Annotated in this window: 77 protein-coding genes, 2 tRNA genes and 3 pseudogenes (1 of these 82 only partly in view); 33 read left to right on the forward strand and 49 right to left on the reverse strand. The window is 61.1% G+C overall.

The features are described 5' to 3' along the window. The 6 genes and pseudogenes from D7S86_RS08025 to D7S86_RS29020 form a co-directional block, all read left to right on the forward strand. A pseudogene (locus D7S86_RS08025) lies at positions 1–439 on the forward strand (hypothetical protein); the annotation flags it as partial. 134 nt (positions 440–573) lie between these two features. After that, the gene (locus D7S86_RS30625) at positions 574–1,173 is read left to right on the forward strand and encodes a hypothetical protein (protein ID WP_240648050.1); all 600 of its coding nucleotides are present in this window, start codon (positions 574–576) and stop codon (positions 1,171–1,173) included. Then, entirely contained in the window at positions 1,154–1,888 is a 735-nt protein-coding gene (locus D7S86_RS08035) for a C39 family peptidase (RefSeq protein WP_121085288.1), read from the forward strand. The genes D7S86_RS30625 and D7S86_RS08035 overlap by 20 nt, the downstream gene beginning before the upstream one ends. A 7-nt stretch (positions 1,889–1,895) precedes the next feature. Further along, on the forward strand, positions 1,896–3,110 hold the full coding sequence (locus tag D7S86_RS08040; protein WP_147432258.1) for a hypothetical protein: 1,215 nt from the start codon (positions 1,896–1,898) through the stop codon (positions 3,108–3,110). A gap of 101 nt (positions 3,111–3,211) precedes the next feature. Continuing rightward, entirely contained in the window at positions 3,212–4,765 is a 1,554-nt protein-coding gene (locus D7S86_RS08045) for a coiled-coil domain-containing protein (RefSeq protein ID WP_121085290.1), read from the forward strand. Between the two features lie 375 nt (positions 4,766–5,140). Further along, complete coding sequence (locus D7S86_RS29020) at positions 5,141–5,584, forward strand: hypothetical protein (protein WP_147432259.1); 444 nt, start codon at positions 5,141–5,143, stop codon at positions 5,582–5,584. 80 nt (positions 5,585–5,664) lie between these two features. On the opposite strand, the pseudogene D7S86_RS08050 reads toward D7S86_RS29020, so the two are convergent. Then, a pseudogene (locus tag D7S86_RS08050) lies at positions 5,665–5,894 on the reverse strand (integrase core domain-containing protein); the annotation flags it as partial. A gap of 503 nt (positions 5,895–6,397) precedes the next feature. Further along, the gene (locus D7S86_RS08055) at positions 6,398–6,934 is read right to left on the reverse strand and encodes a DUF1566 domain-containing protein (protein WP_147432260.1); all 537 of its coding nucleotides are present in this window, start codon (positions 6,932–6,934) and stop codon (positions 6,398–6,400) included. Here D7S86_RS08055 and D7S86_RS08060 point away from each other — a divergent pair. After that, a complete protein-coding gene (locus D7S86_RS08060; RefSeq protein WP_121085292.1) occupies positions 6,915–7,205 on the forward strand; it encodes a hypothetical protein in 291 nt (96 codons plus the stop codon). The two genes, D7S86_RS08055 and D7S86_RS08060, sit on opposite strands and share 20 nt — an antisense overlap. A gap of 39 nt (positions 7,206–7,244) precedes the next feature. Further along, on the forward strand, positions 7,245–7,655 hold the full coding sequence (locus D7S86_RS29025; RefSeq protein ID WP_147432261.1) for a hypothetical protein: 411 nt from the start codon (positions 7,245–7,247) through the stop codon (positions 7,653–7,655). Here D7S86_RS29025 and D7S86_RS30490 read toward each other — a convergent pair. Next, complete coding sequence (locus D7S86_RS30490; RefSeq protein WP_338069176.1) at positions 7,585–7,818, reverse strand: recombinase-like helix-turn-helix domain-containing protein; 234 nt, start codon at positions 7,816–7,818, stop codon at positions 7,585–7,587. The genes D7S86_RS29025 and D7S86_RS30490 overlap by 71 nt on opposite strands. Positions 7,819–7,881: 63 nt before the next feature. Between D7S86_RS30490 and D7S86_RS08065 the strand changes: the two are divergent. Beyond that, a pseudogene (locus tag D7S86_RS08065) lies at positions 7,882–8,259 on the forward strand (DUF4145 domain-containing protein); the annotation flags it as partial. A 3-nt stretch (positions 8,260–8,262) separates the two neighbouring features. Here the strand turns inward: D7S86_RS08065 and D7S86_RS30130 are convergent. Together D7S86_RS30130 and D7S86_RS08075 are read right to left on the reverse strand one after the other, a co-directional pair. After that, positions 8,263–8,985 (reverse strand): hypothetical protein, encoded by a 723-nt coding sequence (locus D7S86_RS30130; protein WP_240648051.1) that lies wholly within the window; start codon positions 8,983–8,985, stop codon positions 8,263–8,265. Further along, positions 8,982–9,542, reverse strand: a complete 561-nt coding sequence (locus tag D7S86_RS08075; RefSeq protein ID WP_121085294.1) for a hypothetical protein — start codon at positions 9,540–9,542, stop codon at positions 8,982–8,984. The genes D7S86_RS30130 and D7S86_RS08075 overlap by 4 nt, the downstream gene beginning before the upstream one ends. A 611-nt stretch (positions 9,543–10,153) precedes the next feature. Here D7S86_RS08075 and D7S86_RS08080 point away from each other — a divergent pair. Continuing rightward, on the forward strand, positions 10,154–10,492 hold the full coding sequence (locus D7S86_RS08080; protein ID WP_147432262.1) for a hypothetical protein: 339 nt from the start codon (positions 10,154–10,156) through the stop codon (positions 10,490–10,492). Here D7S86_RS08080 and D7S86_RS08085 read toward each other — a convergent pair. The 41 genes from D7S86_RS08085 to D7S86_RS08275 form a co-directional block, all read right to left on the reverse strand. Next, positions 10,476–11,207, reverse strand: coding sequence for a hypothetical protein (locus D7S86_RS08085; protein ID WP_121085296.1), 732 nt, complete (start codon positions 11,205–11,207; stop codon positions 10,476–10,478). The genes D7S86_RS08080 and D7S86_RS08085 overlap by 17 nt on opposite strands. Then, positions 11,204–11,776, reverse strand: a complete 573-nt coding sequence (locus tag D7S86_RS08090) for a hypothetical protein (protein ID WP_240648052.1) — start codon at positions 11,774–11,776, stop codon at positions 11,204–11,206. The genes D7S86_RS08085 and D7S86_RS08090 overlap by 4 nt, the downstream gene beginning before the upstream one ends. Further along, positions 11,724–11,930 (reverse strand): hypothetical protein, encoded by a 207-nt coding sequence (locus D7S86_RS29455; RefSeq protein WP_158601899.1) that lies wholly within the window; start codon positions 11,928–11,930, stop codon positions 11,724–11,726. Before D7S86_RS29455 ends, D7S86_RS08090 begins: the two co-directional genes overlap by 53 nt. Next, complete coding sequence (locus D7S86_RS08095) at positions 11,927–12,412, reverse strand: lysozyme (RefSeq protein WP_121085298.1); 486 nt, start codon at positions 12,410–12,412, stop codon at positions 11,927–11,929. The genes D7S86_RS29455 and D7S86_RS08095 overlap by 4 nt, the downstream gene beginning before the upstream one ends. Beyond that, on the reverse strand, positions 12,409–12,768 hold the full coding sequence (locus D7S86_RS08100) for a hypothetical protein (protein ID WP_121085299.1): 360 nt from the start codon (positions 12,766–12,768) through the stop codon (positions 12,409–12,411). The genes D7S86_RS08095 and D7S86_RS08100 overlap by 4 nt, the downstream gene beginning before the upstream one ends. A gap of 1 nt (position 12,769) precedes the next feature. Beyond that, the gene (locus D7S86_RS08105) at positions 12,770–12,961 is read right to left on the reverse strand and encodes an RMD1 family protein (RefSeq protein ID WP_121085300.1); all 192 of its coding nucleotides are present in this window, start codon (positions 12,959–12,961) and stop codon (positions 12,770–12,772) included. Continuing rightward, positions 12,954–13,286 (reverse strand): hypothetical protein, encoded by a 333-nt coding sequence (locus D7S86_RS08110; RefSeq protein WP_121085301.1) that lies wholly within the window; start codon positions 13,284–13,286, stop codon positions 12,954–12,956. Before D7S86_RS08110 ends, D7S86_RS08105 begins: the two co-directional genes overlap by 8 nt. A gap of 79 nt (positions 13,287–13,365) precedes the next feature. Continuing rightward, a complete protein-coding gene (locus D7S86_RS29030; RefSeq protein WP_147432263.1) occupies positions 13,366–13,839 on the reverse strand; it encodes a hypothetical protein in 474 nt (157 codons plus the stop codon). Then, positions 13,836–14,756 (reverse strand): tail fiber domain-containing protein, encoded by a 921-nt coding sequence (locus D7S86_RS08115; protein WP_121085302.1) that lies wholly within the window; start codon positions 14,754–14,756, stop codon positions 13,836–13,838. Before D7S86_RS08115 ends, D7S86_RS29030 begins: the two co-directional genes overlap by 4 nt. A 121-nt stretch (positions 14,757–14,877) precedes the next feature. After that, on the reverse strand, positions 14,878–16,905 hold the full coding sequence (locus D7S86_RS08120; protein WP_147432264.1) for a hypothetical protein: 2,028 nt from the start codon (positions 16,903–16,905) through the stop codon (positions 14,878–14,880). Beyond that, a complete protein-coding gene (locus tag D7S86_RS08125) occupies positions 16,902–18,914 on the reverse strand; it encodes a hypothetical protein (protein ID WP_121085304.1) in 2,013 nt (670 codons plus the stop codon). Before D7S86_RS08125 ends, D7S86_RS08120 begins: the two co-directional genes overlap by 4 nt. A gap of 15 nt (positions 18,915–18,929) precedes the next feature. Next, positions 18,930–19,310, reverse strand: a complete 381-nt coding sequence (locus D7S86_RS08130) for a hypothetical protein (RefSeq protein WP_121085305.1) — start codon at positions 19,308–19,310, stop codon at positions 18,930–18,932. Positions 19,311–19,318: 8 nt separating this feature from the next. After that, positions 19,319–20,197, reverse strand: a complete 879-nt coding sequence (locus D7S86_RS08135; protein WP_147432265.1) for a hypothetical protein — start codon at positions 20,195–20,197, stop codon at positions 19,319–19,321. A 24-nt stretch (positions 20,198–20,221) separates the two neighbouring features. Further along, the gene (locus tag D7S86_RS08140) at positions 20,222–20,626 is read right to left on the reverse strand and encodes a hypothetical protein (RefSeq protein ID WP_121085307.1); all 405 of its coding nucleotides are present in this window, start codon (positions 20,624–20,626) and stop codon (positions 20,222–20,224) included. Positions 20,627–20,631: 5 nt separating this feature from the next. Further along, complete coding sequence (locus tag D7S86_RS08145; RefSeq protein ID WP_121085308.1) at positions 20,632–20,961, reverse strand: hypothetical protein; 330 nt, start codon at positions 20,959–20,961, stop codon at positions 20,632–20,634. Beyond that, complete coding sequence (locus D7S86_RS08150; protein WP_121085309.1) at positions 20,958–22,466, reverse strand: hypothetical protein; 1,509 nt, start codon at positions 22,464–22,466, stop codon at positions 20,958–20,960. The genes D7S86_RS08145 and D7S86_RS08150 overlap by 4 nt, the downstream gene beginning before the upstream one ends. Further along, positions 22,463–23,521, reverse strand: coding sequence for a phage adaptor protein (locus D7S86_RS29035; protein WP_147432266.1), 1,059 nt, complete (start codon positions 23,519–23,521; stop codon positions 22,463–22,465). Before D7S86_RS29035 ends, D7S86_RS08150 begins: the two co-directional genes overlap by 4 nt. 756 nt (positions 23,522–24,277) lie before the next feature. Continuing rightward, on the reverse strand, positions 24,278–24,616 hold the full coding sequence (locus D7S86_RS08165; protein ID WP_121085312.1) for a carboxypeptidase-like regulatory domain-containing protein: 339 nt from the start codon (positions 24,614–24,616) through the stop codon (positions 24,278–24,280). A 2-nt stretch (positions 24,617–24,618) separates the two neighbouring features. Next, positions 24,619–24,924 carry a hypothetical protein gene (locus D7S86_RS08170; RefSeq protein ID WP_121085313.1) on the reverse strand — a complete coding sequence of 102 codons (306 nt, stop codon included), beginning with the start codon at positions 24,922–24,924 and terminating at the stop codon, positions 24,619–24,621. Positions 24,925–24,936: 12 nt separating this feature from the next. Further along, the gene (locus tag D7S86_RS08175; protein ID WP_121085314.1) at positions 24,937–25,236 is read right to left on the reverse strand and encodes a hypothetical protein; all 300 of its coding nucleotides are present in this window, start codon (positions 25,234–25,236) and stop codon (positions 24,937–24,939) included. Positions 25,237–25,301: 65 nt separating this feature from the next. Next, positions 25,302–26,282 carry an SU10 major capsid protein gene (locus tag D7S86_RS08180; RefSeq protein ID WP_121085315.1) on the reverse strand — a complete coding sequence of 327 codons (981 nt, stop codon included), beginning with the start codon at positions 26,280–26,282 and terminating at the stop codon, positions 25,302–25,304. Positions 26,283–26,297: 15 nt separating this feature from the next. After that, positions 26,298–27,377: a hypothetical protein gene (locus D7S86_RS08185; RefSeq protein ID WP_121085316.1), complete on the reverse strand. Its 1,080-nt coding sequence runs from the start codon at positions 27,375–27,377 to the stop codon at positions 26,298–26,300. A gap of 306 nt (positions 27,378–27,683) precedes the next feature. After that, positions 27,684–27,965, reverse strand: a complete 282-nt coding sequence (locus D7S86_RS08190; protein ID WP_121085317.1) for a hypothetical protein — start codon at positions 27,963–27,965, stop codon at positions 27,684–27,686. After that, positions 27,955–30,174: a portal protein gene (locus D7S86_RS08195; RefSeq protein ID WP_147432267.1), complete on the reverse strand. Its 2,220-nt coding sequence runs from the start codon at positions 30,172–30,174 to the stop codon at positions 27,955–27,957. Before D7S86_RS08195 ends, D7S86_RS08190 begins: the two co-directional genes overlap by 11 nt. Then, positions 30,167–30,352 carry a hypothetical protein gene (locus D7S86_RS08200; RefSeq protein WP_121085319.1) on the reverse strand — a complete coding sequence of 62 codons (186 nt, stop codon included), beginning with the start codon at positions 30,350–30,352 and terminating at the stop codon, positions 30,167–30,169. The genes D7S86_RS08195 and D7S86_RS08200 overlap by 8 nt, the downstream gene beginning before the upstream one ends. After that, positions 30,349–31,842, reverse strand: a complete 1,494-nt coding sequence (locus D7S86_RS08205; RefSeq protein WP_147432268.1) for a terminase large subunit — start codon at positions 31,840–31,842, stop codon at positions 30,349–30,351. Before D7S86_RS08205 ends, D7S86_RS08200 begins: the two co-directional genes overlap by 4 nt. Continuing rightward, entirely contained in the window at positions 31,843–32,220 is a 378-nt protein-coding gene (locus tag D7S86_RS08210) for a hypothetical protein (RefSeq protein ID WP_121085321.1), read from the reverse strand. A gap of 127 nt (positions 32,221–32,347) precedes the next feature. After that, positions 32,348–32,614 carry a hypothetical protein gene (locus D7S86_RS08215; RefSeq protein WP_121085322.1) on the reverse strand — a complete coding sequence of 89 codons (267 nt, stop codon included), beginning with the start codon at positions 32,612–32,614 and terminating at the stop codon, positions 32,348–32,350. Between the two features lie 83 nt (positions 32,615–32,697). Continuing rightward, positions 32,698–32,773, reverse strand: a tRNA-Met gene (locus D7S86_RS08220). 80 nt (positions 32,774–32,853) lie between these two features. Beyond that, complete coding sequence (locus D7S86_RS08225; protein WP_147432269.1) at positions 32,854–33,345, reverse strand: hypothetical protein; 492 nt, start codon at positions 33,343–33,345, stop codon at positions 32,854–32,856. Next, a complete protein-coding gene (locus D7S86_RS29460) occupies positions 33,342–33,515 on the reverse strand; it encodes a hypothetical protein (protein ID WP_158601900.1) in 174 nt (57 codons plus the stop codon). The genes D7S86_RS08225 and D7S86_RS29460 overlap by 4 nt, the downstream gene beginning before the upstream one ends. Then, positions 33,512–33,700 (reverse strand): hypothetical protein, encoded by a 189-nt coding sequence (locus tag D7S86_RS08230; protein ID WP_121085324.1) that lies wholly within the window; start codon positions 33,698–33,700, stop codon positions 33,512–33,514. Before D7S86_RS08230 ends, D7S86_RS29460 begins: the two co-directional genes overlap by 4 nt. A gap of 106 nt (positions 33,701–33,806) precedes the next feature. Beyond that, positions 33,807–34,118 carry a hypothetical protein gene (locus D7S86_RS08235; RefSeq protein ID WP_147432270.1) on the reverse strand — a complete coding sequence of 104 codons (312 nt, stop codon included), beginning with the start codon at positions 34,116–34,118 and terminating at the stop codon, positions 33,807–33,809. 12 nt (positions 34,119–34,130) lie between these two features. Beyond that, the gene (locus tag D7S86_RS29040; RefSeq protein WP_147432271.1) at positions 34,131–34,814 is read right to left on the reverse strand and encodes a RuvC family protein; all 684 of its coding nucleotides are present in this window, start codon (positions 34,812–34,814) and stop codon (positions 34,131–34,133) included. A 16-nt stretch (positions 34,815–34,830) separates the two neighbouring features. Then, positions 34,831–35,112, reverse strand: a complete 282-nt coding sequence (locus tag D7S86_RS29045; RefSeq protein ID WP_147432272.1) for a hypothetical protein — start codon at positions 35,110–35,112, stop codon at positions 34,831–34,833. Continuing rightward, the gene (locus D7S86_RS08245) at positions 35,109–35,429 is read right to left on the reverse strand and encodes a hypothetical protein (RefSeq protein ID WP_121085327.1); all 321 of its coding nucleotides are present in this window, start codon (positions 35,427–35,429) and stop codon (positions 35,109–35,111) included. Before D7S86_RS08245 ends, D7S86_RS29045 begins: the two co-directional genes overlap by 4 nt. A gap of 9 nt (positions 35,430–35,438) precedes the next feature. Then, positions 35,439–36,398, reverse strand: a complete 960-nt coding sequence (locus tag D7S86_RS08250; protein ID WP_121085328.1) for a P-loop NTPase family protein — start codon at positions 36,396–36,398, stop codon at positions 35,439–35,441. Next, positions 36,389–36,877: a histidine ammonia-lyase gene (locus D7S86_RS08255; RefSeq protein ID WP_121085329.1), complete on the reverse strand. Its 489-nt coding sequence runs from the start codon at positions 36,875–36,877 to the stop codon at positions 36,389–36,391. The genes D7S86_RS08250 and D7S86_RS08255 overlap by 10 nt, the downstream gene beginning before the upstream one ends. Beyond that, complete coding sequence (locus tag D7S86_RS29920) at positions 36,874–37,671, reverse strand: conserved phage C-terminal domain-containing protein (protein WP_205962775.1); 798 nt, start codon at positions 37,669–37,671, stop codon at positions 36,874–36,876. The genes D7S86_RS08255 and D7S86_RS29920 overlap by 4 nt, the downstream gene beginning before the upstream one ends. A 6-nt stretch (positions 37,672–37,677) precedes the next feature. Further along, entirely contained in the window at positions 37,678–37,863 is a 186-nt protein-coding gene (locus D7S86_RS08270; protein WP_121085330.1) for a hypothetical protein, read from the reverse strand. 84 nt (positions 37,864–37,947) lie between these two features. Next, entirely contained in the window at positions 37,948–38,325 is a 378-nt protein-coding gene (locus D7S86_RS08275; RefSeq protein WP_158601901.1) for a hypothetical protein, read from the reverse strand. Positions 38,326–38,470: 145 nt separating this feature from the next. Between D7S86_RS08275 and D7S86_RS08280 the strand changes: the two genes are divergently transcribed. Beyond that, positions 38,471–38,734, forward strand: coding sequence for a hypothetical protein (locus D7S86_RS08280; RefSeq protein WP_121085332.1), 264 nt, complete (start codon positions 38,471–38,473; stop codon positions 38,732–38,734). Positions 38,735–38,827: 93 nt separating this feature from the next. Here the strand turns inward: D7S86_RS08280 and D7S86_RS29760 are convergent, their stop codons facing one another. Together D7S86_RS29760 and D7S86_RS08285 are read right to left on the reverse strand one after the other, a co-directional pair. Continuing rightward, complete coding sequence (locus tag D7S86_RS29760; RefSeq protein WP_166444108.1) at positions 38,828–39,085, reverse strand: hypothetical protein; 258 nt, start codon at positions 39,083–39,085, stop codon at positions 38,828–38,830. Beyond that, positions 39,019–39,408 carry a transcriptional regulator gene (locus D7S86_RS08285; protein ID WP_338069169.1) on the reverse strand — a complete coding sequence of 130 codons (390 nt, stop codon included), beginning with the start codon at positions 39,406–39,408 and terminating at the stop codon, positions 39,019–39,021. The genes D7S86_RS29760 and D7S86_RS08285 overlap by 67 nt, the downstream gene beginning before the upstream one ends. Here D7S86_RS08285 and D7S86_RS08290 point away from each other — a divergent pair. The 20 genes from D7S86_RS08290 (at position 39,350) to D7S86_RS08380 (ending at position 50,094) form a co-directional block, all read left to right on the forward strand. Then, positions 39,350–39,886, forward strand: coding sequence for a helix-turn-helix domain-containing protein (locus D7S86_RS08290; RefSeq protein ID WP_147432274.1), 537 nt, complete (start codon positions 39,350–39,352; stop codon positions 39,884–39,886). The two genes, D7S86_RS08285 and D7S86_RS08290, sit on opposite strands and share 59 nt — an antisense overlap. A gap of 731 nt (positions 39,887–40,617) precedes the next feature. Further along, entirely contained in the window at positions 40,618–40,788 is a 171-nt protein-coding gene (locus D7S86_RS29465) for a hypothetical protein (RefSeq protein WP_158601902.1), read from the forward strand. A 19-nt stretch (positions 40,789–40,807) separates the two neighbouring features. Next, a complete protein-coding gene (locus D7S86_RS08295; RefSeq protein ID WP_121086052.1) occupies positions 40,808–41,587 on the forward strand; it encodes a hypothetical protein in 780 nt (259 codons plus the stop codon). 144 nt (positions 41,588–41,731) lie between these two features. Next, positions 41,732–41,911 (forward strand): hypothetical protein, encoded by a 180-nt coding sequence (locus D7S86_RS08300; protein ID WP_121085335.1) that lies wholly within the window; start codon positions 41,732–41,734, stop codon positions 41,909–41,911. Then, positions 41,908–42,219, forward strand: a complete 312-nt coding sequence (locus D7S86_RS08305) for a hypothetical protein (protein ID WP_121085336.1) — start codon at positions 41,908–41,910, stop codon at positions 42,217–42,219. The genes D7S86_RS08300 and D7S86_RS08305 overlap by 4 nt, the downstream gene beginning before the upstream one ends. Before the next feature lie 6 nt (positions 42,220–42,225). Beyond that, on the forward strand, positions 42,226–42,468 hold the full coding sequence (locus tag D7S86_RS08310) for a hypothetical protein (protein WP_121085337.1): 243 nt from the start codon (positions 42,226–42,228) through the stop codon (positions 42,466–42,468). 2 nt (positions 42,469–42,470) lie between these two features. Further along, complete coding sequence (locus tag D7S86_RS08315) at positions 42,471–42,695, forward strand: hypothetical protein (RefSeq protein ID WP_121085338.1); 225 nt, start codon at positions 42,471–42,473, stop codon at positions 42,693–42,695. Positions 42,696–42,697: 2 nt separating this feature from the next. Next, positions 42,698–43,720: a recombinase RecT gene (locus tag D7S86_RS08320; RefSeq protein WP_121085339.1), complete on the forward strand. Its 1,023-nt coding sequence runs from the start codon at positions 42,698–42,700 to the stop codon at positions 43,718–43,720. Then, positions 43,717–44,370: a lambda exonuclease family protein gene (locus D7S86_RS08325; RefSeq protein ID WP_121085340.1), complete on the forward strand. Its 654-nt coding sequence runs from the start codon at positions 43,717–43,719 to the stop codon at positions 44,368–44,370. The genes D7S86_RS08320 and D7S86_RS08325 overlap by 4 nt, the downstream gene beginning before the upstream one ends. Then, positions 44,367–44,786 (forward strand): hypothetical protein, encoded by a 420-nt coding sequence (locus tag D7S86_RS08330; protein WP_121085341.1) that lies wholly within the window; start codon positions 44,367–44,369, stop codon positions 44,784–44,786. Before D7S86_RS08325 ends, D7S86_RS08330 begins: the two co-directional genes overlap by 4 nt. Before the next feature lie 10 nt (positions 44,787–44,796). Then, positions 44,797–45,375, forward strand: a complete 579-nt coding sequence (locus D7S86_RS08335) for a hypothetical protein (protein WP_121085342.1) — start codon at positions 44,797–44,799, stop codon at positions 45,373–45,375. Positions 45,376–45,399: 24 nt separating this feature from the next. After that, positions 45,400–46,260: a prohibitin family protein gene (locus tag D7S86_RS08340; protein WP_121085343.1), complete on the forward strand. Its 861-nt coding sequence runs from the start codon at positions 45,400–45,402 to the stop codon at positions 46,258–46,260. A 16-nt stretch (positions 46,261–46,276) separates the two neighbouring features. Continuing rightward, positions 46,277–46,459, forward strand: coding sequence for a hypothetical protein (locus D7S86_RS08345; RefSeq protein WP_121085344.1), 183 nt, complete (start codon positions 46,277–46,279; stop codon positions 46,457–46,459). Further along, the gene (locus D7S86_RS08350; RefSeq protein ID WP_147432275.1) at positions 46,456–46,965 is read left to right on the forward strand and encodes a hypothetical protein; all 510 of its coding nucleotides are present in this window, start codon (positions 46,456–46,458) and stop codon (positions 46,963–46,965) included. The genes D7S86_RS08345 and D7S86_RS08350 overlap by 4 nt, the downstream gene beginning before the upstream one ends. A gap of 2 nt (positions 46,966–46,967) precedes the next feature. After that, positions 46,968–47,282, forward strand: a complete 315-nt coding sequence (locus tag D7S86_RS08355; protein WP_121085346.1) for a hypothetical protein — start codon at positions 46,968–46,970, stop codon at positions 47,280–47,282. Next, the gene (locus tag D7S86_RS08360) at positions 47,279–48,343 is read left to right on the forward strand and encodes a hypothetical protein (protein WP_121085347.1); all 1,065 of its coding nucleotides are present in this window, start codon (positions 47,279–47,281) and stop codon (positions 48,341–48,343) included. Before D7S86_RS08355 ends, D7S86_RS08360 begins: the two co-directional genes overlap by 4 nt. After that, positions 48,343–48,534, forward strand: coding sequence for a hypothetical protein (locus D7S86_RS08365; RefSeq protein WP_158601903.1), 192 nt, complete (start codon positions 48,343–48,345; stop codon positions 48,532–48,534). The genes D7S86_RS08360 and D7S86_RS08365 overlap by 1 nt, the downstream gene beginning before the upstream one ends. Continuing rightward, positions 48,531–48,749, forward strand: coding sequence for a hypothetical protein (locus D7S86_RS08370; protein ID WP_121085349.1), 219 nt, complete (start codon positions 48,531–48,533; stop codon positions 48,747–48,749). The genes D7S86_RS08365 and D7S86_RS08370 overlap by 4 nt, the downstream gene beginning before the upstream one ends. Beyond that, positions 48,749–48,985 carry a DUF4224 domain-containing protein gene (locus D7S86_RS08375; protein ID WP_121085350.1) on the forward strand — a complete coding sequence of 79 codons (237 nt, stop codon included), beginning with the start codon at positions 48,749–48,751 and terminating at the stop codon, positions 48,983–48,985. The genes D7S86_RS08370 and D7S86_RS08375 overlap by 1 nt, the downstream gene beginning before the upstream one ends. A 2-nt stretch (positions 48,986–48,987) precedes the next feature. Further along, positions 48,988–50,094, forward strand: coding sequence for a site-specific integrase (locus tag D7S86_RS08380; protein WP_121085351.1), 1,107 nt, complete (start codon positions 48,988–48,990; stop codon positions 50,092–50,094). 83 nt (positions 50,095–50,177) lie between these two features. On the opposite strand, the gene D7S86_RS08385 is transcribed toward D7S86_RS08380, so the two are convergent. Further along, a tRNA-Pro gene (locus tag D7S86_RS08385) sits at positions 50,178–50,254 on the reverse strand. A 212-nt stretch (positions 50,255–50,466) separates the two neighbouring features. Between D7S86_RS08385 and D7S86_RS08390 the strand changes: the two genes are divergently transcribed. Then, complete coding sequence (locus D7S86_RS08390; RefSeq protein WP_158601904.1) at positions 50,467–50,946, forward strand: SixA phosphatase family protein; 480 nt, start codon at positions 50,467–50,469, stop codon at positions 50,944–50,946. 259 nt (positions 50,947–51,205) lie between these two features. Further along, positions 51,206–51,255, forward strand: partial view of a GNAT family N-acetyltransferase gene (locus D7S86_RS08395; RefSeq protein ID WP_121085353.1) — the start only. Its footprint extends 766 nt past the window's final position; only the first 50 of its 816 coding nucleotides appear in the window; its start codon is at positions 51,206–51,208; the stop codon falls past the right edge of the window.

The following is a 51,255-nucleotide window of genomic DNA, read 5'->3' on the forward strand; positions in this document are numbered from 1 at the left end:
TGCGGGCGGCGCAGGCGGTGCGGGCGGCACCGGCGGCATGGGCGGCGCGGGCGCGGCAGGCGGCACCTCGACGGCGACAGCCGGCGCAGGCGGCGCGGGCGGCTCGGCCACCAACGGCAGCGCCACGAACGCAGGCACGACGAGTCTCGCGTCGAACGGCAGCGCGACCGCGGGTAACGGCGCAACGGGTGCGGTCGGCGCGGCCGGCGGCACGGGCGGCGACGGGACCGGCGGCGTCGGCAACGGCGCGACGGGTGGCGCGGGCGGCGGCGGCGGTGCGCAATCCGTCGATGCCGGCACGTTCAATATGTCGAACATGATGTCGAGCGTCGGTCAGTCGGCGGCCGGCATCATGATCGCCAATCAGAACAGCGGCATCGGTGCGCTCGTGCAGCAAAGCGTCAACGTTCAGGCCAACCTCTCTGTCGGCGGGCACTAGCAGAGAACGGAGGGTTTGACGCCTGAAACGCGTCCCGCGGGCGGGTGTCCCGCGGGGCTTTGCTCGATGGTCTGCCCGGCTCGCGACACGCTCCACGCGCGTCGCCGTGCGAGCCGGGCTGAGGAGACAGGACCATGCGTTCGGTCAAATGGATACTCGCGACGGGCACGTCGCTGATCGTCTGGCTGCCCGGCCAGACGGCATTCGCTCAACACGCCCCCGATGCCGACGCGACGCAAGCGCTCGCACCGGTCGTGCATGCGGCGACCGAGTCGGCAAGCCGGCTCGCCGCGCTTGCCTCGGGCGACTCGCCTCCCGATACCGCGGCGGCATCGCCCGCGATATCGGCACGTTCGACGGACGCGACGAACGCGACGGCTTCAACGAATTCAACGGCTTCGACAAATTCGACAACCTCGACGGCATCGGCACAGACCGAGCCGTCCACAGCCACCCCGCCGCCGACGCAAACGGCGGACGCATCGACCCCGATGGGCACGGCCGTGAGCCCCGATGCGCTCGACACCTATCGCGGCGGCAGCCAGACCTATAACGACATGCAGGTCAACGGCACGCTGTCCGACACCCGGGCGCTCGGCGTCCAGACAGGCAGCAACACGATCGCCGACGGCTCGTTCGCGAATTCGAGCGGCTTGCCGACGGTCATTCAAAACACGGGCGCCAACGTGCTGATTCAGAACGCGACGATCGTCAATGTTCAATTCAAGCAATAGCCCCGGCCGTCACGGTGCCGCATGCGCGTGCGTCGCGCGGCGGCTGTGCCTCGTCGTCGCCGCGTTCGCCGCGGCGACGACCGCGCATGCCGATTCGATCGATATCCAGAATCCGGACGGCGGCGACATCCACATGCGCATCACGAGCCTCAAGGAAGCGCGCTTCAAGGGCACGGTGCGCCAGCAGTACGACTTCAGTTGCGGGTCGGCCGCGGTTGCGACGCTGTTGACCTACCAATACGGCTATCCGACGACCGAAGCGGTCGCGTTCCAGCAGATGTTCGCGACCGGCAATCAGCAAAAGATCCGGCGCGAGGGGTTCTCGCTGCTCGACATGAAGCGTTTTCTCGAAGCGCACGGTTTCGACGCCGATGGATTCGAGGCCCCGCTCGACAAGCTCGAAGCCTCGCATTTGCCCGCGATCGTGCTGATCACCGAGAACGGGTATCACCATTTCGTCGTGATCAAAGGCATCCACGACGGACGCCTGCTGATCGGCGACCCCGCGCTCGGCACACGTTCGATGCCGCGTGCCAGTTTTGAAGCACGTTGGGACAACAACGTGCTGTTCGTGATCCACAACCATCGCGAACTCGCGGTCTTCAACAATCCGGACGACTGGCACTACGCGCCGCTCGGTCCGAACTGGATGGCGATCAATCGCGACGGTCTGGAGAACATCACGGTACCGAAATTCGGCCCGAACGATTTTTGAGGTCGACATGAACAGGCTCCCTATCCAACTCGCCTGCCTGAGCCTGATGTTCGGTTCAGGCGCCGCGTGGTCCGGGGTGCAGGCCGGCGACGGCGCGGCGCGGCCCGAGCACGACATGCTCGCGGACCTCGCGCGCGATCCCGCGGTCGCTGCACCCATCGCGGCGGCAGGTGCATCCGAGGACGGTGTCGCGGCGGCAACCGATGCGGTTGTGTCGGTGCCCGAGCGCGCCGACACCGACACCGACGCGCCACCGCGCGCGCAGGTCATACGCGAACCCGTCGCGCACGCGAAATCGGTCCGCCTTGCGCAGGCGACCTCGCCCGCGACGCCGTACGCAACGGCAAACACGACGACATGCGCGACGGCATGCGCGGCAACAAGTCCGGCGACAAGTTCGGCGACAAGTTCGGCGACAAGCGTACCTGTGACGAATACATATATCGGCACAGACCCAGCCGGCACGGCTTCGTCGTCCGCACCGACCGTCGAGACGCTCGCGTATGTGACCGAGCCCGAAGACCTTGCGGACTCGGCCTCGCGCGATGACGCCCAGCCGATCGCGATCGAGCACGCGAACGAGCACGCGAACGACACTCGCGCGGCGACGCGCATCGCGACGACATCGACGGTCACGACAAACGCGACGAGCGCAACGAACGCGACAAACGCGACGAACGCCACGACTTGGACACTCGCGACCCCTGCCCCGCTTGCGACGCCCACGCCCGAACGCAAGAACGACGACCGTCCGCCGATCGAAATCGTGAGTGCCGCGCCGGGACCGCGCGACGCATCGGGTGAATGGACCGAGGCACGCGTCAGCGATGCGAATCTCGACACCATGCGCGGCGGCTTCGACATCGGCGACGGGCTGCAGGTCGCGTTCGGCATCGAACGCGCCGTCTTCGTCAACGGACAACTGGTCACCACGACGAGCTTCAACATTCCGAACATCGCCCAGATGACCGTCCCGCAAGCGCAGATGCTCGCGCAAGCGCTCGGCACGACGACCGTCGTGCAGAACGGGGCAGGCAACGTCGCGCCGAACGTCATCACGGGCGGCGCCGCCGCGACGATCGTGCAGAACACGCTGAACAATCAAACGATCAAGGCGCTCACGACGATCAATGCCGCCGTCAACACCCTTGCGCAATTCAAGGCCTCCAACCTGCAGTCGACGATCAATTCAGCGCTTGCGACTGCCGCGATCCCGAGATGAGGTGACACCCCGCTATTCAGCACGGCCACCGACAGTCCGCCTCGCGACGGCGAGCGGCACCGACAAACAAGAAGAGCGCATCGACGTAGGGGAGACTCGCGATGAAAGACGGCCAATGGCGACGCATCGGAGCAGCGGGAAGCTCATGTCTGCTGTTCATGAGTTCGATCGCCCAAGCGCAATCGCTCGACAATCAGGACCCCGCGCAAGTCATGCAGGAGTTGCGCGACGAGATCGATCAACGCATCAAGGAACTCGATAATCTCAAGCACCAGCTCGACGCCCAGGAAGCGCGCGTTCAAGCGTTGACGAAAACGCTCGATGAAAAAGCGCTCGAACAGCAGCGTGGCGGGAGCGCGCAAGGCATCGATCCGAACGCGCCCGCCCCGGCGGCCGACAGCGGATCGGGCAGCGGAAGCGGGAACGGCGCGACGTCCAATACATCCGATGCGTTGGGCGGAAACGGAAGTTCAAGCGGCAACGGAAACGGCAACGCCGCGAACGCGTCCGGGACGGCCAATGCGCCGACGGCGAGCGGCAGCGACCAATCGTCGGGCGGTGCGATCACGCCCGCGCCGCAACAGGCGCAACAGGCCCAGTCTGGCCAGTCGGCTCAACAATCCGGCGCCGCGCAGGGTCAAGCGCCATCCACGGCGCAAGCTCAGCAGCCCGTCGGTCAGGCGCCGGTACGCGATACGCGTCCGCCGCAGGTTGCGCCTTTGTTCGAGCAGCCGGGCGTGCTCACGCCGAAGGGCAAGCTCGTGGTCGAGCCATCGGTTCAGTACGGCTATTCGTCGAGCGACCGTGTCTCGCTCGTCGGCTACACGATCATCCCCGCGTTGCTCATCGGCCTGATCAACATTCAGGAAGAGCGCACGACGACGATCACGAACACGGTCGCGTTCCGTTACGGCGTGACGAACCGATTCGAGCTCGAAGTTCGCGTGCCGTACGCGTGGAGTTCGACGAGCACGATCGAACGCCAGATCTTCCAGGGCACCGCGCAGGACAGCGTGTTCAGCACCGACGGCCACGGCCTCGGCGATGTCGAAATGACGGCGCGTTATCAGTTCAACGACGGCGGCGCCGACCGCCTCTATTACGTCGGATGGCTGCGCTTCAAGAGCCGCACGGGCAGCGACCCGTTCTCGGTGACCACCGATTGCCTCAATGTCTGCGAAGCCAATACGACGGGCACGGGCCTGCCCTTGCAGAACCCGACGGGGTCGGGGTTCTATTCGTTGCAGCCCGGTATCACGTGGTTGTTGCCGACCGATCCGGCCGTCTTCTTCGGCAACTTCAGTTACCTGCACAACTTCACGCGCAACGACGTGAGCCTCACGTTGCTCAACGGCATCAAGCAGCCGATCGGGTCGATTCACGCGGGCGACATCTTCGGACTCAACTTCGGCATGGGCATGGCGCTCAACGAAAAAGCCTCGTGGAGCATCGGCTATGACCAGAGCATCATTTTCCCGACGTCGGAGAACGGACAAACGGAAGTCGGCTCGGTCCGCACGACCTTGGGCACCCTGCTCGTCGGCTACTCGTATGCGCTGACCAAACGCATGACGCTCAACGTCTCGGTCGGCGCGGGACTCACGCGCGATACGCCGGATCTGACCGTGACGTTCCGGCTGCCGATCACGTTCTGAGCGACGACGCGCGCCACGCCTCGTCCGCGATCACGCGTCGCGCGGCTATGCGCTGCGCGACGTAGCGATGAAACGGCTGTGCCGCCATCGGATCATCGTGCGCGAGCTCGGCGATCTCGTCGCATCGAACACGACGCGTACGTTCCCCCGTCAAGTAGACAGCGGTCAACAGGCGTTCGAGGCACGGGTTATCCGAGGCATGTACTGCGTCGGCGGGAGGTCACCGAAGACTGTCTAGCTGAAAAGTCAGGTTTCGCGGGACGCCAACGCTGAACGAAAAGCGCAATAGGTCGATCCTCGCGGTCGCCCCGAAAATAGCCTATAACCAAATCGTTTCGCCTCGCGGAGGCGTCTATTGACACGGCCGCCGTGGCGATGAAGCAACTACTTATTTTCCTCAGTCATCCGGCATGGCAAGGAATTGGCGCGGTGGTGGCGTTCGCCGGCCTGATCCTAGCCGTAGTTCCGTTGCTCCATTCCGCTGCGCCCGACGCCGTCGTCCGCGCTCAAGAGACGCCCGCCGCCAGTGCGCCGTTCGTACCTCAGATCAGCATTCCCAAAGAACCTCACACCGCGCCCATGCCCGAACCTGTTCAGCCGTCGTTGACGAGTATTGCGGACGCATCTGCATCCTCTCCCGACTGGATTGATAGGTTCTTAGCAACACCTTTGCCTACGTCCGAAGAACTGAGTGCCGCTGGGTTTAGACTCGAAAAGCAATGGCGGCCTTGGTGGACATGGGCCGCCATCGGTGCGGGCGCGGTGCTTTGCGCCCTTGGTGAAGCTGCGCGAAAGCTCTTGCGCTATCTAACCCAATGAGAACCGCATGGGCTGCTGCCGATTTCGTTGACACCATCCTGGGCTAATAACCTTGCCCGTTCGAACTCGATCGGGCTGACTCATCCCAAAGTCGAATGCCTTCAAGTCGAATTGTAGAAGCGTTCGATATAGTCGAACACGTCAGCTCTCGCGTCGTCTCGTGTGCGATACACCTTGCGTGCAGCGCGCTCGGTTTCAACGATGAGAAGAAGCTTCCCATTGCCGAGTTATCCCAGACGTTGCCGGCCCGGCTCATACTGCATGTGACGCCAAGTTCGAGCAACGAGCGCTGAAACCGGTCGCTCGTATACGCCACACTGCCCATCCAAACCATCAGCCCGACGCTCGCCGCTATCTTCTTCTGGACTCAAGGAACAGCTTCAGTGCTTCAACTCTTCATCCTAGGGATGAAGAGAGTTGAATCCGCCAATATTAAAAATGCTTCAAACGGTTTGAAGCATCTACCCCGCCCTAAAACCCTTACTGGACAAGGCTTCCCCGGACCAAGTACTGGGGCTGCTTCAAAATGCTTCAACCTCCTTGAAGCACTCGATGCTTCATCCAACTTGAAGCAATTGTCAAACATTTGGTGACTTATGGATTTGCTACTCACCTTGGTACTTAGTCCACTGATATACGCGGTCTTGATGCTCGCTGGCCGTGTTAAGCCCAAGCATCGGCGTTCGTCAAAGGGTTACTGACGTAGTTGCAATTGATTGCATTCGCGAGACGAGGACATCAGGCGACCTGGGCTCGACGCGGACAACACATCGGTAAGGCCGCCCGCGCATTTCGAGCGTGTGTTGTCTGGGGTCAAGGCGTTGTTATTGCACGAGCGCAGCGGACGGTGAGTGAGTCACTTTTTGAAAGCGCACCGGACAGCACGTTAGCGGTAGAAATATCCGTAACTAAAACCGCGTCGGCCATTATAGTAGGATCGGCTGAGTATTCAGTCGATGACCAGTAGTAAGCGCCGTCCGTAGCCGCAGGAATACCAAGTGGTCCGAGTATCGTAAATGCGGATTGAGTCCCGCCGTCCAATTCGTCGATGGCTGGCAGGTACCAATCCGAATAGCCGCCGTCCCCGACCTGAGAGCAGACCGGCGCAGCATAGCCTGATAGCGTCCCTAGCGCATTGACGATGGTCGATGTGTTGCCTGCCCCGTCCGTCAAGCTCAATACATCGAGCTCCGTGGCCGTGTTCGACCATTCGGTGGATGACGGAGTGTCCGATTCCTGAAGAACCGTGCCCCCGACGCTTCCCGTCGTTGCCGTCGTGTCATCGATCGCAAACACATAGCCGCTCTGATACACGCTGCCGTAACCCAAGATGCTGACCGCCACGTTCACGGCAGTTGCGTTCGATCCGGATGCCGACAATACGAGCGGTGTGGCGCTTAGGTCGCCAACCGCCGCGCTTGGCGTATTCCCCGGCGCGATGGTCACGGTACAGCTCGATGCGACGGCGAGCGTCGAGCCGCATGTTGTCGATGTCGATGCGCCCGTAGGCAGCGCGGGCGATATTGAAAATGCCAAATCGACAACCGCTGCACTTCCTGTGTTTGTAAACGTGATGGTCCGGGGATTGCCGGTCAGCGCAGTATTCGTGACCGGAGCGTAGACCGCAAGGGCAAGCGATGAAACGCTGGCGGAAAGCGTGGTGGGTGACGCTGAAGGCGTTGTGCCGCCCGTTGGCGTCGTGATCGCCGTCGTGCTCGGCGAGTCCGGCGAGTTCGACCCGCCACATGCGGTCAATGCAGCACAGACGACGATCGCAGCGCCACGCGCCACATATTTCCCCAACCGATTCATGACTCGCCCCTTTGGTCTGCGCGCCCTCAAAGAGTCAGCGCGTGATTTTTGGGCAAAATTATCGGTTAATTGGCGACTGATGGGTATATTGCAAACCGAGTATTATTTGCCAAAATCCCGAAGATTGGGCATCGGATACGGAATTGCACGGGCACGTCACGAAGCTGACTGCACTGGCGGAATCTTGGCTACGCCGCCAGTCGTGACAGGATTCGTTGAAGTGACGTTAGATGCCATTGCCGTCCCGTGCTCGTCCTGACGCCCAATCGGTTTAATTCCGCGACCATATCGCGTTGTGTTAGCCCTGATGCACGGAAGCCATCCAGCACGTTACGAAGGCCCTCTGCAAACGCATTTGCAGCCTGCTGACGGGCTTCTATGTTCGGACGGAGGTTAGCCGGTCCGGCAGCACCTAGAACCACGCCACGAGCCTTTGCCGCCCGCAATGCGTCCTTCGTTCGCTTGCTGATTTCGAAGAAGCGCGGCAAGTCTCAACTATCTCGCCGCGTGCTGCGTGCGCACTCCTTCGCGTAAGCATCGAAAAATTGTGCAACGTCCTCAAGGCGGAAGGACACTCGCTGAACGACAAGATTGGCGACTTGGTACGCCGGGGTCTTCCGGAACAGACTAAACAATCACTCGATGCAGTCCGCGTGATTGGAAACAACGCCGTACATCCAGGGGTCATGTCGAACGATGACGTTGCCGAGGTATCGACGATCCTATTTGCGCTGGTCAACTACATCGTTGATGATCGAATCACGCGGCCGAAAATGGCGGCGCAAGTGTTCGCATCTTTGCCGCCGGGTGCCTTAAAAGCTATCGAAAAGCGCGACAATGGAAAGGCAGAAGGATCGAAGTAACGACTAGCCGAACCGAGGCACTTCGACCACTTGCCCATACGCTGGTTTATAGATCAGGATACGTTCGAAGGGGCCGAAATCGATACGCTCGTCCTGCGGCCACTCGATTTCTTGGTCCTGTGCGGGGTTCCAGAAGTCCACGGTAATCAGAAGCCAAAGAGCATCACATTTCTGATATTTCGCCGCCTTCGCGACCTTGGTCGCCACGACTTCCGCTACGCGTTTCACCGCAAGCATGGGCACCATGTAGCCCTGTTGAACTCGCCACTTTGCGTCTACCCTTTCCCCCGTCGAATACAGAGAAACAATGTAGGGTAGGTGTAGGTAGGCATGCCGCACCACCTGCCCTGGCCGGTCAGACTGCACTTGTGCGGCCACTGCCGCAATCTCTCTGGCTTTAGCCTCGATATTGACGATCGGGCATTCAACCTTGAAGCCGATCACTAGTTCGATAGGCCGCCCGCCCGACTCGGTATGAAGCTCTTGAGCACGGGCAACGACACGTTCGCGCGGCTTCACTTGCTGCTGTTCGCTGCATGCGTCCTCGCCGTCTTTGATATGCAGTTCAGTCAACTCGATGCCGATTTTTCGTTCGCCATGAATTAGGACATCCGGCCTATCCGAACGCTCGATGATTCCGGGCGGCAACACGAAGTCTTGCTGGAACGACTGGAACACGTGCCATTCGTCTTCTTGCTGCTTCGTCCATTTCCGATCGGCGTTCATCTTTCGATTTTCGGGTCGAGAGGTTTGGTCGCCTGAGTGGCGAGAAACGCGGCTTCCTTAAGCTCGGCCTGATAGCGATCGGCGTAAGCACTCAAATCATCGGGATAGTCCGCGCCACCGACCTTCTTCCATTCGGGATACAGGTAGCGCTCGTAGTAGTAGTACGCAGCTTGGAGCGCGGCATCAAGCTCGGGATACATGTTGACGGTCGGGTCTAGATCGCGGTGCCCCGCATGCTCGTCTCGGTAGCCCTTCATGTGCTCGTGATACTCGGTCCATTGCTGTTCGGACATGTGTACAGCCTGGAACAATCCTTCGCGGAATGCCGCGTGATCCGACTCGGGCACCAACTTCGTCCAGTGCGTATCGTCGTTGCGGCTACCGAGCACCTTGCACCAATCGATAACGGCGAGGTCCATCGCCCCGCTCATCATCACCCGCCAGAGGTCGATCTTGGTATCGGGCACAAGATCATGCAAAACCTGCTTCAGTAGAAGCACACGGACGAAGGCCCAGACGATCTGGATATGCGTCTTTACTGCCTCTTCGTATGCCATCGCGCTTCCCCTCGTTTAATCGCAGTAAGCGTAGCGACAGGGAACAAGAACACGCCGAAGTAGATCGGGGTCGTTACCCGGATGATCTTATACAGACGAGGACGACACAGATAACGGGATCAACACTGAGGGGCACCGGCCCCGCTGCAATCGGATGCCGGATACGGATGGACTGTTCTGGATGCGTCTACCACGAACGGGCGGGACGGGTTCGCCGATCTGGTAGCTATCTGGTAGCGGTGGCGCAGAAAAGACAAAGGGTTAGCAAGTGCAAACCTGCTAACCCTTATCCATACTGGTCGGAGCGATAGGATTCGAACCTACGACCCTCTGATCCCAAATGAGAATGGCTTTATCAGCCAAACGGTTGATACACCTGGTTTAGCGGTGGTTGATGTCTAAGACGCTGCACATAAAAACGGCACGGAACGATAAGGGTTTCGGGCCGCGTGCAACGCAGTTATTAGACAGAAACCACCATGAAAAATACGAGAGGAAAGCGGGTTGCCCAAGCCCTGATTTGCCTGGCATTCGCGATTTCTGGCGCCGCGCGCGCGGGCGACTTCGATGTCGTCGTGCCGATTCGGTCGTGGCACTTCGATGGCTCGGAGATGGCACCCCAACACTGGAACGAATTCAATCCTGGACTCGGCGTCGAGTATCGTGCCGATGGATGGCTCGTTGGGGGGGTGGCGTATCGGGACTCGTATTACAAGGTCGCGAAAGCGGCGTACGTCGGATACTCATACGCCCTTCCGGTGGTCGGGGAGTTTTCGATCGAGGGGACGATCCGAGCTGGCTACATTCGGGGATCTGGGTTTTCGAACTGGGGCGCGCTCCCCAGCATCGGCGTCAGCTACGGAAAGACGGCGGTCGAACTCGAATTCCTGCCCGCGATCAAGAAGACGCAGGCAAGCGTTCTCGCGCTGATGGTCAGGCGGTCGTTTTAGCTTCCTGCGCCGCGGCGATCACTTCGACCCGATGCTGCACTGTCGAGATGTCGTGATCGCCCCCATTCGCGCCGCCCGGCCATTCCGCACCCGGGACAATATCGAAGCTCCCCGCATCGTCACGCAGCCATACGTGGTCCAGCAGCGGACGCGATTGCCAGCGGCTGTCACGCCACGGCCACGCCGCCCACAGATCCGCGCCGTTCAGCACGCAGACCATGCCAGCCAGTGCAGCAGCGTGCGCCGCATAGTAGCCAGCATCAGCAAACTTCGGTGCCTCGAAGCTGTGAAGCTGGCCGATCTGCTTTGCGGGCAGAAACAGCGGCGTCAGGTGCGTACGCGACGCGCCTAACGAATGACCGGCGACATTCACGACGTCATCCTGCGGAACGGTGTCGAGCACCCATTCCCACAGGTCACGCATGCCCTCGACCGCTCCCTGCGTGACATTGCCCCCTTCGACCGCGACGGGCTCAAGGGAGACGTCGCAAAACACGTCCATGAGCTTCAATGCGCTCGCGCGCGTGCCGCTGATGCTCAGGAATGTGTTGCCGTCGCTGTCGGCCGACAACACGGCCTGGTGCGAGGCGTTCGCATAGTTCCCGACCCATATTTCGCCGAGCGCGGTGAACGCCGAGCGCGCGGCGTTCTCGTCGATCAGGTAGGCAGCATTGGCCCGAGCTGCGGCCAACGCTGCTGCGCGCCAGTCGATCATTGCGCCGCGCTCGCCGCCGCAGGTGCCGATGCGGCCGACGCTGCACTCGGCGCGGAAGCGGTCGAAGCACTGGAGGCCGGGGCGGCGGCGGTTGCGTTCGTGTAGACCGTCAGCGCGTTCTGCACGGTCAGCTGGAACACACCCAACGCCGCAATCACGACCGGCTTCTGCGCTGCCGGGATGTACGTCGAGGCCGTCACTGCGGCTTCGATCGCCGGGATGCCCGTCGTGATCAGCGATTGCGCGGACGTGACCGAGATCGCCGAAGCGGTCGTGCACACGACGCCGTTGATGGTCGACGCAGCGGCGACAGCGGGATCGATCACGGCGACCGCCTGCAACGTCGGTTGGACGATCGCGCAACCGTCGGAGATGGCCGTCTGGAGCTTGGCGAGGTCGGCGGTGGCGGTGGCTTGCTGCGTGGACGAGCACGCGGCGAGGAACATGGACGCGGCAAGGCCTGCCGCAAGCAGCATACGTTTGAACATGGTGAGTACCTTCAGGGAAGTTGGAGGGTTACTGCTTTGGAACGTCGGTGGGCTTGCTGAAGAAGCGAACAGCGACTGCATGGCCGGCCGCGAGCAGGATTGCTCCCATCGTGCCAGCGACTTCTGCGGGGGGAATAGGAAGCTTCAGGGCTTGGCAACCCCATGTGATGCAGCCGCCGAGCATGGCGCCGGTGATCGCCGCGGCGCCGGTTGAAACCGGAGAGGTCTGGTTCACGATTGCGCCTCCGGTTCCGGCGCATGCTCCCCCGCCGGGGCAGCACCTTGGGCGAACAGCGCGCGCTCGGCTTCGCGACGACGCAAGAGGCCTGCGACAACGTGGCCGGCCGACTTGTCCCATTTGTCGAATTCGTCGATCGCGCCATCGATGTCGTTCTCGTTCAGAAGGCGCAGCATCGTAGAGTGGTAGAACGCCGTCGGCCCCACGTTGAGCACGAAATCGACAAGCGCATCGAATTCGTCCTGCGAGATACCGATCTTCACGAACAGGTTGACGTAGTTCTGCGCGTCGGCCAGATCTTCTTCGAGAAATTCGATGGCCTGCTCAGGAGTGCACGTCATGTGCTCGTGAACGGCTTTCGTGTGGCCCCATCCGATCGTCCACGGGTCCGTGGGAAACGGCTTGTAGGCGGTAAGGACGGGCGCGCTCGCGGCTTCAAACTCCTTTGCGAGGTCAAGCGCCTGCTTCGAATACTTCATGAGGTTTCTCCTTCAATGAGAGCCTTCAAGACGCGTTCATTGCTATCGCGCAGCGCCCGAAGAACTTCGGCGTTGTCCGCCAATATCTCGCGCTGGGCTTCCGCGATAGCGAGAACCCCGGCGAGCATCTTTGCCTGTTCGATGCTGTTTTGCCGCTGCATTTCGGCCGATTCCTCGGCCTTCATCATCAGGACGGCCCCCGCGATCGTTGCTTCGATCGACAGCATGAGATTCGTCGCGCCCCAATCGCTGTCATATCCGTGCATGAAATGCAGCGCGAGCGATGTCGAGATGAAGAGGCACAGCAGAACGAGGAAATTGCGAGGCTTGCGAATGACTAGGTACAGCTGAAGCACGCTAGGCATGAGGATGGAAATACGTGAAGACTTCGACGACCGCCTCGATGGCGACGAGCACGATCACAATCCACTCAAGACGTCGACCGTGTTTCACTTCGCGCGTGTCTTCGAGTGCTTCAAGACGCTCGCTGTAGTGGTCGAGCCGTTCCTCGTGGAACTCGAAACGCTGCTCGATCAGATCGTCATCCATGAACGCGCAGGAACAGTTCGATGACGGCGATCACGACCGCACCACCCGTGAAGATCGCGGCGTATTTGCCGGGCACTGCGTTTTGCGCATCCGTGAGTTGCTTGTCGAACTTCTCTCCGATGTGCGTGCGCAATTCGAGAATGTCGTCCTTCGTCGCCACTCGGCCGTAAGCCTCGCGCAGCGTAGCTACGGTCTCGTCGAGTTTCGCGATGTGTTGATCGTGTCGCTCGATCGATTCGTCGTGGGCTCGAATAGCGGCTTTGATCTCCGCAATTGCAAGAGCGTGTACTTGGTCGGCGGCGTGGAGCTCGTCTGTCGTCGGCATGATTTCCCCGGTAGGAATCGAGTTAGGTGGTGGCGTTGTGATGGAAGGCGGTGACTAAACGGACGCACGGCGAAATGGCCTAAGGCACATACATTTCGATCGTGAAATTGTCGTTATTGCCGGGAGTAATCCACGCTCCGGATCCTGTTTGCGATACACCCAACCATTCCGTTGGGGATTCCTGCGTGAGAATCACGTACGAACCCGAAGTGTTGTTTGTGATTTTTATTTGTCCGCTCCAATTTGGAGCGGTCGTGAAAATCAGCGTGTAAGAGTTAATGCTCGGTTTTGACGTAATGCCTGACGTTTGTCCGCTGACGAATGGCAACGAAAAATTTACGAAGGACACGCCGCTTGGCATTTGCTCTCCGGCAACGCCTAAGTTCCCCGTAATGCTCCCGGTCTTACCGACTAATTCGCTGTAGCTGACAGGCAAAGCCGATTGGCCCGCTAGTGCGATAACCCGCGAGTCGCCCAAATGAAGTTGCAGTGAAGTGCCGATCTCGGTTGCGATTTCCGACATCGCAATTGGAAGCGCTGCGGGCAGTGTCATTTGACGGGTTCCACCAAAGCGCGAAGGCGAATGACTTCTTTCGCGAGTTCGACACATGCCGCGAGTGCAGCCTGCCCATACGCGACGCTCAGCCTTTCGTCGTCGTCCGCATGAATGGCCTCTTGCAGCACAGGAAGTAGCGATTGCGCACTCACGCCCACCTGTCGGATGCCTGTATCGATCCGTGTGTATGTGCCGCTTTTGACGTTCGCCAAGCGCTGAACGAAATCAGGAGGCAAGCTTTCCCAATCCTTCTTCAGGCGTTCATCCGAGAGTGCGGTGATATCGCCGATCGCGATGAAATTCCCGGTCTCGTCAATACTGCACAGCGCCGTGGTGTTGGTGCTGTTCCAGATGTAGAACTTCCCGTTCCATACCCGCAGGTATTTGTTCGGCGTCGTCGTGCCGTTCCCGATCATCTCGATACCGGCGCCGTTCGTGCTGTTGGGCGCATTCACCGTGAGCGTGCTGTTGCCGTTTGCGGGTTCGTTCAGCGTGAGACCCGGCAGCGAACTCAGCGACGCATACGCGGGATTGAGCATCCCCACGTCGACCTCAGACAGGCCGCTGTCAAGCGACCCGCTGTTATCAGGCACGATCGTGACCGTCGTCACGGACGTGAACACGGATGCGCTGATCGTGCCGTAGACGGTGCCACCCGAGTTGAACGTCCGCACGCGGCGCCCAACGGTATAAAGCGCCGTTTGATTCCCGGCGACCGAGAATTGCGTTGTGCTGATGTACGTGGGCGTGAGGCCATAATTCAGCCACTCCGGTCCCGCGTACCAGGCGGCGACGTCGGCCATCATCTGGCGCGCCGAGTCGTTCACCGTGCTCGGGGGCTGACCTTCCGCCCAATCGATCGCGCCCGCGGTAGCGTTATCCGCCGGGGTCGTGGACCACTGCCAAAGGGCCATTTCGGTTCACCTATAATCGTAAAAAACCCCGCACTCGGCGGGGTTCGGAGACAGCATGCTTTTCGAACTGATTAAGCAGCACTGGGTGGTCTTCCTGCTCATCATCTTCTTCGTGAACGTCCTAATTGGAATTCATGAGGCCGCCACGCGTAATCCCGCCGATAGCGGCTGGGAGGACCTGCCGCTGCAAGAGCCCGGGGAGCGCCTGTTGCGCAGCGTTGACGGTCGGGGCCGCACGAGCGTCCAAATACGGAAGCAGAGCGTTCGGGTTGAGAAGAAGATTCGATAGCTGAGCGTTCAGGCGGTTGCCGACCGCTTGCCCCACCTTGCCAATGCCACCCGCAGCGGCCAACCCTGCCCATGGATGACCTGCCGCGGCGGTCCCGACTCCAGCGATCGTGCGACCTAGCCCCGTAGATCCGCCGAACGCCGGCCCGTACAGATTGCGCGCGAGCCAGCCATTTGCCGCGAGGTTGTATGCCGTGTCGCTGCCCGGCGACTTGAGCGAGTTCGAGACGGTCGAGCGCTGCAAGTCCTGGCCGATCCCCTGCAGCGTATTCAAGGCGTTCGCGTCGATTCCATAGGGCGCGCCGCGCATGGCCTGCGTGAGTCCGCTGCGGAACGGCATCATCTGGATCTCGGGCGCGCCGCCGGCATTCATCGAGCGCGTGCCCAATCCGTTCGCGATCTGCTGTCCGACCTCCATCGTGTTGATCGGCACGCTGCCTGCCGCATAGGCGTCCTTCGCTGCCTGCACGCCGGGAATGTATCGCTGGGTCCAGCCGTCAACACTGCTCTTGAGCGCGGTAAGCGACGCCGCGCGCGAGTTCGCACCCTGGCGCTGCGCATCGTTGATCATGTCGCCGAGCGCGCGCGACGTATAATCGAGCGCCGAGCCGTTGATCGTGTTGCTGGTGGGCGTCGGCCACACGGGAGGCACGCCGCGCCCGACTGCAGCGTCGAGGGCCGCGGCACTGTGAGCGGCTTGCATTGCCTGCTGCATCTCAGGGATCTGTGCGTAGCGCATGAACGCGGGTCCGACATTGGCCGTCGCCGCGTGCGCTTGCTGGTACAGCGGGCTCGCAGCAGCGTCGCGCGCGGCTTGCGCGGCTTGCAGATCGGCCGGCGTGCCCGCGACGCCCATGAGCGCGCCCCACCGCGCATCGTTGTTGTCGATCCCGCGTTGCGCCAGCGCCATCTTGAAATCCGGGTTCGCGTTAGCCGCGGCCTTTTCTGTCGCGACGAGCGTCGGATTTGCGCCGGCCTGCGCGGTCGTCGGCTGTGAGCCGGGCACGAACTGCGGCGCCGAGCGGATATTCGCCGCAACGTCGCCAGCCTGATCGCCGAGTGCATTTGCGATTCCCTGGCCGACGTAGCGTCCCGGGTTCAAAACGGGGCTCAGAAGGCCCGTAACGCCACTCCCTACCGCTCGCCCTGCCGAGGCGACCGCAGGCGCAGCAGCGCCAAGCAAACCGCCCAGCGCGGCATTTCCGCCAACCTGCGACCAGTAATCCGGGCCGTTCGGGTTGATCGGCGATCCGGCCGACGCCAGCGCACCTGTGGCCGCGTTACCAAGGCCCGCGCCGATCAAGCGCCCAGCCGTGCCCCCCATACCGGGAATCGCGCGCACCGCATTGCCAACGGCTGACCCGGCATCCGCGACGCTGCCCATCGGCAGAAAGAACGGCGTGACGATCGAGGCGGCTTGCGCGCCCGGCGACGCGTTCTTGCTGAAATCCTGATCGGTCTTCGCTTGCGAGCTCGTGTCCGCGTTGGCTGTCGAGCGTACCGCGCGCGCGAGCGCCGTGTCGCGAATTCCAGGAATGGCGTTCAGGCCGCTCGATACGCCCTGCTCGACGAGGTTCGCCGCGTTGTTGACCAGACTGCCGATGCCGTGCGCAGCGCCGCCCGCGATCTGGCCGACCTGTCCTGACGTGAAGGCAGGCATCCCACCGGCCGAAAGGTCGCCGTATTGCGGGTCGCTCGCTGCCTGCGATGCAAGCATGGGGGGCTGCGAAGCTTGTGGCGCGGGCGATTGCGCGGGGGGCGGGCCGGACGTCGACGCATCCCGAGCGATCACACTGGCAATGCCTGGGGGTTGCTCCGCAGCGGCACGATCGCGGGCAATAACATCGCTGATGCTACTCATTTGAATTGCCCCGAGACAATATCAAGCGCTGCTTTCAACTGCGGATTCTGCGCTGCCGCTTGAAGCGCCTGTCCGCGCGCTGGTCCAGGCGGCATATTAAGAAGGCTCATGATTTGCGGCATCATCGCCGGGGAAATCGCGTTATCAAACGAAGCCGACTGCGCGGTATACGTCTTTTGATCCCCTTGCTGAAACACGGGATTGAGCGTCTGGCGCTTCAGGTGATTCCAATCGAGCTGATTGAGCTGATCATTCAGGCCCGACAATCGAGCATCAGCCGGGATATCAAAGGTCGGCACCGAATTATCGAGTGTGTCCCGCGACGCATCTGTTCCCCCGTTACCGAGTGCCTTGCCCTGCAAACTCACAAAGTTGGAGTGCGCCTTCAGATATTCAGCCGCATCCCCATTGACTCGCTTAGCCACATCTTGCGGAAGGAAGCGTGTAGCCCAGTCACCGACGCCTCCGTTTTGCGTAATGGCGATCATCTTTTGCAGAGCTTGCCGCGACGCTTGGTAGCTATTGTCCGAATCAGCGAGGTGACTCTGCGCTTCAGCCATTTGCGCGCTAGGCGCCGTTTGCGCTGCGTTAGCTGCATTCGTCGCGCCGAGTGGTGGCGCGGAAGCCATGGGGCCTTTCGCGGGCGCGCCGGCAACCGGGCTTGGTGCAGATTGACCCGATGCGCCACCTCCGATTGCATTGCGCCATCCGGGCGTTTCGGTATCGAACAGTGCGGGAAGGATTCGAGCGCGTACAGCTGGATCGCCCAGATTGATTGGATCGTTGACACCGATACCACTGGCCGCTGACATCGCTGCCGCCTTCGCGGCGGGGTCGTTGTTCCCGTCCCCCTTCGGTGCCCACCGGTTTGCGATGCCAGTTAGCGTGTTGATGCCGTACTTATTGCCGTACGTCGACAGAATTTGATCGGCCGCATTGATGCCGTCCTGCGGCGTCGAGAACGTCGAAAATTGGCCGTTCGCCCCTTTGATATTGCCGAAGTTGTTATTTCGAATGCCGACGGGCACCGCAGGGGCTGCTCCGTTTCCGTTCGCTGCGTCGGCGACGTTTGCCACGGTTTGCTGAACAAAGCCGCCGGCACCGTTGTTGGCGTTTTGATCCCACACCTGTTGAAGTTTGTATTGAGCGTTGCCGCCGGCGCTTGCCGCAGACGATGAGCGAACAGCATCTGTGCCGCCCGCCACAGGCACGACCGACCATTGCCCCGTGTCGTTATTGAAATTGTTCATATAGCCGGCTGGTGCTGCGCCCGGCGTACTGAATATCTTCCCATTCATGAGGAACGGAGAGCCGGGGCGCAGCGCGGTCGTAGCGTCCTTTTGGACGATGCCCGAGAGCGCGCTTTGGGCTTGTGGAGTGCCCTGGCCGTACGCAGCTGCGACATTCTTCATTGCGTCCGTGGGAAGCGCGTATGCGAGCGTCGGATCGTACTTCAGAGCCTCGCTCATCAGTTCCGAGCCGCCCTGGAACCCGCTCATGTTCATCAGCATGCCCTGGTTCCAGAGCTGCTGCGGCGTGCGGCCCATGATGAGCGGCGTCGCGCTCTGCGGCTGCGCTTGAGGCTGCGCGGGCGGCGCGCTCGATGCATTGGGAGACCCAGGCATCCCCATACCGGCGGACGCTCCGAATAGCCCCCCGCTGCCGTCACCCGTCGGCTGTTGCTGCGCGCTCTGTTGCGGTTGCTGTGCACCGCCGCCCATGAGGCCTTGCATCGCTCGCATCTGCATCGCTTGGCGCTGCATCTGCATGGCGTTCCCGAGACCTTGCGTAGCGCCCTGCATCCCGCCATTGAACGCTTGCCCGAGGTTGACGGGGATACGCGACGGTCCCGAAGCCTGCATGAGACCCTGAAAGAAGCCCATGAGCGCGGCTTTGTTCGGGTCGGTATAAAGGCCCATCAGACCGCCCGAACCGCCGCCAGACTGCGACGGGTCGGCGCTCGACGAGGAATCCCCCCCGCCGCTCAAAAGATCCATCAGACCTGCCATGTTCGCCCCCGATCCTTAGCTGCCACCGAGCAGACCGCCAAGGCTCGTGCCGAGGCTCGATAGACCTTGTTGCATCTGCGGATTGGAGCCCATCAGAGCCATCATCGGCATGACGGAACTGAGTTGCGATGCCGTGGACTGAGGCGTGCTCGTCCGTTGGCCGGCATTTCCCATCTGGCGCATCGCGAGCATCGCCAGAGGAAGCGAATTGCTGTTCGAGGATTGCGCGCTCGGCGACATGAACTGGCTTCCGTACGTCAGGCCAGATCCCGAGTTACCGAGTTGTTGCGTCATGGGGTTGAGCAACGCGCTCATATCGCTCGCGCTAGGCGTGCCACCAGACGATTGCAGCCCTGCGGGCGCCGTGAATCCGAAATAGGGATAGCTGCTCGACATAGATCACCTCACATGAGCAATGCGGCAAGCATCGCAGCGCTGCCCAAGCCGCTGATCGCCTCACCCGTTGTGTTTGAGTAATACGGCTGCGTCGTCGACGTCGAGCTTCCATAGTTGCCGCCAACGAGGCTCGCGTAATTGCTCAGCAACGACCACGGCGAACTGAGGTCGGCTTGATTCAGCGCCTGTTGCTCGCCGCCGGAGTTATACAGATTCGAGATCGCGCTGTTGATGGAGCTCGTCACGCTCGGGGCGTTCATTGACCCCGTAAGTTGCTGCTGCGCCGCGGTGTTGTAGTTCGACGAGAGTCCTTCAGCGCCGGTCAACTGGTTCTGTTGGTTCGTCTGATACATGCTGTTCGCCAGCGTCGCGTCGGTGTTGCCGAGCTGCGTGGCGAGGTTCTGCTGGTTCTGGCTGACCGCATCCTGATATGCGCCAGATCCGTACCGGCCAGCGGCTTCCATCGCACTCGATGTCTGCGGCGCGGTCGCGGTCTGGTATGCGCGCGTGATGGCGCTGTTTGCGGCGTCCATCGCGCTCGACTCATACGGGTCCGTCGCCATCGAGCCATTGGCATACGCGCTCAAGGTCGAGTTGCCCGGGTTCGAATTCAGATAGTCGCCGTTGAGCAGGTTCGTCGTGTACGAGCCGGCTGCGTTGTTCACGCTCGAAGCGAGTCCGGTATTCGTCGAATTTGCCTCGCTTTGCGTAAGGCCCATCGCTTGCAACTGTGCGGGCGTGAACTGTGCAACGGTCGACGACGGGTTTGAGGCCTCAGTGTTATAGAGGCCGCTCGCATCGCCAAAGATGCTCGACAGATACGGTTCCTGTCCGCTCCACGGCTGCGTGACTGAATTTGACGTGGTGGTGCCACCTCCGCTACTCATGGCGACCTCCCTCAAACGGATTGTTCATAGCTTTTTCTCGATGTAGACGTGTGTCATGTCGAACCCATGGCTGCGCATGCGTCTCGCCCAGCCGGGGCGCGCACAAAGCTCCATCGCGTGACATCCGTTTTCCTTCGCCCAGCGCTCAATAGTCGCCATCGCTTCGTCCTGCCACTCGGCCGCGTTGAGGCCGGTGACGATGCGAATCGTGCAAACGCGCTGTTTCGGGTAGTTCGCGAGACGGGTGATACCGACAGCGAATGCCGTCGGAGACTTCCAGATCCAAAGCTGGTCCTCACCCGTCAGGAGGCCAGCCAAAATGTCATCAGCGTCGTACTTGCCGCGATTACGCGCACACGCCTGCTCGATCCACGGACGCACCTCGGGCCAGACCGCATCGATTTCAGCGATCTGGATGCCGTAGAGCATGGGTGTCAGCCGATGAAAGTGACTGCGAACGTGCGATCGGTAGAAGCCGTATTCGCGTGCGTCAAGGTCATCTGACCTTTGACCTGCGCCGACACGTACAGGCCCGAGAGCGCCGCCGCCGCGTCAGCAGTCAGCGGGCAGAACGAGATCACGGTCGTCGCGCCGATGCGAGAATCCTTCACCGTCGTCGTCGTGGCACCGGCCGCAAGCGTGACTTGCGACGACACGTTGATCTTTCCCTGCGCTGCGTTGTTCGTCGTCAGAGCGAGTGCCTGCCGATGCTGCGCCTCGTTCTTCATGCTCAAGGGCACGAGCGGATAGCCTTGCGTGCTCATCGCGACCCCGTAGGTGACACGGCGCTGTCCGGAATCTCGATGCCCTGAAGATTCGTGAAGACGCCCGAGAGGCTGATGCGCGCGCGCAGATATCGCCCATCGACGCGCACCGGGCATTCACCGTTGTCGTTGATCGCGCTCGCGGCGCTGTACGTCGGCGTGTCGATCAGCCGGTTACGCGCGCCGATCTGGATCGTCGGCGATGCGCCGTCCACAAGCGGCCGAGTCGTCGTGACCAGCGCGCGCTTGCCCGTCTTCGAGAATGGCTCCATTTCGACCGTATCGGCGCTTGCAGCGCCCGGCGCGCCCGTGAAGTAGGCAAGCTTGTGCTGGGGCGTGAAAGCCGCCATAAGCACCTGTCCGCCCGTCCAGACGCGCGAATCAAGCGAGAACGGCAGCGTGTCGAGGTTGTAGCCGGTGCTGTCCAGCGATTCGAGCGAATAGCCCTGCGTGATCGCGCGGAAAATGTATTCGGCGTTGACCTGCGCAAAGCCCCACTTGTCGAGCGACCAGTTATAGACCAGCAGCGAATCAGGAATACCGCCAGGCGCTGAATTCGACGGATAGAGCCACATGACAAGACGATTCAGCGGATCGACCGACCCGATGACGTTCTGCAAGTAGCTCTGGTTCACAGTGGCCCAGAACGTCTTGTCAACGCGGTCAACACCAATCGGAATCGAATTCGTGCCGTCGAACGCGTAGAAGCCGTCTTCGCCCAGGTAATAGACGAGCGCGCCGAGTTGCGCGAGGCTCTTGGGAGCCGGCGTCCCGCGCACGCCTTCCGCCGGATAGAAGCCGAACACGGTCGGCGTGCCCTGAAACAAGACGCGCCAGATACCGCGCTCGAAGAAGATCGCCCCGTCGGCAGTCCCGAGGTTGCCGACCATCCCCATGATCCAGCCCTGATCGCCAGGGATGATCTGCGAGCCCGCCAGCAGTTCGGTTTCGATGTCGCTGCCCTCAACCGGCCACGTCGTCGGGTCGTCGATCGCGCACCACTGCACACGCTGCGGCTGAACGCCGTTCGTCGAGTCATACGTGTTGCCGACCATGACGAAATCGCGAATCGTCATGATGTAACGACCCTGCGGCGCCTCGGCTGACAGATCGGCAAATGCCGAGCTCGAATCGAGCACGTACGATTGCAGGTTCTGGCCGTACGAAGCCGCGATGATGTTCGCGCCGTACTGCGTGAAATACCAGCGCTCGCCGGCGGCCACGTTGTAATTCGTGTTGAGTGCGGAAAATCCCGTGTTGCCCGGTGCCTGCAGATAGAGGCTCGTCGCGTCGCCTGCGAACAGGTAGTTGTTGGCGCCTGTGTCGATCGCCGTGAGTGCGCCGAGGCATTGCCCAACGAGCCCCGTTCCGCCGAGGCCGACGAGCGTGCCCACCGGACCCCACGACTCTTTCGTGCGCGGGAACAGATTCACCACGCGCGCGGACGCGCTCGAAGCGTTGTTCGGCGGCAGATCGGGCGCGTAATCCGCGATCGGAATAATCATCCCGCCACCATCGCGAATGCCGAGCCGGACTGTTCTTCAGCCCGATCGGTATCGAGGAAGTCCTGCATCTCAGACAGATACTCCGCATCCCATACCTGACGGCGCTCGTCATCGCTCAGAAAGCGCGCCACAGCCGCATTGCACGCCGCGAGTAGGATCGTCGGAATATAGGCCGTCATCCAGTTGACGTTGTTCGTCTGCGTGAGTTGCGGGAAGCGACGCCAGTAGATGCCGCTGATCGAGTACTGCGCGTCCGGGAATGGCCCGAACGTGAAGGCCGCGCCATCGCGAGCGATGTACGCCGGCACGCTATCGGCGCTGCGCGTCGGGTATTGCGTATAGATGAACTCTGCGTTGCGCCGTTGAAGCTCGAACATCTGACCGCTCGCACTGCACAGGGTGTATTTCAGACCGAGATAGCCAGCCGGCAAAGCTAGCGTGCCGTCGGTGCCAATCGTCCCGGTCAAAGGCGACTCGATCGCGCGCACGCCAGACCCGCGGTTCATCGAGAAGATGTCGCGATAGATCTTCTGCTCGGCCTTCTGGATGAAGTAATCGACGTAGGCGGCAATGTCCGTCCGAGCGAACCAATCCTGCATGGCCTGCCCTAGCGACGCATAGTCATAGACGCCCGATACACCAGTCGGATATGCCGGATCTACCGGGCGAACGAAGATCGTCATGACGAAGCCTAGCGAACGCGCAGGTAGTTGATGATGCCGCCGCACGTTTGAGTGCTTGTGGCAAATATCGATCCGCCGACCAGATATACCGTGGTCGTCGTGCTGATGGGAACGACAAGCGGCGGCGCTGCCAGAATATTTGCCGTAGGGGCGGCTGTGGTCCCGTAAATACGCTGGCCTGCGTTCGTGTTGAACGTCGCCGACGTGGTCGAAATGCCCGCATAAAACGACGTCGTGGTTGTCGTCGATGCTGGACTGAATACGACGTTCCCCCAAACCAGCCAAATGCCAGGCGAAAGGCTCACCGACTGGCAGTTCAGCGGCGTATTGGTCGTCATCGAGACGCCGCTTGATAGGCCCGTGGTGCCGCATTCTCCAACGAGCCCCGTTGCAGCGCACGCGCCGGTCGTCAGACCGGCTGCTGTAGCAAGACCGCCAGATGCATTCGGCGCCGCCGCTAAGGCTGTTGCGACACCGGCACCAAGACCTGATACCCCTGTACCGATCGGCAAACCAGTCGCGTTCGTGAGCGTGCCGGCTGAGGGAGTGCCTATATTAGGAGTCGTCAGCGAAGCGTTCGTGGCGAGAACGACGCCGCCCGATCCGGTGGGCGTCGCTGCAAGCGCGGTCGCCACACCGGTTCCGAGGCCAGAGATACCGGTCGATACAGGTAGTCCTGTCGCATTTGTGAGAGTGGCAGAAGAAGGCGTCCCGAGGGACGGTGTAACGAGCGCCGGCGAATTCGCGAAGACGGCTGAGCCCGATCCGGTCTCGTCACTAAGGACGCCCGCCAGTTGCGCACTTGTCGTTGATGCGAATTGCGCGAGCGATCCGGTCGTGAGTCCGATTCCGGTTGCGCAGAAAAATCCAGTCCCCCCTACATAGTTGAGGGCGCCCCCAGAAGCGGCGCATGCAGGCACCGTAAGCGCGACAGGCGCTGCGGCGGACGCCCCTGCATTCCCGAGGACGGTATTTGCTGCCTGGGGGGCGAGACTCGCGGGCGGGAATCCGCCGCTTACCGTGAGAGCGCCATTGATCGTGACGTTGTTGAACGTGGGGCTCGGGTAACTTTGCGCGAGCGCCAGCAGCGGCGCCAGGAGGGCCGCAACGAGAATGCGTTTGAGCATGTCAGGACACCGAGATGACGCCGCCGTTGTTCCAGGCTTTGCCGGACGACGATGGGAGGGAAGTCGGAAGGTCGCCGGGGAGAAGATCGACGAGCAGAATGTCCGTAATCGTCAACGGCTGAATGTTGTCCCCGCTGATCGAAAGCGAGTAATGGCCGTCGGCCGCATAGAACGAGAACTGGCCGTTCGTGTCGGTCGTCAACGGATTCGCGGCCTGGGTCACGCCGTTGTCCGAGTAGATCGTCGCAAGCGCGCCGGCCGGATAAGTGTTCACCTGAACCGATGCATTGGCGACCGGCAGCCCCGACGCATCGGCCACACTGTTCGTGTACTTTTGCATGGTCAGATCCGCTTGTTTGTCGTGCGGAAGGCCGCGTATTCGGGGCCCTTCAGGATCTTCGCCACATACGGCCAGTGATCCTTGTTCATGAAATCCCAGCCATAGCGCGTCTTGATGTCGAGCAGCACGACGGTCGGCACAGTCATCGTGCGCCGCATGTCGGGCGTGCGGCCCATCGTGTTCTCTTGCACGCGCGCCTCGTGCGCATGCTTGAGCACGGCCTCCACGTCCTGCTGATAGCTGAGGATGACTTTGCCGTCTTCCTCGTGATACCGCGTGCTCATGCCGTCCGGGCTGTTCGGATTCATCGCGCGCTCCGATCAGTGAGTCACTTCAATGACGTTCAGCGTGCCCGTCGACGTCCCGTCCTGAATCACGGCGATCTTCTCGCCGGGAGCCACGCGGACGAGTTGCGGGTTGTCGGTCGCCTTTACCAGCATGTCCGTCGTGAGAGCCGTCGGCGTGACGCCCACCGCAACGTGACAATTTCCCGTCGCCGAGATCTGCACCGCCTGAACGTTGTCAGCGAACGCCGTTGATGCCACCGATGCGCTGCCGAGCGTGAGGTTTTGCCCTTTTCCGGCCAGCGGTCGCCAGGGGCTCTGTGTTTGCCATCCCATTTCGGACGCTCCAATGAAAAGGGGCGCCCCGAAGGACGCCCCTGGTTCAGGCAGGAACTACGCGATCAGCCGTTCGTGTCGAAGATCGCGCCGTGCGCATGCTCGTTGCCCATTTCGAGCGTGTACTCAGTGATCAGCATCTTCTGATCGCTGTCACCGGTCTTCGCGAGCGGAACCGTTTGGAACGGACGCAGATAGGCCACACGCACGTAGTCCGGGTTGATGAAGAACATGTCGCCCGAGTGCGCGAGGAAGATATCGGGGATGATCTTCACATCGCCGAAGTCCGATTCGTACACATCGACCGCGGTGTGCAGGGTCTTGTCCTCGACTTCCGTGAAACGCGTACCCGGACCGCTGAACGCCGAGATGTTCTGCTTGTTCACCGACGACACGAGCGCGTATTCCGGGCACTCACCCGACGAATTGAACACCTTCTGAAGCACTTGCTTGACCATGGCCTCGGTCACGGCAACGGTGGTGCCGTTGTACGTCCGCGTGCTCGTTCCATCGGTCCAGCCATTCGCGTTCAGCGTCGGATTTGCGCCCGAGGGCGAGCCGCCCGTTTGGAACACGGTGTTCGTGTACAGCCACGCCGGCAGACCTGCGGACGTGCGGGCCGTCGTGGACGAACCAGCGCTGCGACCCTGGTTGTACGTCAAGATGCCCTCCATGTCGCGCTTCAGTTCCTTCGACTTCTTCAGGAGCTGATAGCCCATCTTGTTCGTGCCGCCGGCCGCAATAACCGCTTGCGACGTGCCCGAAATCTGGACGGTCTTGTTGGATATCTGCGTGTTGTTGCCCATCCGCGCCGTCGGCGTCAGCGTCTGGCTCGTCGGATTATCACCTTCGACTGCGGCGTTCGCGAGGTTCTGCGCGGCCAGAGCGTCCGTGTTCCATTCGTGATACGTCTGGTCGGCTTTCGTCCGCTTCGCCATGTTCAGAAGCGGCGTCTTGTAGGGATCCACGTTGTAGATCGCGTTGATCATGTCTTCACGGATGTTCTTCTGCGTGAAGGTCTGGAAGGTCCCGGTTGGAACGGTCATGATGCTCTCCAGTAATCAGCCGAAGGTATCGAACAGCGCCGTCTGCGCATCGATATCTCGGGGATTGCGATTGAATCGCTCGACCGCCTGTGCGCGCCGAGCCTCTTGGGGATTGACGTCCGTCCGAGATCCCGGTTTCGCCACAACGGGCGCTTGCCGGACCTGCTTCAGTGCCTGGGGAGCATTCGCTTGGAGGGCCTGATATCGCGCCGCGTCATGCAGAATCAGCATGTAACGGTGGTCGAAAATCTGGCTGAGCTCGGCGTCTTTGAACCCAAGGCCGCGGGCGTACTGCGTCATCTGATCTTTGTCTTTCGCGAACGCGGCCCGGTCGCGCCACTCGGGGCGCAGACCAAGCATGCGTTCGTTCTCAGCGGCGATCGACTGTTGGAGCGTCGTCTGCTGATGTTGCTGCGCGAGGGCTTGCTGTTGCTGCAACTGCGCAAGGTGGTTCTGGATCTGCCCTTGGCGCTGCTGAAAGTCGCTCTGCATCGCGGCGAACTCGGCCGGATTCTCGACACGCAGACGCCCCCAATCGACCTTCTGATAGTCGTGGTTGAGCATCTGCAACGCGAGATTGCCGAGGTTCTGGTTATGCGTGAATTGCTGCTGGAACGCCGTGCGAAATGCTTGTCGCTCTTGCTCGAACGCCGCGCGCTGGTTCGAGAGCTCGATGCTCTTGTTGTTGACGTGGCCTTCGAGCTGATAGCTCTTGAGCACTTGTTCGAGCGGCACTTGCGTCTCGACGCCATCGATCTTCGTGGTGACGTGGAGCTTCATCACGGACGTCGGATCGACCTTGAGCGATGTCAGCAGCGCATCAAGGCTTTCGTACGTCGGCGCTTCGGCACCCTGCTCGGTTTGCGCGGTCGGGTCATCGCCTTGACCATGCTGAGTCGTGGCGTCGTCTTGCTGGCCCGTTTGCGCGGTCTGATCGGCATTGGACGAGGCAGACTGATCCGCACCTTGCGATTCCTTCGGCGGCTCCCCGCTGGGCTCGAACGCCCCAGCGTTATAGAAGCTTTCGAATTGCGATTCGGTGCTGTCCATCAGTCCCGCGGCGCCCGTTTGGGTGGTCGCTTGCGTGCCGTCCATTTGCTCACCTCAATAAAAAAGGGCCCACCGAAGTGAGCCCTATGTGAAAATCATTTCAATCGATCAAAAGGAAGCGCCATGCATCCCTTTTCTCACCAACCCATGCTGAGTTCGGTATTCGGCGTAAGCCCTGAACTCAGCCCGTTCTTTCGTGCCAACACTCAACACTTTTTCCGCAAGGGAAGTTCGGCAACTCGACGTCGCTGGTCTGGCCGGAACAAAGCAGCAATGCGTGGCAAACGACACGTGACCGTTGATCTTCAGAGCGCCGCGCGGCGAACCGTTGAACAGTGGGACGCTTCATAGTCAGCCGAAAACTCTGAACCGCTTCTTGCGTTCTTCTTCCTGCGCGACCTGGAACTGCGCGATCTCGCCGGTTTGCTTGATCTGCTCGATGTACTTCTCCAGCGCGTCCCAGCACTGCAGCGCCGTAATCAGCCGCGTGTGCATGACCTGATCCGACAGCGGAACGGCGCGCATCTGCGCCTCGATGCCTTCGAGCACATGCTTGCGGGCAGCCTGAAAGACTGCCGAATCGAGCACCTGGGCAGCTTCACCGCCGCGTGCGATGTCTTCGTCAAGCCCCATTGCGGACCTCGCTCACGTCTTGATTCATCATCGCGCCTGCGTTGGCGCCCGGATCCTGACGCAACTGCGCGGCGAGCACCTGGGCGAAGGCCTTGATGAGCGTCTGCATCTCTTGCGACTGCATTTGCGCCATCTGGATATCGCGATCTGCCCCTCCCTGACGCGCCGAGTGCAGGATTTCCGCTTGGGCCTGAAGTCGGGCCGACTGTTCACTCGCTTGCGCTTGCACGAGTTGTGATTGCAGTCGCGCGTTCTCGGTTGCCTGCTGGCCCTGCGTCTGCATCTTCGTCGTCTGAGCGTCGAGCTGCGCGCGCTGCATTGCGCCCTGCTCTTTGATCTGCGCGACCTGGACCTGCGGATTCGGCTGCGGCTTGTGCTGCTGCATGTACTGCTGATACTCGGGCGAATCCGGGTCCATCGCGAACTCGGTCGCGTTCTCGTAGCCCAGCAGATGCGTGATATGGCGGAACGTGGCATAGGCCTGCTTCGGGCCGACGAGACCGAATTGCGCGAGTTCCTTCTGAGCCTGTCCGAGCAGCATGGCGTTCGAGCGTGCTTCCTCGCGCGTGCCGGAACCGAGCCCGACATTGATGACGAGCTCAGTGCGCTCGCGCCATTCGGCCGGGTTGACGTTGCGCCATTGCTTGTTCGTCAGCATGAATTGCATCTGCTGATCCTGATGCCGGCGCAGCAGGTTGTGGATCTTCTGGAACACGTCCTTGACGCCCTCAGCGAGCAAGCGCGCGACAAGCTGGACCTTCTTCGCCGCGGCCGACATCGAGGCCAGTTGACCGCCCTTCGTGACGTCCTGCAGCGCATCCGCATCGACGCCCATCGTGTCCTTGCCGATACCTGTGCGCATCTCACGCTGCAGGTCGCAGTATTCGAGCGCCGGCAGGATCTGCTGCATCAGGTTCGACGGCATGCTCAGCGGCAGGATCGAATTGCCTGGTGCGCCGGTCGTGCGGATGATGCCGCCCGGCCGTGACGTCAGCAGATCGCCCATATTGACGTTCTTCCAATCCACAGCGAGCCGCTGATTGTTCGAGACGTACAGGTTGTCCAGCGCCTGACGGAACAGCGTCGTCTTGATGACTTGCAGGTCGTACAGCAGGTCGTAGTAGCTGATGCCGACGTGCCGGTGCGGCATACGGATCGGCGAGCAGTACGAATACGACACTTCCTCGCACTCATCGTTGTCGAGGATCTTGTCGCCGCCCACCATCACGCGGCGCAGCTCGGCAATCCCGTCGCCGTCGAAGTCCACGCGGATGAACACCGTGCGCAGACTGATCAATTGGCTTGCGGGATCGCTCGGATTTTCCTCGGACAGCTCGTCAGTGACCTCGTTGCGAGCGAGCGCGATCAGATCCAGCCAATCCGGCTGCGCGATCTCGATCCGGTTGACGGTATCGGCGTCGAAACCCATCTCGATCAGATCCGATCTGCTCTTCTTGCACTCGTGCTCGGTGAACGGCGATTCGTCGAGGCCGTGACGAGCCTGCGGCGACACGCGCATTTCCTCGGGCGGTACGCATTCAACCTTGACCTCGCCGACCTGGCGAGTACGGCGAATCTTGATGTCAAACGTCGAGGTCTGCTGCGCGCCCATGGGCCCAACGATCAACTCGTCCTTCTCGTCCTGCTCCAGCACCTCGATATCGTCGTCGGTCTGCATCAGCATCGCGAGCTCGATTTCGGTGAGGCCCGTGTACGACTCGACCGCCGTCTTGCGCTTCTTGAGCCAGTAGCTGTTGACGTAGCCGTTGCGCAGCAGCAGCGCGTCCTTCAGGAAGTCGTGCAGGATGATGAAGCCCGGATTCTTCTTCATGAAGACCCAGTTGACGACCTCGGTTTCGAGCTCGGCCTGATCTTCATCGCCCGGTGCTTCAGGGTCGAACACGACGGGCTTCCCAGAGCCGACGAAGATCTCCATCAGCGTCGGCATGATCCATTCGACCGTATCGCGCAGCTCAGGCAGCACGACTTGCGAGCGGTCCTCGATCTCGTTGCCGAGCGGCCGGCCGAAATACGCGTTGAGCGCGTTGTATCGGTCGAGTTCGAGCGTCGTCATGTTCTGCGCCGCCGGCTTGATGTTGCCGCCGACGGACGGCCCGACCGACACCGATGAGCCAAGCGCGGACTTCTCGTAGTTGCCGATGAGCGCCAGCAACTCGGAATCGCTCATGCGCTTCGAGTCTTCAGCCATTCGCGGGCACCTTCTTGGCGGTTTGCGGAGTCTTCGCGCCCTCGATCTTTTCTAGACGCAGTTCGATGGCGGCCATGAGGCTCAGCATTTCGAAACGGCTGAACCCTTCGAGGCGCGACTCCAATTCGGCCACGCGCTGCTCCAGCCGATCGACCTGCGCCTGCAATGCGATGCTCATACGACCCCCGATTTCGAGTACTTCAGATCGCCGCCCCAGTCGGAGCGATCACGCAATCCGACCTGCTTCTGCCCCCACTGGCGCAGTGCGTCTGCGGCGTTCGAATGCTTGTCGTGCTTCGGATAGTCCTTCCAGCAGCCGCCCTTCTCGTCCCATTCCTTCGAGTACTTCTCAAGGTGCTCGATCCCTTCCTTGCAGTGCTCGATGTCGATGAATGCGGACGACAGCGCCATGCGGGTCTGCTTGATGCCGACGGTCACGTCGTCGATGCGCGGCACGATCTCCGTGTCCCGCACACCGAGGTCGTTCAGCATCTGCTCGACGCTGCGATTGTGGAATCCCGTCTGCAGCCGCTTGTGCGTCGCATCGTGCGGCAGGTAGTGCTTCCCGAAGTTGTAGCCGGTGTCGCGCAGGACCTGAACGAAATGGTCGAGCGTGCGGCCGTTGGCCTCGTAGAAGCGCAGGAAGCGGTCTTCAGGGCCCACGATCTGGTGAAACCAAATCGCCGTGGTGTCGTTCGCGCCCAAGTCCCAAAACGTGTTGACGGGTACCGAGCGCTCATATGGCACGTTGCACAGGCGCCGATCGCGGCGCATCGTATCGAACTGCTCGCGATACCAAGCGCCTTCGTTCGATGCTTCAAACGCCTCGTCGGCCGTGCTCGGATACTCGCGCTTCATGTCCTCTTTCAGAACGGTGCGCGTCGCCACGTACCAGGCGCGCTTGCGGTCCGACAGCGGCGCCCCCGTCTTGCGTTCGATCTCGTCGAAGTACTTTGTGTCGAGCGGCGAGAGAACGACAGAGCCGGGCTGAGCCTCATACTCGTCGCGGCGCCACCACGGGAAGAAGTGAAACCGTTCCTCGATCGCAAGATGATGCTGGCCGACACGCTTGCGGGCACGCTCAACCATCTCGTAGAACGGCCCTTCGCGGCCCTCTGCGGTCGATTCGACGAACAGGAATCCGTCTTGCGCGACGGCCGGGATTGCGCCAGTCACGATTTCGCGCGCCTTCTCCGGATGCTTCGCGCAGATCTTGCCGAATTCGGACACGTGCAGGTATTGCAGCGTGCCCGAGCGCATCGACGTCCCCACCCGCACGCTTGAATTGTTCGACAGCAGCAGCTCGCTCGTGCTGTCCTGCTTCGGCGCGCGCTCGGCGCGGATGCCGTCAGGCAGGCGGTCGTATGCGAACTTGATCTTGTCGCGGAAGATCGTCGTGACGTTCTCCAGCGAGTCAGCGATGACACCGGCGCGCACGTTCGAATTGAACACGCACGCATCGAGGAAGATGAGCTGAATCAGCGTCGAGAACCCGAGCTGCCGCGCCTTCAGGATCACATTGCGATAGTGCAGCGCTTCGAGGAACTCGGCCTGCTCTGTGTTGGGCGCGAACTTGACGACCTCGCCGCGCTTGTCCGTGATCCAGTACAGGTTGTGCAGACGCCAGACGGGATCTTTCCACTGATCCACGTTTAGCCGAGCGTTCATTTACGCTGCATCCTTGGGTTTGAGTGCGCTGCCTTCGACCTGCGAGAGCAGCAATTGAATCGGGTCAACGCCGACCTTGCCGCTGTGGTCGATCTCGTGACGATCGCGCCATGCGTGCTTCTGACGGTTCTTGAGCCAGAAGATGCACGCCGTCGTATCGCCGCCGAGCGCCCGGTCGTAGAGCGATCGAGCGACCAGCGAATCAGCACGCGCCTTGCCGTGCTCCAGCGCTTCAGCGAACGACGGGTGATCGCGCTTCCAGTTGCGCAGCGTGCGATCGGTCACGCCCAGGAAGCGCGCGATGTCCTCGTCCTTCGCCCCGAGCAGGCAATAGTTCTTGCCCAACTCGTCGTATTCCGTCTTGTATCGGTCCGCCATCTTTAGCCGCGCCCTTTCGGGTAGCGCTCCAAGTCAGCACTTCAACGCATGCCCGGCGAGTGCCATCGCTGTCACGATCACCGCGAGGATCAGCACGCTGATCGTCCAGCCGAGCGCCTTCCACATCTCAATCGCGGCCGAGCCGCTCGAACTCGTCGTGCGACGCCGGGTGACTGGCTTCCTTGTCGCGGCCCTTGTCGAGCACTCGATCGGCCTTGGCGTCGATCTTCGACTTCGTGCCCTTCGACATGCGGCCTTCATCGACAGCCTGCGATGCGCGCGCCTTGGCGTTCGCGGCGTGGCTCTTGTCGGGCATCGGATAGGCTTTCTTTCCCGGTAGCCCGAATTCGGATTTCGGCATCGACTTGCGCGCGGCCGTCGTGAGCTTCGCCATGTGCTGGCTCCAAAAAAGAAGCCCCGACCGCTGCGAGACCGGTCGGGGCACCTGAAACTCACCTTTCGGCGAGAGGAGACATCTGGTAGCGGGGCGCGGAATCGAACCGCGTTCTGGCGGGGTATGAACCCGTCTGTCTACCGGTGGCTTACACCCGCTGCAAACGAAAAAGCCCGCGGCATTTCTGCGCGCGGGCTCGATTGGCTCGGAGTGAAGTTGGCCCAGACCTTCAGGCCAATTCACTCGGACGATGCCGGATTCAGTAATCTGCGCGGATTATAGGCACGATTCTTGGCGTTTACAACATTTCTCTGAAGCCGGTCCCATATCGCGTCGTGGGCATGGTAGAGCGCGAAATCGAACACGTGCTCATTGCCGCGCCCCTGCTTGAGCTTCAGCCGGCGGCAAATGAATGAGGCGGGAGCGCTCCAGACGTAGTGCATCTGAAGGACGTCTTTGTCGAGAGCCATGAGCGCCTGCCAAGCGACGTTGACGAGGCCGGCGTCGGCGTGGTCGACCGGCCCTCTATCGTCGGTGCGGTCGCGATACAGCACACCCGGATAGCGATAGTTCCCCTCGGCGCTCCCGGCTTGAGCTCCGGACCATCCGGACCTTTGAGCCCGGGCCCAGTTCTCAAGGCGCCCTTCGAGCTCGCGCAAATCCATCGTTCGGATCTCAGGCATGACAAACCCCGTGAGTGTGGTCGGCGGTGAGTATTCGATCTGTCTCATTTTTCTTTGGCTTCCTCGTCCGACAGTTGAAGCGGGATCAGCTCCTGCGCGATGGCGTATTCGATATTCGTAAGCAGCACGACCGATCCCGGCGGAGCTGCGGCCGTCTTTCGGTCGATATCTGCGACGATCTTTCGATCGCTTTCTCGGGCCAGATAGATCGTCTTCACGCGCTGTCTCCATGACCGCGCTGCATCTGATTGATCTGCCGTTGCGTAAAGCACAGGTACGGCACGCCGTGAATGATCGTGGCGCCGTCGTCGGCCTCGCAGGTCAGTTGGACGCGCGTCGCTTCGATCTGATACCCACAGACGCCGCCGAGCGCGAGGATGAACGCGAATTTGATGAGTTTCATTGCTGGCTCCGTTTTAAGGGCGGAAATCGGCCGCTATCGGCGGCCAGTCGGGGCTCTGGGCGCTACCCCTGCACCACTTGCCGGTGAGGCAGGCCGGCCATACTCGTTAAACGCGCAACGCGGTGCCAATCGAATCGATCCGCTCGCGCTCACGAGTCAGCAGCGCGGCGAGCTCTTGCAGATCGCAGATGATCGGAGCGTCGGAAGGAACGGGGGCCAACGAATTGATGCCGGATTCCCCTTTTTTCGACGGCGGCAAACTCACCGGCTGAAGTCGCTCCTCGATCATCGTCACCGACGCAGAAAGGGCATGGACGTGGGCAAACAAGGCGCGCACGAGCGACGCAGCTCCGTCCGACGGCGCCACATTGAAGTCTTGATGGGAGCCTTGATAGGATAAGTTGGCGTGCAGATTCATGAATTTCTCCTTTCAGGTGAGATTGCGCTGTGCCCAGCGGGCGATGAGCAGGCTTTCGGCCCGGTTGTGATCCTTGGCGCGCTTGAGCTCGGGCAGATGGCCGTACATGCCGCGCGCGAGGGTAAGGGATGCGTCCTTGTCCGCGCTCAAGCCGAAAAATTTTTTCCACGTCGTCGGTGCGACGCGCCGCACGTCATGCTTCTGGATACGCAGCACGGCGAGCACGCCAGCCTTCGTCGCTTCGAGCGCGGCGGCGCTGAGCATGCTTTTGCCGAACGGTGCCGCATGCTCGATGACGCAGATCGCGGACTCGTCCGCTTTCACGGCGCCGCGCATGAGCGCGTAGAACGCGAGCGCGTCGAACTCGCGCTTGATCGTGCCATTGCCCTCGGTGGGCATCGTCGGCAGGTCGGCGATCAGTCGCACGGCGCCGTTGTCGTCGAGCACGCTGAGTGCGCCAGTCAGGCCAGGATCTATGGCCGCGATGATCGTCATGCTGGCTTCTCCGCGAGACCGCGCCAATGTTCGCCCGCAAGTACGCGACCGTTTCCGAAGCCCGAGCGCATTTGGCGGGGCCCATAGCGCCAATGCTTCCCGTCGAAGTAAAAGCGCTCTGTTGGGCGCAGCGCATACGACCCCCAAAACGTCGCGTCGTACCAGCCGCGTCGAATCGGCTTGATGGAGGCGTGAATCCATGGTGTTAGGTTTTCGCTCATAGTTCCCTCCCAGGCCGGTGCAACGGCACGATGGCGCTGCGGCTCATGTCGATGAGCGCGGGCGTATTCGGATTGGCGCGCGCGAATGCCTCGGTCGCTCGGCGCATCTCGTCGTCGGACCGCGCGTTGTCCATTGCTCGGCGGATCGCATAGTTCGCCTCACGCGCGCAAACGCTCTCTGCGGTCTCGGACAGGTCTGACCGTGTGACGACAGTCTCGCCACTGCGCCAGGGCAGCAGACGGGCTGTATCGGCTTTTGGCGTGCTGGATTGGCTCATGCTGACCTCCGCACCATCCGGTCCATGCATCCAGCGACGAGCCAGTCAACGCGCGGCCAGTTCGCGGGGAACTCCGGCTTGACCTGCTTCGGCGGGTTCAGGATCTCCTCCTCGGTCGCGTGGCGCCAGAAGATGACCTTGCTCGTCCCTTTGCCCTCCTCGCGCACGCGGATGATGGCGGCGGTCTTTTCCATCCCGAGCAGCACGCAGCTTGCGCGATTGCGCTGCACGCCGAGGAACTGTGCGATCTGCTCGGTGCTCTGCTCGCCGGCCGATTCAAGGTGTTCGAGGATGGCGGTCTGTGTTTTGCCTGGCATTGCGGTCTCCTATCGGTTCCATTCCTGCTTCCAAGCGCCGCTGGCGAAGTCGATATACCGTCGACCCGCACTCGGCCCTTCAAGAAGTTGCTGGCTGTCCTTGTCGAACCACAGCGACACCTTTCCTTCCCAGGTGAAATGCCGCTGCTTGGCGCAAATGAGGAACGAGTCGGGCAGCAGCACCAGTTCCTCGCGCTTTTTCTGATCGGCCTCGGTTTCGAGTTGCGTCTCCTTTCGCTTGTTGCGAAAGACGATGAGCACGTTGTCGACGAGGTCGGTGATTTCGCCCGCGCCCTTGACGCCGAATTTGTCGGGAACGTCGGTCTCGCGCTCGCCTTTGCGCAAGTGGTGCACGAGATGGATATGCAGCCCGGTGTCGCGCGCGAGCACGCACAAACCGTCAACGAAGGTCTTTTGGCCGTTGTAATCGTCCGGGGCGATGCCGCATTTCATGAGGCTGTCGATGACCATGTGGTCGACGCCGAGCTCTTTGCGGCAGTAGCGCGAGACGGCGATCATGCGTTGCGGCGTCACGGCACCGCGATGCACGTACAGCCAAAGTCGATCGTCGGTCCAGCGGTGGAATCGCTCGATCAGTTCGATCGTCGGCAGATTCGAGCCCGCGGCCTGCCGGCACATGCGGCTCATCGTGGCTTCCGGCGCCATCTCGTGCGAGGCGATGCACGCGCGCGCGCCGCTGACCATGGCATTGAGCATCACGAAGCCAACAGCGCCCGACTTGCCATGGCCGTTGATGCCAGGCCATAGCGTCACTTCACCCGGGCGGAACATGATCCGGTTTTCGACCTTTCCCCAGGGGGTGGGTGTGCCGACGACCTGCTCGTCCTCGCCGTGAAAATATTGCGCGACAGCATCAGCCCAATCCGATGCGCGACGCACGTCGGCACGGCCGTCGTCTTCGTCGCTGGCGTACGCATTCCAGTCGATGTCGTCGGGGATCACGCGCATTTTTGTGCCTCCTGTGCGACAGCGAGAAAAGCGTGCGTCGCCGCGACGTACGGGATTGGCAGGGACTTTCCGAGTTCGGCCCACAGTAGCGAAGCGAGCTTTCCCCCGCCCGGGTAACGCACGAGGTCGACGCCGATCGGGAACCAGTCGAACAGCCGGAAGTCGCTGACCTGCGTCCAGTCGCCGCAATGCACTCGGGCTTGGCGCGGGAACGTGAGGACCATCGATGCGGGGACGACTGCAGCAATGTCGGCCAGCGCGCGCAGCAGTTCGCCAAACGGCACGGCGTGCGACGCGAATACCTCGACATCCAGGCCCACCAGAGGGCGCCAGTCGTAAGCCTGCGAAGGCCGTGCGATCAGCGTCAAATTCGGAAACTCGAGTTTTCCGACGAGGCTGACGAGCACCGGGGATTCGGGCTTCTCGCCGCGCTGACGCATGGCGACCAACGGCTCGGCGTTTTGCGGATAGCGGGTCATAACGCACCTCGCATCCACTCGGCCTGCACTGGGTCGATAGACAGCGCAGAGGCGTGGCCGTCGAACCTCGACACGCCGATTGAACCCGCGTACTGCGCGAATTTCTCGGCGTTGAAGAGCGTCGACGGCCGCAGGTACTCGGACATTTTCGGGTCGTGCAGCCAGTCGCGCACCTTGGCGTCGACCACCGCGATCAACTGCTCGACGGTCGCTCCGTCCCGCATCCTGGCGAAAACGAATTTCGTGTTCGACTCGACGACTTCGAAGTTTCGACCGGCCTTTTCGTTGAGGTGATCGATGACCGCGACAGCGTCGGGCAACATATTCTTTTCTTCTTCTCTTCTCTTCTCTTCTCTAGTCCGCTTTTTGTCCGCATCGCTTGCGGACGTTTCGCGGACAGATTGCGGACGCGTGTCCGCATTTCTTTCCTCTCTTTTGCGGACGGCCTCTTGGGCGCGACGCTTCGCAGATTTTCCGTTGTGCTCGTCAAACCTAGGCATGACAAGGGTTTCGCCGTCCTGCTCAAGCCAGCCCACGGAAATCATCGCGGCTGCGAAACCTTCAAATCCAATAAGACTATCGATCACATCGCTCGAATAGCCTTCGAGCCGACCGTCCTCGGAATGAATGTCGAACAGTGACCACACCGCATGCAATGCACCGATCACTTGCAACTTGTCGGACACGCGTCCGCTTTCTGTCCGAGACTTGTCCGCTTTCAATGCGGACAGAATGCGGACAACTTTCGGATGCGTTGCAAGGTCCGAACGCATTTTGATCCAGTCTGCTGCCATGGCCTCTTACCTCGTCCCCTGCTGCTGTTCCATACGCTCGATCTGCTCGGGCGACCGTTTGTGAATCTCGGCGCACATGCGCGTGTAGGCGCGGCGACGGTCGGTGCCGTTGAGCGCCTGGACCATCTGCTGCGCGTATTCGGCAATACGTGCCTCGCGCGCGGCGTCGAGTTCTGCTTGAGCGTCATTCATACGTAGCGACCCCGAATGTGTTGCAGGGCACAACATCTGCTGACGAGTCGGAATGACCGACTGGTGTGCAAAATTTTTTGGCGGTCATTGCGGGGCCACCTGAAGCGCACGCCGTAAAGCTGCGTTTTCTTCCCGCAGCAAGCGGTTCTCGCGCTCGGTTTCGGTCTCACGCCGACGCAACGTGTTCAGGTCATATCCGCGGTCGTGAATCATCCAGAGCAAGGGCGCATCGTTGCCGCAGAAATCCATGAGGCGCACGAACTTCGGCCAGATGACGCCCTCGCTCCCGTTCTGCCAGCGCGAGAACTGCCCCTTGTCGACGTTCAAATCGGTCTGTAGCGACTTGTCGAAGGCGTAGCCGCCAATCTCCGCGCAGAGTTCCAGAGCCGCGCCCAGGGTCTTCTTTCGCATCACTTCTTCCGGTCGAACCTCGACGGGAAAGCTCATTTGCGTTTGGTTCACATCTCGCCTCAAGCGTGTTGAGTGGCGTTGAGAGGCAAAAAAGCCGCCAAATAAAGGCACTCGAAAGTGCCGCGTTAGGAGGAGCCCCCAGCTATGTCAAGATTTCCGCTCTCACACATCAACCTGGACCCGACTGGAGGCTCCTGTGGACGAACTCACCCTGACTGCCCTGCACGCCCACTTGCAGGCGTACTACGCCCTCGTGCGCGCTCTGCACGAAGCCGGCGTTTTGCCGGTGTCAGCAGTAGTGAACCAACTTGGCGATCGAGCGGATTTCGGAAAGACGCAGTTCTCCGAGTCAGAGAACCCAGTCTCTCGGGTGATCTACGACGGGCTGTTCGAGCTAGAGCAGCAGTACGAGAAATCGCGGCCATTTCGACCTGCACCCGGCCTTCGCGACGGTACGTAGCCTCGACGTCGAGGGGTTTGAGTTGCGCTCTCATGATTTCGCAGATCGCCTCAACACACGCCTTGAACTCGGGGGTTTCTTTCAGGGCGCCCGTCATGGCGTCGCCTGCTGTTCGGCTTGCAGACGAGCACGAAGCTCTTTCGCCAAAGCGGGCGCGACGAGATTCACGAGCAATGCGCTCGGCGACAACGCGGCCGGATCTGCCCGACCGACTGCCCGATGCACAGGATTCGAAGCGCGGTCAATCAGCGCGTCGATTTCATCCAAATCACGAAGGGAAAAGCTCATGCCGTCGCCTGCTCGGTGGAGGGATGGCCAGGAGCGGTCAATTCGGGCCAGTGCGCGGCCCAATCGCTCGGGCGCAGATCCCGACGGGTGATCTCGCCCTTCGTTGCCTGTTCGATCAACACGCATCGGACGGGTGCCACGGGACGTTCTCCGTTGGCCCACTGTTGGACCGTTTGAGGTTTAACCCCGGTCAGGCGCGCGAGTGCGGCCTTCCCGCCCACAAGTTCGCTGGCGCGCAGCACAGCAGCTTTCGATGAGGTATCCATGCGATCAAGAATAAGGCAATACCTTAGCGAAAGCAAGGCATTGCCATACCTAACCGTGGGAATGCCTAATAAGGCAATGCTTACGGGTCCAGAACTGGGCGCTGCCATCCGCGCCGCCATCAAAAAAAAGGGCCTCCTACAACGGGAGGTTGCTGCGACATTTGGCGTGGCCGTTCCGTCCGTTCAGGACTGGATGAAATACGGTCGCATCGACAAAAAACATCTCCCCCGTCTCTTTTCTCTATTCGCTGATGTTGTGGGGCCGGAGCATTGGGGCCTTGAGCCTGGGCCGTTTACGGATGCGGTAATGAAATCTGAAGGCCGGATTTCTCCGAATGACTCACTTGTTTCTTCTGGCGTAAAAAATCACTTACAAGATCGGGCTGCGATTCTCGCCGGCCAGATCGTTGCAGCGGTGACTAAGCATCAATTGGACGAGCGCGGTCTTGACCAGCTAGAAAAAGTCCTTAATCGCTTTGCCGCCCATGCCAAAGAAAACCTAACGCACGATGAGAGCGGAACGCTTGAAAGCGCGCGCGCGGCCAGACGAGGGGCAGAGAATGGTCAAAAATTGGGGCTCGGGAAACGATCTAAATAACGTCGTCTCGATGAATGCTTTTAAGAGAGGCCCTGCATTTGGCACCCGCCGCAGCGGCGGTCGCCTTCAAATTCAAGAAGTACCAGGCGGCGCGCTGGACTATCAAATGCAAGGTGTGACAGCGCTCAACGCCCTCCCACTCCTTGAGTTAACGCTGTATCTGAGTGGCAGACTGCTTGATATCTATAGGGGATAGATTTTCATGCTTCCAAAAGCTTTCCGACCATGCACCTTAGCAGCCTTCATATTGACAGGTTGCGCTATCTCGCCATCGCCCGAAAAGCTGGCGATGATGGCCGCGCAAGAGACGACTCCGAATCTCTGCGCGATTCTCTTGTTGGGTGGGAAGCCAGCTGTTCTAAACGCCGCGCAGAACGAAATAATCAACCGAAACGCGCAGTGCGATTGGGATCAAGCTCGCGCCATCGCGGATATGCACATTCGACAGCAGCAAGCGCAAGCCGAGGCTGACCAAGCTCGCTCGGCGCAAATGCTTGCAATCCTTGGGGCAGCTGCCGCGATTCAACAGGCCAAGACACCGCCGCCGACATATCAGCCTCCCGTTACTACAAATTGCCATTGGGCTGGCAATCTCTGGACCTGCACTAGCTTCTAACTCGCCGTCTCCCCATATCTGTTTTGCTCGCCCAAAAAATAAGGCAATGCCTATTGACACGAAATAAGGCAATGCCTACACTTCCTCTCACGCACCCACCAACCGAGAGGACGCCATGCCCGGATACCTGTTCCTTGTAAGCCCTGACGGCATGGCTAGCGCCTGGGTCCATCCGCTTGATCGCTCGACTGGCAACTACCCGCAGTACGACGCGTGGGTCGATGCGACTGGCCTGAATGACGCCGATTTCGAAGCACTGGTCACGCGCCTGCAGCGTGCCAACTAACACCAACCGAGAGGACGAGATGGAACTGACACTGGACGATCTGGCGACGATTGATCTGCATCGCGGAGGACACAGCGGTCCGGACGACGGACATTGCCTGCTCGAAGTCGTGGCAATGTTTGCCGGCGAGCCCTTCAGCGATAACCCGCAGTGCGTTGATCCGGTCCTGCGCTCGTTCGGCATGGCATGGAACGACGGCATGCGCAGCGATGCGGAGCGCGCTCAACTCAAGCCGTACATCATGCGCCTCGTCGGTACGCGCAAGTCGCCCGAGTTATCGCAGAAGCGCGGCTGGATGGCGATGGATTGGCTCGTGCGTGTGCATACCGCGGCATGGTTGGCGCTGAATCCGGGCCTCGCACATCACGCCGACACGCTTAAGGCGCTTCCGCCCATCACGTGCGTTGCCGAACTCAAGGCCGCACAGACCAAGCTCGACGAAGCCAAGAAGGATGCGGCTGCCGCATGGGCTGCCGCATGGGCTGCCGCACGGGCTGTCGCATGGGATGCCGCATGGGCTGCCGCACGGGCTGCCGCATGGGCTGCCGCACGGGCTGCCGCATGGGATGCCGCAGGGGATGCCGCAGGGGCTGCCGCATGGGCTGCCGCAGGGGCTGCCGCATGGGCTGCCGCACGGGCTGCCGCAGGGGATGCCGCAGGGGCTGCCGCATGGGATGCCGCATGGGCTGCCGCAGGGGCTGCCGCATGGGCTGCCGCATGGGCGAAGCTCGAACCTACGGTTCTCGCCCTGCAAACCAGCGCGCATGAACTGTTCTCGCGAATGATCGACGCGGCCTGACATGCGCGCCGCCCCCATCAACCCGAACCGTGCGCGCTTAGGCGTCCCGCTGCGTCAGCCGACGCCCGCGCAGGTTATAGAACTGCGTGCCGAGCGTGCGAAGCGTATCGAGTGCGAGGTCGAGTACTTCAGCCGAGGCGAGAAATGATCCTCGCCAAATTTGACGGAGCCGCGATCGTAAATCCGGTGTTCGGAGTCGATGACTTTGGCGACGAGTACCTGATCGTGACGCGCGACATCGCTGATTTCGAAAGCGAGATCGCCGTGCGCACGTTTCTCGTGGAATCGAGCGTGTATTTCGAACTTTGGGACCTTGCAGCATGAATCCGATCCGTTTCCGCAACGAGCACGTTGACGTGCGTATCTCGGCCGAGGCGCAGGAGATGGCCGCGCGCGTGATCGACGTTGACCTGCGCCATGTAACGACCGGTGTGCGCCTCACGCCTGCCGAGCGTCGCTATGCCGAGCAGACGCATGCGATCAAGAACATGACGCATGCGCACTTCGACGGCGAGCTCGAAGTCGCCAAGCGCGAGAACCTGCGCAACGGGATCACGGGGCCGCGCGTCGAGATCGGCCGGCATCACGTCGCCGCGTATATCGCAAAGTCGTTTGCGTACGTGCGTGTGTGATCGGTCATGAACGCCCAAGCCATCGCCCGCGCCTACGACGCCTATTGCGACCGCGTGCTCGACCTGCGCGACCGCGAAGACGCAGCGCGCGAGGCGTGGATCGAGCAGCGCGCCGACGCGATCTTCGACGAGATCCTTGACGCGAATCTGGCCGATGGCGCTACGCATGAGCAGGTCGAGGAATACGCGGTTATCCAGGCGCGCGCAGAGGCCAACACGGCCGCTTTCTATCGAAACGACGAGTATTGAACATGAGCACAGCCTACGACTTGATGTTCTGGATTGTGTGGTCGCCCACTGGCGCGCGGCCACCTTCTCATCGTCATACGAGCCGGCATTCTGCCATCGCAGAAGCTGAGCGCCTCGCTAAAGCAAACACGGGTGCTGCGTTCTACGTTCTTGCTGCTCAAGAGATGCGCCAAGTAGATGGCATGAAGTGCGTTCGTTTCCAAGACCCCGAAGAAATTCCATTCTGATCATGAGCAATCAAAACGCCCTTCAGGTCGTGTCCGACGTCATCTATGGCGTGCGCGAAAGCTTCGAGCAGGTCGCCGTCGATCGCTCGATCAACTTCGTGCGCGAGGCAGAGTTCGCCATTCAACAGATTGGCGGAAACGACTATTCGATCAGCGTGGCCCGCTCGAACCCGCAATCGGTCATGGACGCGGTGCGCAACGTCGCGGCGATCGGCATCAGCTTGAACCCGGCCAAGAAGCAAGCGTATCTGGTGCCGCGCAAAAGCAAGGTGTGTCTGGACATCAGCTACATGGGCCTGCTCGATCTTGCCGTCGCATCCGGCTCGATCCTGTGGGGCCAAGCCGAACTCGTCCACGAGTCCGATGACTTCGTGCTCAACGGATTCGACAAGGCGCCCACGCATGGGCGCGCGCCGTTCGCAAAGGATCGCGGCGCGGTGGTCGGCGCGTATGTGGTCGTCAAGACCCACAGCGGCGACTACCTGACCGAGACGATGACGATCGACGAGATCAACGATATCCGGGATCGCACGGAATCGTGGAAAGCGTGGGTCGAGAAGCAGAAGAAAAGCCCTTGGGTGACCGATGCGGGCGAGATGCAAAAGAAAACCGTCATCAAGCGCGCCTATAAGACGTGGCCGAAAACCGACCGTCTTGCCGAGGCCATCCACTACCTCAACACGGACGGCGAGGAAGGCATTCCCGAGGCTCAGAAACGTTCTGTGGGCTGCGACGAGCATGTCCTGTCAACGTGGGTCGGGAAAGCCAAGACGGCTGTTTCTTCGGACGAACTCACGAAGGTCTGGACCGATGGCCTGGCGGTCATCAAGCCGACTGGCGACCTGCGCGCGTACAACCAGTTCAAGGATGCCGTCAGCGCGCGTGGTGTCGAATTGAAGTCCGGCAAGAAGAAAGACGAGGGCGCGATCGACGTCGAGGCGCGCGAGGTTCCGGCCGACGACTTGCAGGCTGATTTCGATCGCCAGATGCGCGCCGAGCAAGCCGCCGAAGGAGACGAGCAATGATCCTCGTCGAAGCCCAACAAGGCACTCCGGAATGGCTACAAGCGCGCTCTGGCGCGACGACTGCTTCGCGCTTTGCGGATGCTATTTCCGTGCTCACGCGCACGAGCGGCAGTAAGAAGGCTGGCGACCCGACGAAGGAATCGGACAAGTACGCCATCGAGCTTGCCATCGAGATCATCAGCGGCGAGCCATACGGCGAACCGATTAAGGCATGGACGCTTGATCGCGGACACGAGCTCGAATGGCGCGCGCGGGCCGCATACGAGATGCAGACCGGCAAGCTTGTGCGCGAGTCCGGAATCGTGCTGACTGACGATCGTCGCTTTGGCTATTCGACCGATGGCCTGCTCGATGACGGAGATGGCGCGATCGAGATCAAGTGCCCGGTCGATACGGTCAAGATCATGGAGATGATCGAGACGGGCGACACGTCGGAATACGACCACCAGTTGCAAGGCGGTCTGTGGCTGACCAACCGCAAGTACATCGATTTCATCATGTACGTGCCCGCGCTTGAGAAGGCTGGCCGCGACCTCTACGTCAAGCGCATCGAGCGCAACGACGACTTTATCGAATCGATGATCGAGAAGCTGAACGCGTTCAATGCGCGTGTCGATCGCTACGTGTCCACGTTGAGGAAAGCCGCATGAACACGCTCTCGAAGACCTTCGTTCTGCGCAACGACACGAACGCGCATTCGCTGTGGGATCTGCTGAAGGCCCATTGGCGCGATATGGCGGCTGCTGGCAAGCCTCTGGCGGTCACCGTGAGCGAGCACAAGGCCAAGCGTACGTCAGCCCAGCACAAGCGCTATTTCGCCCTCGTGCAAGCGATCAGCGAACAGGCGTGGATCAAGCCCGAGGGCAGCGACATCGCGCGTCAGTTCGACGTGGACATCTGGCACGAGCACCTGAAGGACCTTTTTGCGCCGCGCGAGGAAGGCCCGGGTGGTCGCCTCGTTGCGATGAGCACCACGCGCATGAGCGTCGAAGAACACAGCCGTTTCACGCAGGACATCGAAGTCTACGCAGTCACGGAACTCAAGGTCGAGTTCGCCTATCTCTAGGAGCCCACGCATGTTCAACGTCAGCAATCACCTCGCCAAGATCAAATCTGCGACGAACGTCTCGGAGAAGCACGGGAAGGAACGCATCCCTGCGATCAGCATCGGACTGTTTCTCGTCGGCTCCGGCGCGCTGCTTGACCAGTTCGACACGATGCTGCGCACGACGCTGTATCGCAAGCCGATGCCGTCGCCCGGCGCATTGCCGCTCGAAACCGAGGAACTCAACGAAGTGCGCTTCCCGTTCATGCGCAATCTCGCGTGGAGCCAGAAGTACGCGGGCTATCAGTTGCGCATCCGGATCGGCGCGACGGGCAAGGACGATGTGCTGCTCTCGGAGTGCACGCTGAAAGACATCCACTTCGTCACGCAGGAAGGCGGAAATGTCGGCGTTCAGTTCAAGGTCAGTGCGCATCCGCTCAACGAAATCGATCACGGCCGCATTGCGCAGCGCTTGCAACAAGAGGTCTTCATCGACCTGATCCCGCCCGAGAAGGCGCCGAGCCTGTTCGACGAGGAGGAATCCGACGAAGACGGCGATCCGTTCGCCGGTTCCGACCTCGCCACCGACGACACGCGCATCGACGCGTAACGCACCCACTCACCGGAGACTCAGATGTCCACAATTAATCAACGCGTCCGCTCCAACAACGAACCGCGCGAATTCGGCGTAGGCAAGATCATTACCGGCGCCGTGCTCGCACTGGTCGTCATCGTCGTTCTCATTTTCCTTTTCCCGTTCGCCACGGTCCCAGCCGGTAACGTCGGCGTCATGACATCGTTCGGAGCGCCTTCATCGACGATCTACGAGCCCGGCATTCATTTTCGTATGCCGATCTCGCAGACGATGCACAACGTCTATGTGGGCGTCTACAAAGCCGAGTCAGAAGTCGCTGGCTCGTCGAAGGACCTGCAGCAGGTCGACATGAAGGTCTCTGTCAACTTCAACATCCTTCCGGCCGCGGCAGTCAGCGTGTATTCGACGCTTGCCGGAGATCCGTGGACGCAGGTCATGGATCCGGCGGTGCACGACACGGTGAAGGCTGTGGCGGCTCGGTATGAGGCCACCGACCTGATTCAACGTCGCGATCAGGTCAGCCAGGAAGTGCGCGAGGCGTTGCTCAACCGCTTCAAGAACATCGGCGTCAACGTGAGCGCGGTGAACATCGTCGACTTTCAGTTCAGCAAGCAATTCAATGACGCGATCGAGGCGAAGATCACCGCGCAGCAGAACGCCATGCGCGTCGAGAACGAAATCGCGCAGACGAAGTGGGAAGCGCAAAAACGCGTCGTCGAGAGCGAAGCCGCATTGCAGGTCGCGCAGAACACCGCGAAGGCCAATGACATTCTCGGCCAGTCGCTCGCCGCGAATCCATCGCTGATCGAGAAGATGAAGATCGACAAATGGGACGGCCATTACCCGACCTACATGATGGCCGGCGGCGTTCCCATGATCCAAGTCGGCGCCACGAAGTAACGCACGCGAGGCCCACATGAAAACGTACCTGCTTCTGATCGCGTTGCTCGTGCTCGTCGCGTTCGGCCTTCGGTGGGTCCTCGCCGCAGTGAAACGAGTTCCCATTCCCGAGCCCGAGACGGACGCCTACGTGCCGTTTTGGGACCGCATATCGCACATCGACGAACACGCGACCATGCACGAGAGAGAGCAATCATGACTAAGCCTGTGACCGTTGAGGATCTGCGAAACCGCATCGATTTTTATTGGGCGCATCAATACGCTGAGTTGGCTGGTGTATATGGAATGACGGCCGAAATCTCGGAACGTGCAGGCGGCGAGCTCGCCGCCTTCGACGAACTCGCGCGCAAGGCTGCGGCATGGGATGCGCAGCAGGCGAGCGAGCCGGTAGCGTATGTGCCGATTCACCCGATCCACGGCGCGCTGTGGGCAAACACGGTCGACACGCTAGACGCCGATCGGCCATCGCACTATCCGGTCCGGCCGATCGCATTCGCCGACGCCGCACCCCAAGCTGCCGCCCCCAAGCAAGCGGAAGCGCCGGGGCTGACGGAGGAGCGCGCAGTAATCGCCGCATGCACCGCCTACAACGCATATCAGCGCAAGCATAAGGGGACTCTGGCCGCCCCTGACGCGATGCGCGTCGCGCTATCGGCGACTCGCGCCATCGCCGCACCGCAGCCCGCTCAACCCGCCAAGGACTGAACATGAACAAGTACCAGCGAATCGCGCTCGAACGCGCGCGTAAAGTGCTCAAGCGCGGGGAAGAGAACTACCTGTGCTACGCACTCAGCTGTGTCATCAGCGAAATCCTCTACAGGGGAGAGCCGGGGGTCGACGATCTAGCCGTCAAGGAAGCATGCCTCGACCTTCGGGTATTTGTGATGAACGCTATTTACCCGCATGGCACGCTCGAAGGCTGGTCTGAAGAACACGCGCCGACACAACGTCCGAAGACGGCTCACCAACGTAGAGCGCAGCGCATCCAATGGATCGATTGGATGCTCGGAGATACGCCATGACCGACAAAACCTATGGCGGCATGACCGCCGTTCAACTGAGAAAGCTGTATTGCTACGACACCCTAGCCGCCCGCGTCGTCCGCGAATTGCTCGATGCTGTTGAGGGATCGCGGGGTGAGGTGGAGCACGACAAGATGCTCGCCAGAACGCTTGATCAAATGCTCGCCAAGGTAGACGAATTGATCTGTGATCGCATGAAGTCCGATTCGCACGGCACGCTGGCCAAGGCACTCGAAACGGCGCAAAACGTTCGCTTTATGCTTTCCGAATTCTTCGCTGTTCCCGTCGCCCCCGTAGTGGCGGAAGATGAAGCAGCCGTCACTACGCGTCTCGGTGACCACACGTGCAAGCGCGTCGACTATCCGGATCAGGATGCGCTGTATCACACGGCGATCGGTCCGGGCCGACCTTTCCAACTTTACCGGCATGAAGCCGTAGCACTGTACCGAAATATCGGCGCGGCCCTTGGCTATGCCGCCCCCGTAGTGGCGAGTGCAGCGCTGACGGATCTACTTTGCCGTTGTACCGAGTTGATGGAACTATCAGAAAAAGGAGAGTCTCAGCAGACTGCGTTGCGCGCCCTCGCCGCTACATACGACCCAGGCATTCCGGCTCACGATCGGCGCTCGATGGCTATCTCTCAGACGCATCGTGAGGCTATATGCGCAATGCTCTCCGCACATACCGCCGCCCCTGCCGCCGATGATGGGGCGAGCGATACCCCGCGCTACGCCGAATGGCTCCATCTGCGCGCACACGGTCAGTGGCGCGACGGCGTGCCGGAATGGGCGCGCGATCACTTTGGCCGCATGAATGACTTAACCGCGGCATCGGCCATCATTGAAGAGCTTGCGGCGGTCGCGCAGGCTGCTGACCGGCTCAACGCACGCGACGCGGCGCGGTATCGGTGGCTGCGTGAGCAGCAATGGAACGAATCGGAATTGTTCGTGGTGGCCGGCGGCAAGTCGAGAGTTCATTACGGCACCGACTGCCCTACGGATGAACGCCTGGACGAAGCCATCGACACCGCTATCGCGCAGCGTGACGGCGGGGAGGGATGATGAGCAACAAGAACAACGTGTTCTGGACCGTCAAGCACAACTGGAACGGCTACCTGTGGCCGCGCACATGGCCGAACGAAGCCCATGCCTGGCGCGAGGTCGAAAAGGAAAACGGCAAGACGAAGGCCGAGATCAAGGCAACGCATGATTGGTCCATCGTCCCCATTCGTCTCGTCGAGGCCAAACCATGAGCCAGCGCAAAGCGTTCGAAGACTTCTGCCGCGAGCACGCCATCGACCTGATCGAGAAGCCCAAGGCGTGGCGCGTCTGGCAAGCGGCGCGGACCGTGGCGATCGAAGAGGCGGCGAAAATCTGCGATCACATGCGCTCAGTAAGCGCGATCAGCTACGAGACGGGCGCAGCCTGCGCAGACGCTATCCGCGCTCTCGGTAAATCGGAGGGGTGATGGACACGCGATTGATGACAGGCCCCGAGCTCGTCGCCGCCACCGGCCGGCACCGATACTCGAAACAGGCTGAGTGGTTCAAGACGACATTCGGCATTGATGTCGTTCGCAATGACGATGGTCATATCGTCATGACGTGGAGCACGTTCGACGCGCTCATCAAGAAGAAGGCCGGCATCACGGAATCCGTTACGTATGGCGCCGAAATGCCGCACATCGACCTTTGCTTCGACTGATCATGGCAACTCGCAAAAAGGCCAAATACCCGCGCGTGCACGCAAAGCACGGCGCCTGGTATTGGATCGAGCCGCGGGCAGGAAAATGGATACGGCTGTGCGCCATCGACGAGGGCGAGACGAAACTTGTCGATCGTCTGTCGGAGGAGCGCAAGAAGCAAGAGCGCCCGGAAGGTTCGGGAGACATGCGGCCCCTGATCGACATCTATGTCCGCACGCACGCGCACCAGCACCGCGAGAAGGCGTGGCCGAAATACGGCGAGTATGCGGGTAACGGCTTTCGCAACGTCGACGTGAAGAACGTTCGGCCGGCGCACGTCAGCCACTGGCTGAAGGTCAAGTACGCCGAGAAGCTGCCGATGCAACGCGTCATGCGCGCGTTCCTATCGGGCTTCTTTCAGTGGTGCGTGGAGACGAATCGAATCAGCGTGAATCCATGCCGCGAGGTGAAGCTCAAGAAGCCGAAGCCCAACGCCACCTACATCACGGACGCGCATTTCGCGGCCATCCGATCGGCTATGGACTCGTACACCGCTGAGCGCGCAGACGGCAAGTTGATCGAGCGCCGGATCGGCAAGGGGGCGCTCATGCAGTGCTTCGTTGATCTGTGCTATTTGACCGTCCAACGTTCGACCGAAATCCGCATGCTCAAATGGTCGCAGGTTGACCGGCAAGCTGGCGTCATTCACTTCCTGCCGAGCAAGACTGAGGATTCGAGCGGCATCGCCGTTGACTTCGCGATATCGCCGGAAATCGCCGCAGTGCTGGATCGCATCAAGGAGCTGAACGGCGGCGTGCAGTACATCGGAGATTCGCCGGTATTCCGCACGGTGGATACGAGGGGGCGCGCGAAGCCGTACGAGGCGACGAGCATCCGATCGGCATGGAGGCGTGCGTGTGTGCGCGCAAAGCTGACCGACGAGGGATACACGATCAAGATGATTCGCGCCAAGGCGCTGACTGACGCGGCCAAGGCTGGCTACGACATCAAGGCGCTTCAGGAGGCTGCAGCGCACTCTACGCCAGCCATGACCGAGGACTACATCAAGCGGAGGGATGTGCCAGTCAGCGGCGTGCGATTGCACGTCCCGACTGCGAAGATGGCCTGACCGTTACAGGCCACTTATTAGACGCTGAATAGACGGCGTTTTAGACAGAAGCCAACCGATAAGCCGGAAAGCCTTGGGGTATATGGTCGGAGCGATAGGATTCGAACCTACGACCCTCTGATCCCAAATCAGATGCGCTACCAGGCTGCGCTACGCTCCGAAGAGTCGAAGAATATATATGAGCCTGCCGCACAAGTCAAATTTGCGAACAGGCGCATCGCCTGTGATTCGCGCGTCGCCATCACACCATCGACATATGCGCGTGAGCATAATTCGGCCGCACTTGATCCCATCCTCGCCTATGCTTCTAAACGTCGTTGTTTGCATCGTTCGCGCTGCCGCACCCTTCTGCCCTACCTCTGCGCTCACGCAATGAATCTGATTCTGTGGCGACACGCCGACGCTGAAAATCTTCCCGAGCGCATGCTCGATCATCACCCTTCCGATCTCCAGCGCCAGTTGACGGACCGCGGCCATAAACAAGCCGCGCAAATCGCCGCATGGCTCAACGCGCGACTCGACGACGACGCGCTGATCCTCGCGAGCCCCGCCGTGCGCGCCCAACAAACCGCCGTCGCACTGAACCGCCCGTTCGAGACGGTGCGCGAGATCGCGCCCGGCGCCGATACCTCGGCCGTGCTCGCCGCGGCCGGCTGGCCCGACGGCCGCGCGTCGACCGTCGTCATCGTCGGCCACCAACCCACGCTCGGCTCCATCGCGAGCCTGTTGCTCGCAGGCCACGAAGCGTCATGGTCGGTCAAGAAGGCCGGTGTCTGGTGGTTCTCGAATCGCCGGCGCGACGAAGAAGCCCAAGTCGTGCTGCGCGCCGTCGTCAATCCCGATCTCGTCTGATCGCCTCGCCCGCCCGTCTCGCCCGCCGCACGCGGGTGCGCCCCACGCGACACCGCACGATATCGCGCCGCACCCGCATCACGCGCATCTTCACGCCCACGTTCGCGCGACCCCGGCAGGTCGCTTCATGAATGACAAATGCGCGACGTCCCTGGGACGCTTCATCGTTTCGTCATGAAGTTTTCATGGGGTCGTCACGACCCGTTTTTACATTTGACCTTCATCGAAGTCACCCCTGACCATCCGAGGATTTCCGCCCATGCGCGAATTGCCGACTCCGACCCTGCCGCTCGCCGAGCTCCCTGTCGA

The sequence above is a fragment of the Pararobbsia silviterrae genome, from assembly GCF_003628125.1.
In the GTDB taxonomy this organism is placed as follows: Bacteria; Pseudomonadota; Gammaproteobacteria; order Burkholderiales; family Burkholderiaceae; genus Pararobbsia; species Pararobbsia silviterrae.

Coding starts and splice junctions, on each gene's coding strand:
- D7S86_RS08390 (WP_158601904.1), top strand. CDS start 50,467: ATGAATCTGATTCTGTGGCGACACGCCGACGCTGAAAATCTTCCCGAG.
- D7S86_RS08305 (WP_121085336.1), top strand. CDS start 41,908: ATGAATCCGATCCGTTTCCGCAACGAGCACGTTGACGTGCGTATCTCG.
- D7S86_RS08375 (WP_121085350.1), top strand. CDS start 48,749: ATGGACACGCGATTGATGACAGGCCCCGAGCTCGTCGCCGCCACCGGC.
- D7S86_RS08270 (WP_121085330.1), bottom strand. CDS start 37,863: ATGAATGACGCTCAAGCAGAACTCGACGCCGCGCGCGAGGCACGTATT.
- D7S86_RS08190 (WP_121085317.1), bottom strand. CDS start 27,965: ATGGGGCTTGACGAAGACATCGCACGCGGCGGTGAAGCTGCCCAGGTG.
- D7S86_RS29465 (WP_158601902.1), top strand. CDS start 40,618: ATGCCCGGATACCTGTTCCTTGTAAGCCCTGACGGCATGGCTAGCGCC.
- D7S86_RS08195 (WP_147432267.1), bottom strand. CDS start 30,174: ATGGCTGAAGACTCGAAGCGCATGAGCGATTCCGAGTTGCTGGCGCTC.
- D7S86_RS29040 (WP_147432271.1), bottom strand. CDS start 34,814: ATGGATTCACGCCTCCATCAAGCCGATTCGACGCGGCTGGTACGACGC.
- D7S86_RS08125 (WP_121085304.1), bottom strand. CDS start 18,914: ATGGCAGGTCTGATGGATCTTTTGAGCGGCGGGGGGGATTCCTCGTCG.
- D7S86_RS08145 (WP_121085308.1), bottom strand. CDS start 20,961: ATGAGCACGCAAGGCTATCCGCTCGTGCCCTTGAGCATGAAGAACGAG.
- D7S86_RS08245 (WP_121085327.1), bottom strand. CDS start 35,429: ATGCCAGGCAAAACACAGACCGCCATCCTCGAACACCTTGAATCGGCC.
- D7S86_RS08285 (WP_338069169.1), bottom strand. CDS start 39,408: ATGGCGGCGCGGATGGCAGCGCCCAGTTCTGGACCCGTAAGCATTGCC.
- D7S86_RS08165 (WP_121085312.1), bottom strand. CDS start 24,616: ATGCAAAAGTACACGAACAGTGTGGCCGATGCGTCGGGGCTGCCGGTC.
- D7S86_RS08300 (WP_121085335.1), top strand. CDS start 41,732: ATGATCCTCGCCAAATTTGACGGAGCCGCGATCGTAAATCCGGTGTTC.
- D7S86_RS08365 (WP_158601903.1), top strand. CDS start 48,343: ATGAGCAACAAGAACAACGTGTTCTGGACCGTCAAGCACAACTGGAAC.
- D7S86_RS08380 (WP_121085351.1), top strand. CDS start 48,988: ATGGCAACTCGCAAAAAGGCCAAATACCCGCGCGTGCACGCAAAGCAC.
- D7S86_RS08290 (WP_147432274.1), top strand. CDS start 39,350: ATGCCTAATAAGGCAATGCTTACGGGTCCAGAACTGGGCGCTGCCATC.
- D7S86_RS08175 (WP_121085314.1), bottom strand. CDS start 25,236: ATGGGATGGCAAACACAGAGCCCCTGGCGACCGCTGGCCGGAAAAGGG.
- D7S86_RS08200 (WP_121085319.1), bottom strand. CDS start 30,352: ATGAGCATCGCATTGCAGGCGCAGGTCGATCGGCTGGAGCAGCGCGTG.
- D7S86_RS08345 (WP_121085344.1), top strand. CDS start 46,277: ATGAAAACGTACCTGCTTCTGATCGCGTTGCTCGTGCTCGTCGCGTTC.
- D7S86_RS29045 (WP_147432272.1), bottom strand. CDS start 35,112: ATGAGCCAATCCAGCACGCCAAAAGCCGATACAGCCCGTCTGCTGCCC.
- D7S86_RS08320 (WP_121085339.1), top strand. CDS start 42,698: ATGAGCAATCAAAACGCCCTTCAGGTCGTGTCCGACGTCATCTATGGC.
- D7S86_RS30130 (WP_240648051.1), bottom strand. CDS start 8,985: ATGAACGCCGATCGGAAATGGACGAAGCAGCAAGAAGACGAATGGCAC.
- D7S86_RS08120 (WP_147432264.1), bottom strand. CDS start 16,905: ATGAGTAGCATCAGCGATGTTATTGCCCGCGATCGTGCCGCTGCGGAG.
- D7S86_RS29030 (WP_147432263.1), bottom strand. CDS start 13,839: ATGACACTGCCCGCAGCGCTTCCAATTGCGATGTCGGAAATCGCAACC.
- D7S86_RS08105 (WP_121085300.1), bottom strand. CDS start 12,961: ATGGATGACGATCTGATCGAGCAGCGTTTCGAGTTCCACGAGGAACGG.
- D7S86_RS08135 (WP_147432265.1), bottom strand. CDS start 20,197: ATGAGTAGCGGAGGTGGCACCACCACGTCAAATTCAGTCACGCAGCCG.
- D7S86_RS08045 (WP_121085290.1), top strand. CDS start 3,212: ATGAAAGACGGCCAATGGCGACGCATCGGAGCAGCGGGAAGCTCATGT.
- D7S86_RS08325 (WP_121085340.1), top strand. CDS start 43,717: ATGATCCTCGTCGAAGCCCAACAAGGCACTCCGGAATGGCTACAAGCG.
- D7S86_RS08340 (WP_121085343.1), top strand. CDS start 45,400: ATGTCCACAATTAATCAACGCGTCCGCTCCAACAACGAACCGCGCGAA.
- D7S86_RS08205 (WP_147432268.1), bottom strand. CDS start 31,842: ATGAACGCTCGGCTAAACGTGGATCAGTGGAAAGATCCCGTCTGGCGT.
- D7S86_RS08210 (WP_121085321.1), bottom strand. CDS start 32,220: ATGGCGGACCGATACAAGACGGAATACGACGAGTTGGGCAAGAACTAT.
- D7S86_RS08235 (WP_147432270.1), bottom strand. CDS start 34,118: ATGAATCTGCACGCCAACTTATCCTATCAAGGCTCCCATCAAGACTTC.
- D7S86_RS08090 (WP_240648052.1), bottom strand. CDS start 11,776: ATGCAGTCGCTGTTCGCTTCTTCAGCAAGCCCACCGACGTTCCAAAGC.
- D7S86_RS30625 (WP_240648050.1), top strand. CDS start 574: ATGCGTTCGGTCAAATGGATACTCGCGACGGGCACGTCGCTGATCGTC.
- D7S86_RS08230 (WP_121085324.1), bottom strand. CDS start 33,700: ATGAAACTCATCAAATTCGCGTTCATCCTCGCGCTCGGCGGCGTCTGT.
- D7S86_RS08315 (WP_121085338.1), top strand. CDS start 42,471: ATGAGCACAGCCTACGACTTGATGTTCTGGATTGTGTGGTCGCCCACT.
- D7S86_RS08295 (WP_121086052.1), top strand. CDS start 40,808: ATGGAACTGACACTGGACGATCTGGCGACGATTGATCTGCATCGCGGA.
- D7S86_RS08310 (WP_121085337.1), top strand. CDS start 42,226: ATGAACGCCCAAGCCATCGCCCGCGCCTACGACGCCTATTGCGACCGC.
- D7S86_RS08085 (WP_121085296.1), bottom strand. CDS start 11,207: ATGATCGACTGGCGCGCAGCAGCGTTGGCCGCAGCTCGGGCCAATGCT.
- D7S86_RS08360 (WP_121085347.1), top strand. CDS start 47,279: ATGACCGACAAAACCTATGGCGGCATGACCGCCGTTCAACTGAGAAAG.
- D7S86_RS08060 (WP_121085292.1), top strand. CDS start 6,915: ATGCTGACCGCCACGTTCACGGCAGTTGCGTTCGATCCGGATGCCGAC.
- D7S86_RS08140 (WP_121085307.1), bottom strand. CDS start 20,626: ATGCTCTACGGCATCCAGATCGCTGAAATCGATGCGGTCTGGCCCGAG.
- D7S86_RS08250 (WP_121085328.1), bottom strand. CDS start 36,398: ATGCGCGTGATCCCCGACGACATCGACTGGAATGCGTACGCCAGCGAC.
- D7S86_RS08335 (WP_121085342.1), top strand. CDS start 44,797: ATGTTCAACGTCAGCAATCACCTCGCCAAGATCAAATCTGCGACGAAC.
- D7S86_RS08095 (WP_121085298.1), bottom strand. CDS start 12,412: ATGAAGTATTCGAAGCAGGCGCTTGACCTCGCAAAGGAGTTTGAAGCC.
- D7S86_RS08225 (WP_147432269.1), bottom strand. CDS start 33,345: ATGAGACAGATCGAATACTCACCGCCGACCACACTCACGGGGTTTGTC.
- D7S86_RS08150 (WP_121085309.1), bottom strand. CDS start 22,466: ATGATTATTCCGATCGCGGATTACGCGCCCGATCTGCCGCCGAACAAC.
- D7S86_RS08350 (WP_147432275.1), top strand. CDS start 46,456: ATGACTAAGCCTGTGACCGTTGAGGATCTGCGAAACCGCATCGATTTT.
- D7S86_RS08040 (WP_147432258.1), top strand. CDS start 1,896: ATGAACAGGCTCCCTATCCAACTCGCCTGCCTGAGCCTGATGTTCGGT.
- D7S86_RS08035 (WP_121085288.1), top strand. CDS start 1,154: ATGTTCAATTCAAGCAATAGCCCCGGCCGTCACGGTGCCGCATGCGCG.
- D7S86_RS08080 (WP_147432262.1), top strand. CDS start 10,154: ATGGCACCCCAACACTGGAACGAATTCAATCCTGGACTCGGCGTCGAG.
- D7S86_RS08115 (WP_121085302.1), bottom strand. CDS start 14,756: ATGGCCCTTTGGCAGTGGTCCACGACCCCGGCGGATAACGCTACCGCG.
- D7S86_RS08330 (WP_121085341.1), top strand. CDS start 44,367: ATGAACACGCTCTCGAAGACCTTCGTTCTGCGCAACGACACGAACGCG.
- D7S86_RS08075 (WP_121085294.1), bottom strand. CDS start 9,542: ATGGCATACGAAGAGGCAGTAAAGACGCATATCCAGATCGTCTGGGCC.
- D7S86_RS08180 (WP_121085315.1), bottom strand. CDS start 26,282: ATGACCGTTCCAACCGGGACCTTCCAGACCTTCACGCAGAAGAACATC.
- D7S86_RS08370 (WP_121085349.1), top strand. CDS start 48,531: ATGAGCCAGCGCAAAGCGTTCGAAGACTTCTGCCGCGAGCACGCCATC.
- D7S86_RS08355 (WP_121085346.1), top strand. CDS start 46,968: ATGAACAAGTACCAGCGAATCGCGCTCGAACGCGCGCGTAAAGTGCTC.
- D7S86_RS08185 (WP_121085316.1), bottom strand. CDS start 27,377: ATGGACGGCACGCAAGCGACCACCCAAACGGGCGCCGCGGGACTGATG.
- D7S86_RS29020 (WP_147432259.1), top strand. CDS start 5,141: ATGAAGCAACTACTTATTTTCCTCAGTCATCCGGCATGGCAAGGAATT.
- D7S86_RS08170 (WP_121085313.1), bottom strand. CDS start 24,924: ATGAATCCGAACAGCCCGGACGGCATGAGCACGCGGTATCACGAGGAA.
- D7S86_RS29920 (WP_205962775.1), bottom strand. CDS start 37,671: ATGGCAGCAGACTGGATCAAAATGCGTTCGGACCTTGCAACGCATCCG.
- D7S86_RS08255 (WP_121085329.1), bottom strand. CDS start 36,877: ATGACCCGCTATCCGCAAAACGCCGAGCCGTTGGTCGCCATGCGTCAG.
- D7S86_RS29035 (WP_147432266.1), bottom strand. CDS start 23,521: ATGCGGCACCACGGGCCTATCAAGCGGCGTCTCGATGACGACCAATAC.
- D7S86_RS08130 (WP_121085305.1), bottom strand. CDS start 19,310: ATGTCGAGCAGCTATCCCTATTTCGGATTCACGGCGCCCGCAGGGCTG.
- D7S86_RS08110 (WP_121085301.1), bottom strand. CDS start 13,286: ATGCCGACGACAGACGAGCTCCACGCCGCCGACCAAGTACACGCTCTT.
- D7S86_RS08215 (WP_121085322.1), bottom strand. CDS start 32,614: ATGGCGAAGCTCACGACGGCCGCGCGCAAGTCGATGCCGAAATCCGAA.